Source organism: Corallococcus silvisoli (assembly GCF_009909145.1).
Classification (GTDB): domain Bacteria; phylum Myxococcota; class Myxococcia; order Myxococcales; family Myxococcaceae; genus Corallococcus; species Corallococcus silvisoli.
This window is the reverse complement of the sequence record NZ_JAAAPJ010000009.1, coordinates 346,029-402,872: the sequence shown is the minus strand read 5'-3', so window position 1 is coordinate 402,872 and position 56,844 is coordinate 346,029. Positions and strand designations below refer to the sequence as shown.

Below are 56,844 nucleotides of genomic sequence, written 5' to 3'. Positions count from 1 at the left end.
CCAGTCCGCGTCGCTCTGCGTGAGCACCGGGCCCACCCGCAGGATGCCCGCCACGTTGGCCAGCACCTGGATGGGGCCCAGCCGGGACTCGATGACGGCGATGGCGTCCTCGATGCCGTCCTTGTCCCGCACGTCCACCGGGAACGCCGTGGCCTTCAGGCCCTGCTGGCGCAGCTCCGCCACCAGCAGCTCCAGCCCCGCGGCGTTCTGGTCGAACACCGCGACCGGCATCGTGCGCGCCAGCTTGCGCGCCACCGCGGCGCCAATGCCTTGCGCCGCGCCCGTCACCACCGCGTGTCCTGTCGTCGCGCCCATCATCCGCTCGCCGGGGCCGTTCGTCGTGGAATGAGAACGGTTCTCATAATCAGAATCCGGAAGTGCCATGGTCGTGTATTCCTGTCAAGGTGGCTCAAACATGGAATCGCTCGCTGTCCAGAATCTGCGGGGGCGGACGGGCGGAGGACTCCGGTTCAGGCCGCGTGGGCCTTGGCGGCGGTCTCGCGCAGCACCTCGCCGGCGGCGGCGATGGTGTGGTCGATCTGCTCCACGGTGTGCACGGCGCTGATGAAGTTGAGGTCGCGGCGGAGGATGACGCCCCGGCGGGCCATGCCGGCCTGGAAGGGGATCATCTTCTCGATGTGTTCGGGGATGACCTTGCTGAAGCGGAAGAAGGGCACGGCGTCGTAGCCGATGACCTCCAGCGAGGAGCCCGTCTCGCGGGCGTGGGCGTTGACGCCCTCGCGCAGGCGGCGGCCCAGGCTGGCGATGTGTTCGACGTGGTTGGTGCGGCGGTACTCGTGGAGGACGGCCTCGCACACGGCCAGGGAGAGCATCTCACCGCCGAAGGTGGTGGAGACCTGCAGCTCGCTCAGGCGGGAGAGGTACTTCTCCGGGCCGGCGATGGCGGACAGGGGCATGCCCGCGGCGATGCCCTTGGACAGGGTGACGAAGTCCGCCTGGATGTCGAAGTACTGCTGCGCGCCGCCCAGGGCCAGGCGGAAGCCTGTGACGACCTCATCCAGGACGAACATCACGCCGTGCTTCGCGCAGGTGGCCTTCACCTGGAGGAGGAACTCGCGGGTGACGGTGCGGTTGTAGGGGATGGCCAGCAGCACGCAGGCCAGCTGGGCGCCGTGCTTCTCGATGTGCTCGAGGAGCGCGGGCTCGTCCGGGGGCGTGAAGAGCGGCAGCCGGGTGGTGAGCTTCGCCACGGTCGGGGGCACGCCCGGCGTGTCATACATGAAGTGGTCGTGCCAGCCGTTGTAGCCCACGGTGACGATGTGTTCGCGGCCGGTGAGGTGGCGCGCGAGGCGCACGGCGGCGGACGTGGCGTCCGCGCCCGTCTTGAAGAAGCGGGCCATCTCCGCGCCGGGGATGACCTCCACCAGCGCCTTCACGGAGGAGACCTCCACGGGCGTGGGCAGCGAGTGGATGATGCCCTCGGCCAGGTGCTTGCGGATGGTGTCCGCGACGGCCGGGTGGTTGTGGCCCAGCATGTTGGCGCCCAGGGCCTGGATGTAGTCGATGTACTCCTGGCCGTCCGCGTCCTCCACCAGCGCGCCCTGTCCCTTCGCGAGGAACACGGGGAAGGCGCCAGGGGCGAAGTGATCCGGCTTCTTCATCATCGTCTGGGTGACGCCGGGCACCCACTTGCGCGCCTCGGCGAGCAGCTGGTTGGAGCGCTCCAGCTTGAGTTCACCCACGATGGGGCGGGGAAGGGACGGGTGTCGGGGGGCTGCCTGGGACATGACGGGTCCTTGTGGAGGTAAGAGGGATTCAGGGCGCGGGTGTGGGGTCCAGCCGCACGGCGCGGCCAGCGAAGGTCCACAGCAGCCCGAGCGCGAGCGTGGAGATGCCCACCGCGAGCCAGCCCAGCTGGGCGAAACCCAGCAGCGCGCCGTCCGGCCCGGTGGTGAGCAGGAGCCCGCCCATCCACGCGGCGAGCCCGGAGGCGCCATCGCTGGCGGCCATGTTGACGGCGAGGTAGCGGCCCCGGAGCGCGGGGGGCACCTGGGACGCGACCAGCGCCATGGTGGGGATGGCCCGCCCGGAGGTGAGCGTCATGAACAACACGAACACGACGGCCACCACCGGCAGCGGCGACGGCGGCAGGTGGGTGAAGAGCAGGTGCGGTGCCATGGTGGCCACCAGCAGGAGGGCCAGCGCGCGGGCGGGGCCCAGGCGGTCCGCCATCCGGCCAATCCATCGCGAGCTCACGAACGTGGCCGCGCCGCCCGCCAGATAGACCCACGGCAGATCCGTGAGGGACAGGCCCACGTTGCCCACCATGAAGGCGCCCAGGTAGGGGATGAGCAGGAAGCTGGCGAACACCACCGTGAAGGTGAGCCCCCAGCCCAGCGCCAGCCGGGGCGTGAAGCCCGCGGTGGGGGACGCGTTGGAGGCCGCCGCCGGGGACAGGTGTCCGTCCACGCGGGGCAGGAAGCGCAGGAGCAGCAGCCAGACGATCCCCGCGAGCCCGGCGAGGACCCCGAAGGGCAGCCGCCAGCCGCCCAGGTTCGCGAGCCCCAGGCCCAGCGGCACGCCCGCCACCGCGGACAGCGCGTAGGCCGTCATCACGGTGCCAATGGCCTGGCCTCGGCGCTCCGCCGGCACCACGTCACTGACGATGGCGATGACGACCGCCCCCATCAGCCCCGCGCACGCCCCAGCCGCAGTGCGCGCCACGAGCAGCCCCATGGCTCCGGTGGCCGCGCCGCACAGGAGCGTGGCGGCGATGAAGCCCGCGTAGAGCATCAACAGCGTGCGCTTGCGCTCCAGGCGGTCCAGCCAGAACACCCCCAGCACGCCCATGGCCGCGGACGCCAGCGTGTACGCGGACACCAGCGCTCCGAAGCGCGTCGCGGACAGCTCCAGCCGCTGCATCAGCAGGGGGCCCAGCGGCATCAACATCATGAAGTCGACGACGTGCGTGAACTGCACCGCGGCCAGGAGCCACAGCAGCGTGCGCTCTCGCGCGGCGGGGGATGGAGCACTCAAGACAGTCACCTGAATCCAGACACACTCCGGCCCCGACCACGCCCGGCGATGCCAGACAGGGCTCGGCCAGGACCCGGTGCGCTTCGCGCCGGGCCGCCGTGTATGCTTTAAAACTAGCGAATGATAATGAGAATCATCCTCAGAAACGTTCCCGGAGTCAATGGGAAAGCGGTTCTTTGACGCAATCGTCTGGCGGCGGGCTTGTGGGGTGCGTCCGGCTTGACGGGTTGGGGGCGAGGCGGAAAGGGTGGTCGCGTCCGCGCGATCCGTCCCGTGAACCCGACCAGGAGTCGAACGTGAAGAAGCTCGTCAATGCGCCGCGTGCCGTGGTCCAGGAGATGTTGGAGGGGTTCGTGGCGCTGGCGCCGGGGCAGGCGCTGCTGGAGGGGGAGACGGTGGTGGTGCGCGCGGACGTTCCGGCGGCGCCGGGGGCGCGGAAGGTGGCGGTGTTGTCGGGGGGCGGCAGCGGGCACGAGCCGGCGCATGCGGGGTACGTGGGCGCGGGCATGTTGCACGCGGCGGTCGCGGGGGACGTGTTCACGTCACCCAGCGCGGACGCGGTGCTGGCGGCGATCCGCGCGGTGGCGGGGCCGGCGGGGGCGCTGCTCATCGTGAAGAACTACACGGGCGACCGGCTCAACTTCGGGTTGGCGGCGGAGCTGGCGCGCGCGGAGGGCATTCCGACGGAGGTGGTGGTGGTGGCGGACGACGTGGCGTTGCGCGACACGGTGGAGCCGGAGCGGCGCCGGGGCATCGCGGGCGTGGTGCTGGTGCACAAGGTGGCGGGGGCGGCGGCCGCGGCGGGGGCGTCGTTGGCGGAGGTGGTGCGCGAGGCGTCGGCCGCGGCCGCGACGTTGGGCAGCATGGGCGTGGCGCTGGGGCCCTGCACGGTGCCGGCGGCGGGACGGCCGGGGTTCGCGCTGGGCGAGGCGGAGGTGGAGCTGGGCTTGGGCATCCACGGTGAGCAGGGCGTGCGCCGCGTGGCGCTCCAGCCCGCGGACGCGCTGGCGGACACGCTGCTGTCGATCATCGTGGAGGATCGGAAGGTGGGCGCGGGAGACCGCGTGGCGCTGATGGTCAACGGGTTGGGGGGCACGCCGCCCATGGAGCTGGCCATCGTGACGCGCCGGGCGCTGGCGTTCCTGGCGGAGCGGGGCGTGAAGGTGGAGCGCGCGTGGCAGGGCACGTTCCTGTCGGCGCTGGAGATGCCGGGGTGCTCGCTCACGGTGTTGAAGGTGGATGACGCGCGGCTCGAGCGGTTGGACGCGGCCACGGAAGCGCCCGCGTGGCCGGGGAGGGGGCAGGTGGTGACTCAGCGCCGCGTGGTGCCAGCGCGCGGCGCGTTGTCCAGGACGGAAGGGCACGCGAAACCCGAGCCCGAGATGGCGCGGGTGCGCGCGGCGGCGCTGGCGGTGGCGGACGCGTGGGACGCGGCGGAGGCGCGGCTGACGGAGCTGGACAGCGCGGCGGGAGACGGCGACCTGGGGCTGAGCCTCGCGCGCGGGGCGGCGGCGATCCGCGCGTTGCCTGAGGGGGCCTGGGCGACGCCGTCCGGTGCGTTGACGGAGCTGGGGCAGGCGCTGCGGAGGAACATCGGTGGCAGCTCCGGGCCGTTCTACGCGACGGCGTTGCTGCGCGCGGCCCGCCACCTGGCGGACAAGCCGTTGGATGCGGTGGCTTGGGCCAGGGCGTTCGAGGTGGCGGTCGAGGCGGTGTCGGAGCTGGGAGGCGCGCGGCCGGGAGACCGGACGATGGTGGACGCGCTGCACCCGGCCGCCGTGGCGCTGACGCGCGGGGTGCGAGAGGGGAGGTCGCTGGCGGTCGCGTGGGCGGAGGCGGCGCGCGCGGCGGAAGCCGGCGCGGACGCGACGGCGGGCATGTCGCCGCGCCTGGGCCGGGCCAGCTACCTGGGCGAGCGCGCGAAGGGGATTCCGGATGCGGGCGCGGTGGCGGTGGTCATCTGGATGAAGGCGCTGGGCGGAGTCGCGGACTGAGTGGACTGGACGCTTTCCATGGCTCCGTTGGATGGAGCGGCGGTTTCCTGAACCGCAGGCCACAGGTTCGCTTCCTGTCGGGGTTACTGCTCAAGTCCCCGGCCCGACCCAGGAAATTGTCGGGCCGGGGGCGCGAGGCACGGCGGTCGGCCGGAGTTGGGAGTCCAGCGGGAGTTCTGGCGAGGCCCTCGCCGCCTCGCCCCTGCTCCCGGACACCTGGTGGACGTCTGGGCCAGGATCACCGGCGCGGAGAGGACGGCCGCGACGCACGCGGCCAGGGTGATGCTCTTCTTCATGGTGTTGCTCCAGTTGGGGGTTGAGCTGCACCAGAAGGAAGGGGCGCCTCGCTCGGCTCCCCCGTTGGAGGTATTCCCCTCGTCGCACCCGCGACGCCTACTGCCGCGCCATGCATGTCCTGAACTGGCTGGGGCCGAGCATCGAGGCACGCGTCTACTGGGGGCGAGGCGGCCCTTCTGCGCTACAGGAGGCGGTTGAGGCGGGACATCTCTCGGCGTCCATGGCCCTGCGCATCGCCAGAGAGATGCCGCTCCTGGCGTTGGAGGAAGCGGCATGGCGCGTGGGCTACGACTGGTTTTGGGACGCGGAGCACGACCAGCGCGTTGCCGCAACACAGCGGGCCGTCCTCGCAGATGCGTCCGCGGGTGAGCTGGTGGCGGTGCGCCAGGAGATGCTGGAGCGCTGGATGCAACTACGGTGGACAGCCCATGGGCAGCACTCGATGGTGGTGGCGGAGGAGCTGTCTTGCACCGCCCGAACCACGGAGTGCCTCGGCTACACCTGCGACGACGTGACGGTGCGCGAGCGCACGCTGCACGTGTCGCTCCCGGAGGCCGCAGGCATCACGCTCCCGGATGATAGGGGCCGTGATTGGCCTGTCGCGGACATGCTGATTGCGTCGGAGGGAGACGGGCGGCAGTGGCGCGTCATTCTGGAGGCGCCCAGCGACAGCCCGCGGCAGCAGACCATCGCCGCCATCATGATTCACTGGCCCGCTGGCGTGACCGTCGGCGAGGCGCTCGACCAGTTCGATAGAGAGGGCGTGCCGGGCATCGACTGGCGCGGGGTGTGGCGGTGGGTGCTGGGCGTGCTGCTGACGCGGCATCCTCCGCCAACCCGGGCGTAGGCCGCTCAATCAGGAGGCGAAGGGGAGACGCCGGAAGCCCAGGACATCGGGCCGGTACTCCACGCGCGTGAAGGACTTCACTTTCGCCCCGGCAGCCGCCGCGTCCTCCAGGGTGAGCGTCTTGCTGCTGCCTCCTGACGCGCCCACCACCACGCCCGCTCCCACGTGCACCATCACGTGGTCCGGGTCCCCACCCTTGCCGTAGAGCACCAGGTCCCCGGGCAGCAGGTCCGACGCGCTCGCCACCGGAGAGCAGGCGCTCCAGAGGCTGTCCGTGTTGTGCGTCACACGCCAGTCCGGGCCGCCCACCTGGTGGAGCGCCCAGGTCACGAGGCCGCTGCAATCGAAGAGGCGCGGGCCTTCCGGCGAGGCGCGCTGTCCCTTCCCGTTCCACCGGTAGGGCTCATGCATCTGGGAAAGGACAGACTGGAGGAAGGCGGCGCGCTGCAAGCTGGTGGGCACGGCGGGCTCCGGAGGGATCGAGGTGTGGACCAGAGAAGGGGCGCCACGACGATGGGCCGCTCCTTCTCGGTCTGCCCAGTCTCATGGGCAGACGAGAGCATAGAGGCCAGGGCCCATTAGGGAAGATTCGATCCGGAGTCCTTGGTCACAAGGAGCTGGCCCACGGCCAGCATGAGGACGGCGGACTCGGTGCTGACGGGGGGCATGGCCGACAGAAGGGGGCGGCACCTCACCCGAGCGTGAGTGCCCCGTGCTCCCGGCGACCTCCCAGGGTGCCATCAGATCTGCGAATTCAGCGTTAATCCGGATAGGTTGAGTTTTAGTGCTTGTTTGCTTTACGTTTGGTCCATGGCGCCCGATGACCGGGCCGCCATCACAGGAGCCAGCCATGTTGAACAGACTGCTTGCACCAATCGCTCTCTCTCTTTCCCTTGTGGTCACTGCTTGTGGTGGGGATCCCGAGGCCACCGAGCCTACTCCCTCGCAGCCCAGCGAGGCCCTCCAGGGCTATCTTGGACAGGTTGAGCAGGGCACTGCGGTTGTCGACGGACAGGTCAAGTGTTGCCTTGTGAAGTGCGGCACCAATTGGTATGGCAGCAAGGCTGTGACGAAAAATTGCAACGATTGGGGGCAGACGGTCTGCTCGCACCGCTCCCTGCCGTTCACTGACGCGCAGTGGGGGGCCTGCAACTCCTCCGTTGACTGGTTGAGCTAGGCGAGGCTCTACGGCGCTCACCGCACAACTGCGATGAGCGTCTCGCTCATGTAGACAGGCACAGGACGTTACGGCCCCAACTCCTGGCGCCAGCCAGGGACGGACATGTCCAGTTCGCCGGGGCCGAAGCTGCCGCGCTCCGCAAGCCGCTCCAGGGACTGGTCAGTGCGGTAGCAACGCGCGTAGGCCCGGTTTGGCTTGCCCGTTTTCGAAGCACCACTCCTCGACCGTCGCTTCGGAGTCCCTGGTGAGTGGCTTGCCCAACCGCTGCATGACGGCCGCTTCGGTCTCTCCCTTCTGGATGACATTGAACGCAGCCTCCGAGAAGCCAGCCGCGTACTTCGGAGGACACCCCAAGGACCCGAAATCGCATCCACTTCATGGTGTTGACCTGTTCGCGGCCAGCCCGTGGGTGGGTTCCGGGACTTGGGTGCTTATCGATTGGCGTTTGGAAGACATTGGCCATCCGTGTCTTGCGCCTCGAAGCGTTCGCGGTGAGGAGTGGTGTCGTTCATTCCGTGAGGGGCGGGCGGTCCATTCCGGACTTCATCCTGCTCCTCGGGGGGGAGACACTCAATGCGAAGCCGCTCTGGTGGGCCGTGGTCGTGGGCGCTGGGCATGACGCTAGCCTTGTCGCTGGCTGCGTGTGGAGTGGAGTCCCTGGAGGAGAATGTCCGTCCTCCAGAGGGTGAGATGTCGGTCCAGGACGTCGGGGCGTTGACGCACACAGGTCCAGAAGCCGCTTTGGCGTGGGACCCGTATGCGAACGCGGTGGCTTCGGGAACCACGGCGACGGTGCTCAACGCGAGCGCGGCCCTGGGGGCTCCGGACGGGCGGGCCGCGACAGTGCTGGGCCTGCTCAACACGGCGTTGGTGCTGGACCTGGGCCAGAACGAGGAAGGCACCGGCGACCTGCGCGTCTACTACCAGGGCCTCTCGTTGGCGCTCGTGGCGCAGGTGGACTTCCTGAAGGCGGATGGAACCTTCATCGGCTCCAGTTCGTTGCACCTGGTGGAGCTGGGCCTGGGGACCCATATCGCGGTGGCGAAATACCCGGGCAACGTGCCCTATCGCTACGTACGGCTGAAGGGTGCCGTGCTCGCGCTCTACCTGGTGGACGCGGTGGAGACGTCGCTGCGGACCGTCTGTGGTGATGGAGTGCTGGGCGGGTTCGAAGCCTGTGACGATGGCAATCAGCGCTCTGGCGACGGCTGCAACAGTGTCTGCGAGGTGGAGCCGGGCTACACCTGCACGGGGCAGCCCAGCGTTTGTGACAACAACCGAGCACCCACGGTCGAGGACGTCGTGGCGACCACCCCCGAGGACACTTCGGTCGGCATCACCATCCCCGCGGTGGACCCTGACGGTGACGTGCTGGCCTTCTCCTTCACGCTGCCCATCCATGGAACGCTCACGGGTACCGGGGCGTCGGTGACGTACACCCCGAATACGAACTTCAACGGAACGGACACCTTCCAAGTCACCGTCTCCGACGGCAAGAAGCAGGCAACGGCCACCGTCTCGGTCACAGTGACGCCCGTCAACGACGCGCCCGTGGCCACCTCTTCCGCGGTGACGGTGAGCTACAACACGTCGACGCCCATCACGTTGGTGGCTACGGACGTGGATGGGGACGCGCTCACGTTCACCGTGACGACACCTCCCGCGCACGGGACCCTGTCCGGCACGGGCGCCCAGATGCTCTACACACCCGCCGCGGACTTCCAGGGGGCGGACTCGTTCACGTTCACCGCCAGCGACGGCGCGCTCACCTCCAATATCGCGACCGTCACCCTCACCGTCCGGGGGCCGCCGGTCTGCGGCGATGGCTACCTCGATTCGGGTGAGGTGTGTGACGACGGCAACCGCGTCGCGGGGGACGGCTGTCGCGCTGACTGCCAGGGCGTGGAGGTCTGCGGCGACGGCCTGGTCGACAGCGCCACGGGAGAGCAGTGCGACGATGGCGGCACGACCCCCGGCGATGGCTGCGACGCCGAGTGCCAACTGGATGCCTTTTCGAATGTGCCCCCCACGCTCATCAGCGGGACTCTGAACTGCACCACCGCCAACACGAACACCGGGCGCAAGGTCGCGGTGGATGCGCTGGGGCGCTTCTACGTCGTCATGAGGTGCGGCGGCGCGGTCCATGTCAGCGTGAGCTTGGACCGGGGCCACACCTGGGTGGGGCCGACGCCCCTGGGAATCACCAACGCGGCGGAGGTCGCGATTGAAGGAGGCCCCACGGGGGTCGCCTACGTCGCGGCCACCAGCGCGGGCTCCCTCGTATTCACCCGGACCGTCGACGCGGGGGCGAGTTGGGAGGCGCCGCGAACCCTCACGTCGGCAGCCAACCCCACTCTCAGTATGGATTCCAGGGGCGACGCCCTCTACATCTCCGTCTCTCGAGGCAGCAGCACCGGGGTGCGCGTTCTCAGGAACTTCGCACGAGGCGCGAACGATTTCAGCGTGACGGATGTGAACCAGAACAATGTCTATTTCGACGTTGTCGTGGACAAGATCAGTGGAGATGTCTTCTCGGTGAGCGACGACCCCTCCTTCCGCATCCACCGCAGCAGCGACCAGGGGGGCACCTTCGGCCCGCAGAGCTCCCCGCCGGGCCAGGCCTACTTCTCGGACTGGACGGGCTCCAACGGCTTCATCTACGTCACGGGCTCCTTCGGGGATGACAACGTGGACGTCATCCCGGTGTCCGCGCCAGGGACAAGCACCCAGGTACCGGGCCTGCCCACCGACGTCGGTCCCGCGGCCTTCCGGACGATTGACGCGGACGCGCTCGGCAATGCCTACATCGCGTCCCAGCGGGGGACGGGCGACATCCAGTTGGACCGGATGCTCGTGGGGGCCACCATGATTCTGGCCACGGATGCCAGGACGGTGGGGCCGGGGGCCGCGCCAGCGGTCGCGGCGCTCCCATCGAACGGCGGCGCCCTCGTCGCCTATACGAACGGCACCAGCGTCTACGGCTCAGTCGTCGTGTACTGATTCACGCCTCGGACGACTTGCCGCCACGCGGTGGCGGGGATAGGCGCGGGCGACGTCGAGCAGGTGGTGAGCGAAAGCCACCTGCATGCGCTTCATCTTGGAGAGGCCGTCCTTGCATCCCAGAATGGTGGGCGCCAGCCCCTCGAGAATCAACGGCGTGTGGCCCGGTGCCCACTGAATCCTCAGCCCCCGCAAGCCGCTCGCCCGATAGCGGGCGAGGAAGCGCTGGATGTCGCGGGGCGTCGTCCCCAGGTCGGCGGACACGGCAGATTCTTCCGGGCCGTGAATCAGGGCTCGTTGAAGATGAGCAGCCCGCGCGCTGAATCCACCACATAGACATACCCGTCGCCCGGGACGCGCATTCCGATTGCGCCCTCGTAGACGAAGCCCAGCCGTTTCGGGTCGGTCTCACGATAGGTGTTGAAATAGGCAATCTCCTTGGGGTGTGTGGGATTGGCTACGTCGAACACGCGCACTCCCTCCTGGTACCAGGCGACGTACAGCCGGGTGCCCTTCAGGATCATGTTGTGGATGGAGGTGGTGGGGCGCAGCCGGCGCTCGGCGATGAGTTGGATGTGGGCCGGGTCCGTGACATCCAGCACGCGAAGGTGCGCGCCCTCCTGCTCACCGCCTTCGAACGCGATGGTGCGGCCCGCGAAGGTCCCCACCGCGCTGGCATGGCTGTATTGCCGGTTGTAGTGGTATCGACCCAGCTCCTTGACCTGCATGGGGTCGCCCGGGTCGGTGACCAGGAAGCCGATATCCGTGTGGTTGATGTAGAGGCGGCCCTCGTAGGCGAAGGCGTCATGCGGATAGCTGGTGACGAACTCCTCTGACGAGAAGGTGAAGCGGTTGAGCAGGACAGGGGCTTGGGGTGACGTGATGTCGAAGATGATCGTCTGCTGGGGCCGCAGCGCCATGGCATAGAGCCGGTTGCCCTCTACGAACAGGGTGTGCACGTCCAGGGGCGCGCCGCTGGGCACGCTGCGGAGGTAGGTCGGGTCCCCCGGATTCGAGATGTCATAGAGGATGACGCCGGAAGCGCGGGTGGCGATGTAGAGGACGTCGTCCTTGGCCCACGCGGCGTTCCAGTACCCATCGTCCGGCAGGGTAATGACTTTCTTCAGCACGGGGTGGCGGCGGTCGCTGACGTCGAAGACAGTCAAGCCACCCGAGGGCATGTAGTTCTTGAGCTGGATGGACACCACGTAGGCATGGTTCTTCGTGACGTAGACGTCCGCCGGAAAGCCAAGTCCGACAAAGGATTCGGAGACGAGGTTCAGGCCCCCGGAGGACTCGGCCTCACCGCGGCCCCAGGTCATGCGCTCCGAGTCGAACGTGCCCTTCTCCGCGAGCACGCCGTTGCTACAAAACGCATAGCAGCCGGTGATGTGGTTGGGCTCGGGAGCGTCGCAGCCCGCCAGCGCATACTTCGTGACCACACCCCGGGTCGTGGTGAAGATGTTCGCGAGGAACAGGCCCTGGTCATCGAACTGCTGCCGGGTGAGGGGGGTGAAATTCAGGGTTCCGGCGCCGCCATCCTCGGGGAGCAGGATGCCGGCGCCCCCCCAGGGGTACTCGCCGGAGGTCGAGCGCAGCTCCGTCTGGTAGATGCCGTGCCGTGCCGCCGTGCTGAGCGCCCCCAGGTTGCACCTCGACAGGTCGAAGAGGGCAGGGGTGTCGCAGTCAAGCGGGGTTCCGAGCGGGGGAGTGAACTTGCAGGAAGCGAAGACGCCGCGGTCAATCCAGTCGCCCTTCTCCTCAATGGGAGTGGAGGTGCCATCCCACCCCACGACAGGGGGCGTGCCGGCGTCCGGTGTCCCCTGGGGGTCGGCGCAGGCCGTCAGCAGCGTGGGGCAAGCAAGCAGCAGTGCCCCCAGACACCGGGGAAGAAAGGTCATTGATAGGCTCCCTTGCTGGCAGAGGTGGTCTCTGACTTGAGAGGAGCCCCGCAGGTCCGCCGTGATGCGCCGGGTTCCAGGATTGTGTCCTGGCGAGGTGTCACCGGGGGGGAGTATGAGCAACGCCCATGAGCAACGAGCGCACACCTTCCGAACCCGAAGTGATGGAGCCCACGTTCTGGCGGAAGAACGGCTGGACGGCCAAGGTCATCAAGAACGAGGAGGACGACGGCTGGGCCGTGGAGATCCGCAAGCAGGGGATCTCCGAGCCCGTCCTCATCAGCCCGTGGGTGATGGGCCGCGACAAGAAGAATCCCAAACCCTTCGACGCGACGGCGTTCGCGACCTTCGTGAAGACGGCCTCGGAGGTCCTGGATCGCTCCGCGCGACAGCGCGAGCAGGCCATGACCAAGAAGCTCTCCATCGCCTGGGAGGGCCGCTGGTACGAGGTCCGGCTCGAGATGGTGGCCGATGAGTATGAACCCCACGCGCTGCTCTCGGCCATCGACGACGCTGGCGCGACCGTCGCGAAACATCGCGTGTCGGCGAACTTCAAGTTCACCCGGGACGTCGCCAACGAGTGGGTGCGCGGCGGCTTCCGCGAGCCCTGAATCTTGCTGAATCGTTTCTTCACTTTCACGGCCCGGAAGAATCTGCCGTGTCCGCCGACCTGGGGACGACGCCCCGCGACATCCAGCGCTTCCTCGCCCGCCATCGGGCGAGCGGCTTGCGGGGGCTGAGGATTCAGTGGGCACCGGGCCGCACGCCGTTGATTCCCGAGGGGCTGGCGCCGTACCTCGGCAAACCGCAGTGGACGCACGACTGTATGACGGACGTAGGCCTCCAATGACGCCCCCTTGGGTGGAACCGCTTGCCGCACCGGGGGCAGCGCCAGGAATTGGCGTACCAGCCCAGGGCCGCGGAGCCGAAAAACCACGCCCAGACGACGACGCTGTTCCAGGTGCGTGAGGATGAGTGGGCCGTGAAGACCGCGGCGAGGACACAGCCAACGACGATGAAGGTGACGAAGGCAATCCACCTCCGGCGGTACTGCTTCCACTTCGCGGCGTAGGACTCCTCCGTCACGTGCGCCTCCTCGTCTCCAGGGCCCTAATGACAGTGCGGCGGATGCGTCTTGCCATGGACGTAGCTTGCCCATGCCGCCGGACGTCGGCCACATACCATCTGCTCCCCGCGTCCGCAGCAGGGTGCGCCACCGCGGACGAGCGTTCGCGGGCGTGGGCGGCGGCGCGACGCCTGCTTCCCGCATGGTTCCTTCACCGCGGCTTCGCGGTTCCATGCGACCGCCGCTGTCACTTCGACTTGCTCGGCGTGCCGCGCTTCGGTTGCGTGGTGTTCTTGGCGCCGCTCGCAGCGGCGGCCTCGAGCTCGCTTCTGTGCTTCTTTCCCCAATCGCAGAGCGCGCCCACGATTGGCCGCAAGCTCATGCCGAGCTTCGTCGCGGTGTAGACGACACGGGGAGGCACCTCGGCGAAGATCTCGCGGTGGACGATGCCGTGCTCCTCCAGCTCGCGCAGTGACTGCACGAGCATCTTCTGGCTGACGTCGGGGATGAGGCGACGCAGCTCCGAGAGACGCTTCGGGCCGTCGAACAGGAAGTAGAGCGCGAAGACCTTCCAGCGCCCGCCGATCACCCGCAGCGCGCGTTCTGCCGGGACGTGCGGTAGCTCCTTGATGATGGGCATGGTTACCTTTGGGTTCCTATGGAACCACGATGTTCGTAGTTGACCGAAGAGTCTCTAGCTACGAATCGAGTTGTACGCCATCAAGAGTCGGCAAGCCCATGTCGGGCTTGAAAGGACTCCCATGTCGATCGAGAAGACCCCCGTCGCCCTCATCACCGGAGCCAGCCGAGGCATCGGTCGGGCCACCGCGCTCACCCTCGCCGAGCGAGGTGTCGACGTCATCGTCACGTATGTGTCCGCCGAGAAGGAGGCGAACGACGTCGTCGAGAGCATTCGCGACAAGGGCCGCAAGGCCGTCGCGTTGCGGCTCGACCTCGCGATGACAGACACGTTCGATGCGTTTGTTGGCGACGTGAAGACACAGCTCATGCAGACGTGGTCACGCGAGCGTCTCGATTTTCTCGTGAACAACGGTGGCGCGGGTGGCCCGGTGTCCTTCGCCGAGACGACCGAGTCGACGTTCGACGCGCTCGTCGGCGTCCACTTCAAGGGCCCGTTCTTCCTCACGCAAAAGCTCCTGCCCGTGCTCGCCGACGGAGGCCGCATCGTGAACGTCTCGACGGGGTTGACGCGTTACACGATTCCGGGCGTCTCGGTCTACGCGGCGGTGAAGAGCGCGCTCGAAGCCGTCACGCGGGTGCTCGCCCTTGAGCTTGGGCCACGCCGCATCGCCGTGAACTCCGTGGCTCCTGGCGGCATCGTCACCGACTACGGCGGCGGGTTCATGCGCACCAACGAGCAGCTTCGGAAGGCAGTCGTCGCCGAGACGCCGCTCGGTCGTCTTGGAGAACCCGAGGACGTGGCCGACATCATCGCGTCGCTGCTCTCGCACGATACGCGATGGCTCACGGGCCAGCGCATCGAAGCCACCGGCGGCTATCGGCTCTGACCTTCATCGACCTCGTTACCTGCGCACATCTTGTCTTGTTCGAGGTCGCACCGGGAGGTCGCGGGGTTCGCACACCGCCAGCGCTTGAACGTTGGGGGGAGTCGAGCCGCACGCACGTGGCCCGCTATCCGGGAAGCCGCACGGCCGGGAGCTGGGGGCTGCGCGACGGACGCCTCGCTGGGAGCACGTCGATGAGGGATTGGGCCTCCGCCCATCCCACGCTCGGCAGGATGACGTGCGAACCCGCGACGTCGATGCGCACGTGCCCGATGCCATAGCCGCGCTCCAGCGGACCCTGACGTGCCTTGACGGACTGGATGCGCGCGCGCTGCACCACCGTCGTGCGGCGCCTCCAGAAACCCTGGCGCACCACCACCAGCGCGTCCGTGACGAGCCACCCCTGGAACCGCCAGTCGAACCACGCCCCCAGCCACTGCGCGGGCAGCAGGAGCCACGCCACCGCGCCCCACGCCCCCCAGAACCAGGTCGCGGGCGCCGCCACCAGCACGCTCAACCCCACCGCCCGGATGCGGGCACGCAGGAGCGCCTTGGGATGCGCTCGCTGGAGGGGCAGGGACCCCAGGGCGTCGGGCAGCTCCGGCACGAACTCCCGAAGCAACTCCGGCATGCGCGCCGTGGGCACCACCGGCACCAGGAGCTCCGCGCGGTCCGCTGCCTCCTGGCCGCCGCGGACACCCGCGGTCTCCACCTCCACCGACCCGAAGCCCAGCGTGCGACGCAGGAGCGGCTCATCCAGCACCACCTGCTGGATGCGCGCCCGCCGCACCGTCACCTGACGACGCGTGATGAGCCCACCCACCGCGCGCAGGTGCGTGCCCGTGTCCACCAGCCGGAAGCCGTGGAAGCGCAACACCGCCCGCACACCACTCACCAGCCACAGGCCGAGCAGCCCGATGAGCGCCGCCACCGTCGCGGCCAGCCAGCCCATGCCCGGCGCCGCCACCGCGTCCCAATGCGCTTCCATCCAGGGACGCAGCAGCTTCTGGAAGGTCTCGGTGATTTCATGCAGCGCGCCCAGCGCCACCGCGATCACTCCCACTCCCAGCGCGGTCGCGCCGTAGAGCAGCAGCCCTCCCAGGTGGGCCTCGGAGAGCACTCGCTCCTCCCGCGCGGGGTCGCCGGGCAGCGGCCCCGCCGTACCTGCCTCCCCGCGCACCGCCTGGAGCGCAAGGACCAACGCCTGTGCGTCCTCCGGCGTCAGGCCTCGCAGATGGCCGTCCGCCTTGCCTCCGGAGGCCGTCTCCACCTTCACCTCCACCAGCCCGAACAGCTTCGACATGAAGGGCTGAAGCACCTCCGTGTTCTGCACCCGCGCGGCCTCGATGAAGCGCGACGAGCGGGTGAAGACGCCAGAGCGGATCTCCAGCTGGGCGCCCACCACGCGGTAGCTCAGCGTGGCCACTTCATAGAGCCCGCCGGCGAGCAAGAGCGCCGCGATGCCCGACATGAACACCCAGGCGAACCCCGGCGGGCCGTGCTCGCCAGCGAAGTACGCGGGCAGCAGCGCCCCCAGCATCAGGCGCCCGAGGCTCGCCGACAGTGGCACCAGCGCCGCGAGCGGTGCCTTCGAGCTGAGCCGCTTCCAGGGCACCTCCTGCGTGGCGGGCGGGGCCTCTGGCTCAGACGACATCGTCGGCCTCGCGCCGCACCAGTCGCTCGCGCAGGGCGTCCGCCGTCTCCCGTGTGAGGCCCGGAATCTCTCCGTCCGCGCCGCTGCCCGCCGCCGTGAAGATCTGCAGGCGCGCGAGCCCCAGTGAGCGCTCGATGGGGCCCTGGTGCACGTCCACATGCTGGATGCGGCCCGCCGGGATGGACACCACCTGCTGCAGGAGCACCCCGTGCGAGATGATCAGGTCGTGCTCGCGCAGCGCCCACCCCCAACGCTCATGCGCCCGCTGTGGATACCACGCCGTCAGCACGCTCAGCCCCAGTACCACCGCGCACGGCAGCAGGAACGGCCAGCGCTCGTTGCCCGCGAACGTCAACGCAAGCGCCACGGCGAGGGCCATCGCGCCATAGACCCCCATGCGCAGCAACGCCCGGATGCGGAACAACGTGAGCGCTCCACGTGGGAGGCGTTCCAGGGGCGGCAACGGGGCAGTCATCGCGTCTCCTCCAGGGGAGCCCCGAATCTACCCTCATCCGGCCTCTCCCGCTGGAACTCGGCTGTGCGACTGAACCCGTATTCAGAATTTTCAAGGGTGACGTCTCAGCGCGCGGCCCGGGGCTCAGGACGGCGCTGGCGCGGCCCCTGGCTCCTGGTCGAGCACCTGTCGGAGCTCCTCCACGCTGACGGCGAGGAGCACCGTGTCGCTCACGGATTGGACCAGGCGCGTGGGCACGTCGATGCGCGCCGCGCGGAAGTAATTCCAGTACGTCCCCAGCTCATCGGCGGATGCTGATTGAAGCTTCACGTGCAGCGCTTCGACCCGCCAGGACGCATCGTCAATCGTCAACGCCTCCACGGTCCCCAGGGTCTGTCCTCCCGAGGCCACGACCGTGCGCCCCTGGACGACGGCTTCCGAAAATCGCATGTGCCGCCTCCCTTCCACTCACAAGGATGGGGATGCTGTCAGCGGCGGGCTCTGGGTTTCCCGCGCCAGGGCGGGGCGGTCCTTCGCGTGCTCACCCTGCGGCACGTTCGTCAGGCGGATGAGCTTCAGGCGGGCGAGCAGCCGCATCACCTGCCATGTGGGATCCAGCTCGAAGCGTCGTGCCGCGAAGTCGGGGCTCGCCGGCCGGGCGTGGTGGTTGTTCTGGAACAGCTCGCCCATGCACAGCACGTCGAACGGCAGGGTGTTTCGGGAGTCGTCGCGGCTCGCGAAGTTGCGGTAGCCATACCGGTGGCCGCACCAGTTGACGATGGCGCCGTGCACCGGCCCCATCACGAGATGCAAGGGCATGAGCGCCCAATGCCAGGGACGCGTCGCGAAGCGCCGGTAGAACAGCGCGTAGGCGGCGCCGAAGGCGACGCGCATGGGCCAGCGACTGAAGAGGCGATCCACCGCGGGCCACTCCGGATGACCGCCGAGGAAGCGCTTTTCGGAGGGGATTCGCCGGGCGAGCAGGCCCGTGTAGCGGCGCGCGGTCTCGAGCATCATCCGCAGCGGGTTCTTCTGATGCGCGGGGGAATGCGGATCGCGTTCCGTGTCCGCGTACGCGTGGTGTTCCCGGTGCAGGATGGCGTAGGCGCGCGGGTCCAGATAGCTCGAGCCTTGAATCAAGGCGGTCGACAGGTGCATCGCCCGCTCGGTGCGCGGCCCCATCGTGAACATCCGGTGCGCGGCGTAGCGGTGCTGGAAGAGGCTCTGACTGAGGACGCTGAGGGACCAGTGCGCGGCGAAGAAGTAGGGAATCATGCAGGAAGGAACCTCCTCCATGTCAGCCCCTTGTCAGACGCCCGCCGAAAGGCCCATGGGACTTCTCCGGCCCGAGTGCAACGGCCGTGAGCCCCAGGGCTGCTTCGCACGGAGGCTCTTCCCCCCGTGCCTGCTTCGCTCGTGGGGCGAGGCGAGGACAGACACGCCCCCTGCCGGCCACGCTCAGACGTCGATGCCGTCGCGGCGAAGCTCGTCCGCCTGGGCCAGCTGTGCCTGCGTTCCCGGCGGTGGGGTGTACCAGCCCGGATCGCCTTCGCCGTCCAGCTTCGCGCGGACCTTGAGCAGCGTGAACATGCCGCCCATGGTGATGTCGTCGTAGGGGCCCTTGCCCCCCACCATGGGGATGGAGTTCGCGGGCACGGGCATGTGGTGCATGCCGCCCATGTCCCCCATGCCCGTCTGCCCCATCGTCATGTATCCCGGGAGCAGCGGGCGCACCTTCGCGTCCAGGCCGTCGGGCTTCACGCCGATCATGTTCGGCAGATCGTGGCCCATCTGGTTCATCACGTGGTGGGTCATGTGACAGTGCATGGCCCAGTCGCCAGGCTCGTCCGCGACGAACTCGATGGTGCGCGTGCTCCCGGTGGGCACCAGCACCGTCGTCTCCGGCCACTGCGCGTTGTCCGGGATGCGGCCTCCGTCCGTCTCGGTGATGCGGAACTGGAAGCCGTGCAGGTGGATGGGGTGGTGATCCATCGCGCTCAGGTTGCCGAACCGGATCCGCACCCGCTCGCCCTGGCGCACGACGAGCGGAGCCGTGCCGGGGAACGCCTTCGCGTTCATCGTCAGGATGTTGAAGTCCGTCATCTCGTTGGGGTCCGGGCGCCGCGCGCCCGGGTCGATGCGCCACTCGTGCAGCATGATGGCGAAGTCCCGGTCCACGCGCGGTCCCACCGGCTTGCGCGGGTGGATGATGAACATGCCCACCATGCCCAGCGCCATCTGCGTCATCTCGTCGTGGTGCGAGTGATACATGCACGTGCCGGACTGGCGCACCGTGAACTCGTAGCGGTACGTCTCCCCCGGCGCGATGGCCTTCTGGTTCAGGCCCCCCACGCCATCCATGCCGCTGGGGAGCAGGACGCCGTGCCAGTGCACCGTGGTGTGCGCGGGCAGCTTGTTGGTGACGTAGAAGCGGACGCGGTCGCCCTCCACCACCTCGATGGTGGGCCCATGCACGTGTCCGTTGTAGCCCCAGCACGTGGCCTTGAGGCCGGGCGCGAATTCGTGCTCCACCTCCTGCGCCACCAGGTGGAACACCTTCACGCCGCCCACGTCCCGCCAGGGCAGCTTCGCCCCGTTGGGCACGACGACGGGCCGGTAGTCGCGCCCCTCTCGTCCTGGCGGCAGGTGCGCCTGCTTCGCGCCAGGCGCGGCGGGTTGGGCCCGCGCGTCGCGGCCGTGCATCAGCAGGGCGCCTGTCGCCAGCGTGGCGCCCGTGCGCGCGAGCAGGCTCCGGCGCGTGAGGGCGGGAACGTCCGGGCCGGTTCGGGGCTCTTCGGACCGCGTGTCCTCGGGGGCGCCCTGGGGGTCGTCAGTGGTCGTGGTGTTCATGGGTGGGTTCCGGGGAAGGGGTGGGCGTGGGAGCTTCGGGGGTGCCCGTGGGCAGAGGGCCCGTGGGCAGGCGTCCGCCCACGAGGCGCTCCAGGTCGGCCCGCGCCATCCAGTAGTCGCGGACTGTTTCGAGGTAGGCCCTCCAGGCCTCCACCTGTTCGCGCCGTGCGAGGAGGAGCGCCGGGAGGCCGATCTGCATCGCGTTGTACTGGCGCTGGGACTCGTCGACGATGGTCGTGCGCAGCGGGAGCACGACCTTCTGGTAGCGCTCCGCCATGTTCCGGAGCGTCATCAGCCTCGCCCGGGTGGCGCGCACCTCCGAGCGGGCGTTGACGGACAGCTCGGTCAGCCGGTCCTCGCCCTGGCGGTACTGGGCTTCCAGCTTCGCGATGAGCGCCTGCCGCTGATCGAAGATGGGCAGCTCCAGCGACAGCGTGGGGCCAAAGAGGCGCGGCCCGTTCGCGTCGCGGTGCGTGTGCACGCCCACCTCCACGCGACCGAAGAAGCGCGTGCTGCGCGCCAGCTCCAGCGCGTTCCACAGGAGCGAGGCCTGCTTCCGGGCCGCGTCGATGTCCAGCCGCTGCCGGATGGCGAGCGTCTCCAGGTGCTCCAGCGAGGACTCGATGGTGGGGACCTCCGGCAGCTTCTCCACCAGCGTCCACTGGACCCTCGCGCCGAAGAGGCCCATCAGGCGGTTGAGGTGCTCACGGGCCTCGAACAGCGCCAGCTCGTCCTGCGCGAGCTCCAGCCGGGCCTGTTCCAGGGAGGCCTGCTCCGTGGCCAGGGCCAGCTCCGTGACGTTTCCCGCGGCGCGCTGCCGCGCGGAGAGGTCCGCCGCCGCGTCCGCGGCCTGGACCACCTCGCGGCGCAAGGCGACGAGCTGCTGGCGGGCCTGCACCTCCGTGAACGTCTGGCGGACCTCCGCCGTGGTGGCCAGCGCCTCATGCGCGACGCGCAGGGTGTCCGCGATGAACTGCTCCTTCGCCACCCGCTTGCGAAGCGGCAGCGTGAAGAGGTCCACGAAGCCTTGGACGATGGAGAACTCGGACTCGGTGACGCCCTCCGAGGACAGCGGGAAGCCGACACTCCCGCTGAAGGACGGGTTGGTCAGCAGCCCGGCCTGCACCATGTCCGCCTGGGACACGCCCAGCTCCTCGTACGTCCCCTGGAGCGACGGGTTGTTGAGCAGCGCGACCTCCACGGCACGGTCCGACGTGAGGTCGCTGCCCAGCAGGGCATCCAGGTGTTGTTGAACCTGGGCGTCCTCCGGCGTCCCCTGGTTCCAACGCGTCTTCAGGCCCGTCCGCTCCTCCACGAGTGCCGCCACTTCCAGGTGGCCGCGCTCCTTCTGGACGGAGGCGCAGCCCGCGAGGAGGAGAACGGTGAGAAGCCAGGAGGATTTCCAGTGCACACGAGACCTCGGAATGGGCATGCCTGTACGGGAGCCAGGACACCGGGCCCCCTTGAGCAAGGGCCGGGCCACCGCGCTGGGTGCCGCAACCCCACGGAATGACGGCGTCCGGCGGAGCACGCCTCCGCCCGGATCGCGATGGAGTGTGACCCCCCACATCACACTGTGATGCGCGGAGCAGGGGCCATGGCCGGGAAGCGCCCCACGCCCGGGACGAAGCGGCCCACCCGCGCCGCGTAGCGCTGGTACGCGCTCCCGTGCAGGCGCAGCAGGTGGTCCTCCTCCAGCCGCACCTGGAGCGACACCAGCAGCACGTAGTCGAGCCAGCCCATCACGGTCCAGGCGCTGGGCGTCGCGAGCACCAGGCCCGTCACGACGAGGAGCATCCCGCTGAAGATGGGGTTGCGCACGACGCCGAAGAGCCCGGCCGTCACCAGCTCCGTGCGCTCCGAGTCGATGCCGATGCGCCACGACGCGCCCATCTCCCCCTGGGCCCGCACCGTGACGGCGAACCCCACGACGACCCACGCCCAGCCGCTCCAGCGGAGCGCGTCCGGAACGCGCCACACCCCCAGCGCCTGCTCGCCGAGGGCCAGGTGCGCCGCGCTCCAGAGCACGGTGGCCAGCATGAACAGCGCCATGCCCACGCCGATGACGCGCTGGAGCGGCGGCCCCGAGCGGTGGAGCACCAGGGCGGGCCGGCCCGTGCGCCTGCGCAGGCGCACCGAGGGCAACACCATGGCGAAGAGCAGGAAGGCGAGGGTGGCGGCGGGCAGGGCCGGCCGGGTGAAGGTGACGACATCCATGGGGACCTCCAGAAGCGTTCCCCCTGGCTGACGCCCGGCCCCGCGCGCTCTTACACCCGCATTTTCAGGAGGGCGGGCACGCGCAGTCCACGCAGCCCTGCGCGCAGCAATGGCCACACAGCGCCACCAGCTGGCGTCCCAGCGCCTGCCGCGCGCGGTGCAGCCGCACGGCCGCGTTGTTGGCGGAGATGCCGGCCTCCTTCGCGTACTCCGCCACCGGGAGGCCCTCCAGGTCCACCCGCCGGAGGGCCTCCGCGTACTCCGGCTTGAGCGCGCCCGCGAGCCCCGCCACGCAGCCGCACACCGTGGCCTCCAGGCCTGGATCCTCCGCGGTGGACAGCGGCTGCTCCCGCGCCAGGGACTCCAGCGCGGAGGACTCGCGCTGGCCCTGGCGGTGGCGGTCCACCAGGGCGTTGCGCAGGAGCCGGTAGAACCAGGCCACCGCGCTCTGGTCCTCGCGCAGGGTGCCTCCCTGTTCCATGCCCTTCACGAAGGCGGCTTGCAGGACCTCGCGAGCCGCCTCCTGGCTCCCCACGCGCGGCGTGAGGAACGCGAGGAAGGCGTGGTGGTGGCGCAGCAGCGCGCCGAGCGCCTCGGAGGACAGGCTCATGCGCTGGCCTTTCGCGCCGCCCGGCGGGCCTGGAGGCGCTCCTGGAAGCCGTGCACCAGGGCGTAGAACGTGGGCAGCGCCAGCAGCGTGAACAGGGTGGAGGTGACGAGTCCGCCCACCATCACCACCGCCAGGGGGCGTTCAATCTCCGTCCCGTGAAGCGGCAGCACCAGCAGCGGCAGGAGGCCGAGGATGGCCGTGCCCGCCGTCATCAGCTTGGGACGCACCCGTCCGAGGCTCGCCTCACGCACGGCCTCCGCGAAGGGCTTGCCCCGGGCCATCAGGTCCTTGGTCTGCGCGACGAGCACCAGGCCGTTCTGCACCGCGATGCCGAACAGGCCGATGAGGCCCACCAGGCTGGAGACGTTCCAGGTCTCGCCCGCGAGCAGCAGCGCGAGGATGCCGCCCACGAACGCGTCTGGCAGCGTGGCCAGGATGACCAGCGCCTCCGCCACCGAACCCAGCGCGAGGTACAGCAGGATGAACACCGCCAGCAGCGCCACGGCGATGGCCGCCGTCAGCGACTGCGCCGCGCGCTCCTGGCTCTCCACCTTGCCGCCCACGTCCACGAAGTAGCCCGTGGGCAGCTTCAGCCCCTGGGCCAGGGACTCGCGCACCTCCGCCGCCGTGCTGCCCAGGTCGCGCCCGGACACCCCGGCCTCCACCGCGATGCGCCGGCTGCCCGCCTCGCGCCGCACGCTCCCCGCGCCGGAGGTCTCTTCAATCGTGGCCAGCTGGCTCAACGGGATGCGCGTGCCGTCGTGGCCGTCCACCAGCAGGTTGCGCAGGGCGTTCACGTCGCCCCGGCGATGGTCCGCCAGGCGCAGCACCAGGTCGTAGCGGCGCTGGCCCCGCCAGATCTGCGCGGCCTCCTCGCCCACGAGCCCCACGCGGATGGCCCGGATGACGTCCCCGGGCGTCAGGCCCACCCTGGCCACCGCGGCGCGGTTCACCGCGATGCGCAGCTGGGGGAGGCCGCTCAACTTCTCCACCCGCAGGTCCTCCACGCCGTCCACCTTGGCCATCACGGCGCGCGCCTGCTCCGCGAGGTGTGCCAGCGTCTCCAGGTCCGGCCCGAAGATGCGCACGGACAGGTCGGCGGGGCTGCCCCCCAGGCCCTCGTCGATGCGCATGCCCAGCGGCGTGGTGAAGAGCGCCGACACGCCGGGCACCTTCTCCACCGCTTCGCGCATCCGCTTCTCCAGCGCCTCGCGGTCCCCGGGCGCGTCCTTCTTGAGGACCACCAGCACGTCGGAGAGCGTGTGGGGCATCGGGTCCTCGGTGCGCTCGGCGCGGCCGGTGCGGCGCACCACGTCGTCCACCTCCGGGAACTCGCGCAGCACGTCCTCCACGCGGTGGTTGAGCCGGTCCACCTCGTCCAGGGACGCCTCCGGCGGCAGCACCGTCTGGATGAGGAACGCGCCCTCGTCCAGGCGGGGCATGAAGTCGCTGCCCACCATGAAGGCCAGCCCCAGCGCGGGCACGGTGATGGCCAGCGCCACCACGCGCACCAGCCCCGCGTGGCGCATGCACTTCTCCAGCAGCGGCGCGTAGGCGGCCTTCACCTTGCGGATGAGCCACACGTCCTCGGGGGCATCCTCGCGGGGGGCGCGCAGCAGGAGCCCCGACACCACCGGCACCAGCGTGAGCGCCAGGGCGAGCGACGCGGCCAGACACGCCACCACCGCCGCGGCGAGCGGCTGATACATGCGGCCCTCGATGCCCGTCATCGCGAACAGCGGGATGAAGACCGCCACCACGATGAGCGTGGCGAAGGCGATGGGCCTGCCCACCTCCATCGCCGCGGCCAGCGCCTCGTCGCGCACCGAGCGGCGCCCCCGGCCCTCGCGCAGGTCGTGGATGACGTTCTCCACGACGATGATGGCCGCGTCCACCAGCAGGCCCACCGCGATGGCCAGCCCTCCCAGCGTCATCGTGTTCAACCCGACGCCCGCCGCCTTCAACAGCAACCCCGCCAGCGCCAGCGACAGGGGCAGGGTGAGCGTGACGATGAGCGCCGCGCGCCAGTCCCCCAGCATCAGGAAGAGCACGCCCACCACCAGGAACGCGCCCAGCAGGATGGCGCGGCCCACGCCTCCCAGCGCGGAGCCCACGAGCTCCGACTGATCGTAGACGACGCGCAGCTCCACCCCCGGCGGCAGCGAGCGGCGCAGCTCGTCGATGGCCGCGCGCACGCCCGCGGCCACCCGCACCGTGTCCGCGCCGAATTGCTTGCTCACGCGGCAGCTCACCACCTCGCCCTTCAGCCGGTGCGCCAGGCCCCGCCGCAGCGCGGGGGCCTCGCGCACGTCCGCCACGTCCCCCAGCAGCACGGGCGTGCCGTCCCGCAGCGCGACCACGGTGTTGTTCAGGTCCTCCACCGTCTCCGCCCGGCCCACCGCGCGCACCGTCCACTCCATGGCCCCCTGCACCACGAAGCCTCCGGACGCGTTGAGGCTCGCGCCCTCCAGGCCGTGCTGCACCTCGTCCAGGGTGATGCCGCGCGCCACCAGCTGATCCGGATCCAGCAGCACCTGGAACTGGCGCAGGTAGCCGCCCAGCCGCTCCACGCCCGCGACGCCGGGCACCGCGAGCAGCCGGTTCTTGATGTCGAACTCCGCCAGGTCGCGCAGCGCCATCAGGTCCGCGCTGCCGGGCTCCGCCTCCAGCGTGAACTCGAAGACTTCGTTGAGCCGGCCCGTGAGGCTGGAGACGAGCGGCGCGTCGGTGCCGGGCGGCAGCTCCGCCTGCGCCTGCGCCACGCGCTCCACCACGTACTGGCGGCTGCGGAAGTAGTCCGCGTCCGGTTCGAACTCCACCGTCACCTGGGTCACGCCCAGCTGCGAGGTGGAGCGGATGCGGCGCACCTGCGGCAGGCCCGCCAGCGTCACCTCCATGGGGATGGCCACCGCCGTCTCCAGCTCCTCGGCGCCCATGGCCGGGTTCTGCACGATGACGTTGAAGATGGGCGCGGACAGGTCCGGGAACACGTCCTGTCGCAGGTTCTTGAGGGCCACCAGTCCGAAGGCCGCCAGCGCCAGGACCAGGAGGACGGTGAGTCCCGGCCGGGCGAAGGAGGCGCTCAGGATGCGCCCTGGGAGCGTCGCGCGAGGTTCAGTGGCCATGTTCATCACCTCCGCCCTTGGACTTCTCCACCTCGGCCTTGAGCAGGAACGCTCCCTCCACGACCACCTGCTCGCCGACGGCGAGCCCCGACAGCACCTCCACCTGTGTTCCCAGGCTGCGGCCCCGGCCCACCTCACGCTGTTCGAAGACGCCCACCTCCGGCGTGGGCAGGAAGGCCACCCAGCCGTTCTCCATCCGCTGGAGCGCGGCCGCGGGCACGGCGGTGAGCGTGGCGCCCGGCTCGCCCAGCGGCACGGACGCGGTCGCGGACATGCCCGGCCGCAGGAGCCCCTTGCCGTTGTCCAGCTCCAGCCGGACGGGGATGGTGCGGCTGCGGGGATCCACTCGCTGCCCCACGTGGCCCACCTTCGCCGCGAACTCCTGGCCCGGGTACGCGGCGAAGGTGACGCGCGCCTCGGTGCCCGGCTTCAGCCGCACCGCGTCCCGTTCAAAGGCGTGGACGATGAGCCACAGCGACGACAGGTCTCCGATGCGGAAGAGCGGCTGCGAGGGATCCGCCATCTGCCCGAGCCGCGCCGCGCGCTCCACGACGGTGCCGTCGATGGGCGCCTTGAGCACGAAGCCCGACGTGCCGTCGCCTCCGGCGCTCCCGCCGCCCAGCGACACCAGGGCGGCCTTCGCGGCGGCGACCTCCGCTTCCGCCGCGGCGGCCTCCGCGTCCGCGGCCTGCACGTCCTTGCGCGCGACGATGCGCTCCTCGGCCAGGGTGCGCTTGCGTTCCGCGGCCTGTCGCGCTGCGGTGGCGCGAGCCTGGGTGGCCTGGAGATCCGCGCGGGCGCGCCCCAGCTCCGGACTCTGGAGCTCCGCCAGCCGCTGGCCCTGCTTCACCGCCTGTCCGGTGGTGACGGCGACCGCGGCCACGCGCGCGGAGACCGGCGAGGACACCTCCGCGTAGGCGTCCTCGCTGAAGGTCAGCTCCCCCAGCGCGGTGACGCTCTCCCCTCCGGGACGGGCCTCCACCTTCGCGGTGGTGACGCGCAGGTCCCGCAGCATTTCCTGGGAGACGTGCACGTGGACCGCGTCTCCGGATTCGTCATGGGGTTTCTCCGGGGCCGCCTTGTCGTGGCCGTCCTCGCGCGCGTCGGCGTGTTCCGCCTGGGAGGACTTGCAGGCGGTGAGGCTCAGCAGGGTGGCGAGCAGCAGCAAGGTGGGCTTCATGGCAGGACTCCGGTTTCCACTTCGAGCTGCACTCGGGAGAGGGCCGCGCGCAGGAGGCCGTCGAGCCACGCGGCCCGCGCCTCCAGGGTGTCGCGGCGGATGAGGAGGAACGCGGCGAGGTCCATCTCGCCGGCGTCGTAGGAGCGCTGGGCCAGGGACGCGTTGTCGTCCAGGAGCGGGAGGATCTCCTCCAGCGCCTTCAATGCATCCTGGCTCGCGCCGTGGCGTTCGCTCGCGGCGCGCTGCTGGGCCTCCGCGAGGACGCGCGCGGCCTTGAGTTCATTCTCGGCTCGGCTCAGGTCCGCGTCGCCCGTGATGCGCGCCTCCTGGCCGCGTGAGAAGACGGGCAGGGGCACGCTGAGCGTCCCCAGCACCACCGTCTCATCCGCCTCCTTCTGGTAGCGCACGCCCACGGAGACGTCGGGCAGCACCAGGCGCCTGCCCAGCGTCGCGGTGGCCTTCGCCTGGACCTGCTCCTGCGCCAGGGCCGCGAGGTCCGCGCGGTCCTCCAGTCGAGCCTGGGACACCCGCGGAGGGGCCAGGGCCAGGGCCCGCAGGTCGTCATCGAACTCGCGCGTCGCCCCGGGGACGAAGCCCATCCGTCCCCCCAGCTCCGCCAGCAGGGCGTTGAGCTCACCCTGGGCCACCTGGGCCTCCGCGCGCGCCCGGGCCCAGGCCACCTTCGCGACGTTGACGTCCACCACCGGCACGTCTCCGGCGTCGAAGCGTCGCTCCGTGGCCTGGACGGTGCGGGACGCCGCGTCCGCGGCGGCGCTCACCAGCTTCAGCCGCTCACGGGCGTGCAGCATGCGCAGGTAGGCGCCGGCCACGTCTCCCAGCAGGAGTCGTTCGGCGTCGCGCAGCCGGGCCTCCTCCATCGAGAGCCCGGCGCGCGCCGCCTCCCGGCGAAGGCCCTGCTTTCCCCCCAGCTCGAAGGGCTGCGACAGCCCCACCGCGACGTCCCAGCCGGGATCGCCGTTGGAGAGCAGTCGTGGCCCGGTCTGGAAGTCGAGCTGGGGGTTGTTGCGAAGCAGCGGCGCGGCGCCCGCCACCGGCCCCTGGGCGGCGCGGACGCGAGCCCGAGCCTCCACGAGCGCGGGCGCGGACTGTCGCGCCAGGGTGAGGGCATCCTGAAGGGTGATGCGGGAGGAAGCCGCGCCGCCAGGGCGCGGACAGAGCAGGGCGACGGCCAGCCCCAAGGCTGCCGTCGTTGAACGGATGGGCACGGAAGGAAGACCTCTTGGAAGGCGGGCCACGCACGCCAGCGCGCCCGGGCGGAAAGCCGGGCACACCGGTGGCGGGGCGCGTGCGAACGGACTGCGGACGCGGGCCTACGCGAGAGGCGCTATCGGGACGTGCAGGATGTCATCCGCGTCAGCGGACGACGGCTCGTGGGTTTCGAGCGAGATGCGCGGGGCCCGGAGCGGAGCGCTCACGAGCCCCGGGAGAGGCACCGCGACGGCCAGGGGCCGCACGTGGGTGCAGCAGACGCAGTCCGCGCAGGTGGGCGCGCACTGGCCCCGGGCGTCGTCATCCGAACAGCCCGTCAGGCACGTCTCCGCCGCCACTGGCCCGAGGGCATGCGCGAGCCCGCCCCCGAGCGGAGCGAGCACCAGCAGACAGAGGATGAGCCAGAAGCGGAGCACCGGGGCGGTCTTCTAGCACGCTCCGGTGGTTCCGTGCACGTGGTCGCGGGGGAGGCGGCGCGGCGAGCGCTGCTCAGCCGCCAATGCCCTTGCGCAGCCGGTTCCAGTCGAAGTTGGCGGCCGGGTCGTCCTTGCGGCCCTTGGGGACGGCCACGTCCTTGTGTCCGACAATGTTGTTCGCCGGAACCTTGTACTCCTGCTTCAGGTAGCCCACGAGCTGGGTCAGCGACTTGTACTGGGCGTCGGTGAAGGCCGTCTTGCCGCTGCCGTCGTTGACGATCTCGATGCCGATGGAGCGCGCGTTCACGTCCGTGGGGACGCCGTGCAGCTCCGCCTTGCCCGCGTGCCAGGCGCGCTTCGTGTCGCCCACCAGTTGATAGATCTTCCCGTCGCGGTCCAGCACGTAGTGCGCGGACACCTGGCTGTCCGGGTTGCGCAGCCAGGCCACGTCGCCGGAGCCATTGTTGGAGCCGGTGTGGTGCAGGACGATGGTGTCGATGTCCGCGCCGTTGCGCGAGTCGCTGTTGGGCGACGGCGCGCTGATGACCGCGGGCTTGGTGAACTTCCCGGGCTGGGTGGGCGTCGTCGGCGTGGACACCTTCGTGAGCGCCTTCTTCAGCGCCGCCGCCGTCTGGTCCCCGTAATAGCCCGTGGCCTGCACGCCCTGGGCGGTCTGGAACTTCTTCACCGCCGCCTCGGTCGCCGGTCCGAAGGTGCCCGGCCCCGAGTTCATCTGCGCCTGCGTCAGGTATCCCAGCTTCACCAGCCCCTGCTGGAGCTGCTTCACCTTGGGCCCCGAATCCCCCTTCCCCAACCCGGCCGGCGGCGCCGTGACGGCGGTGGCCGTGGCGGCCACGCTCGCGGTGGCGGTGGAGGTGACGCGGGAGGAGGAAGCGCGGATGGTCATGGTGAAAAATCCCAGGAAGATTGGAAAGACGTTGCTTTCGCGATTATCGCCGGGATTGTCAGCGAAGTTGTGTGCCGACTCGGAGCCGATTCTGAAACGAAACCGCCCCGACGCCCGGTGCTGTCACCGGACCTCGGGGCGGGCCACCGGAGCCGGTGGTGGGCTGCCCGTTTCGGCCTTCGGCTACTGGAAGAAGGCCGGCGGGAATGCGTTCGGAGGCTCGGTGTCGACGAAGGTCTTGTCGTCGAGCGCCACGGGCTCGGCGGTGTCGTTGGTCTGGGTGTCGATGAGGTCCCGCACGAAGGTGGTGAATTCGATGCCGGTGGGGCCGGCGTCCGGGCCGGCGTCCGGGGTGCCGGAGTCCGGGAGGTCGCTGCCATCTGGCTTGTTGTCGTCGGCGCCGCACCCGGTGTAGGCCACGCCGGCGCCGAGGACGAGGATGCAGGCCATTGCTCTCAGGTGGCGCATGGCATCACGTCCCGTTGCCGTTGGCGCCCGCGTTGGGGGTCGTCAGGTAGGGGAAGACGGCGTCGAACTGCGACGCGTCCTGGAGCACGGCGTCGGTGAACGCGACGTTGCGGGACGGGGCCTGGGTGTCGTTGGCCAGCAGGTAGCCCATGGCCACGCGCAGCTCGATGTCCACGACGTCGTCGCCGGGGCGGCGGCCGTTGGGGAAGCCCGCGGGGTCGCAGCCGGCCAGGGTGGTGTCCAGCTTGCCGTTGAGGAAGCAGCCTGCGGCGCCCAGGTTGTTCTGGTTCGCCTTGGGGGTGGCCGGCAGCGCCATGTTCAGGCGCTGCATCTCCGCCGTGGAGCCGTTGGCGTTGACGCCGGTGACGCCGGTGAGGAACGCCGCCACCAGATCCGCGCGCGGGAAGACGGTGGGCGCCTTCGTGCCGAAGAGGGTCTCCAGCAGGGCGGGCAGCGTGGGGTTCGTCACATAGGTCGCGAACTGGGCGTCGTCCTTGGGCTGGCTGGTGTTGAACTTGTCCTTGTCCGGCAGGCCGATGATGAGCTCATTCACCAGCGGCATGCCCAGGCGGCTGACCTGCTGCCACGCGCCGCCCTCACGCGCGGGATTCGCGAACGTGGGCGTGGGGTTGATGGCGCGCGCCTGACGCACGCTGGCGGTGGTCCACGCGCCGATGATGTCCTGGCTGGTGCCCTTGAGGCAGGCGATGGGCACTTCCAGGGCCAGGGTGGTGATGTTGTTATGCGCCAGCGGATTCGGGACCGCGTCTCGCTTGGCAGGGTCGGTGATGATGGCCGCGGGCGCGTTCACCAGGTCGAAGATCGGCCCCAGGTTGACCGCGAAGGGCTCCTTGCGCTGGCCGACGAACACCTTGCCCGGCGTGGGGCAGTCCGGGATGTTCACCGTGTAGATGTGCTCCTTGACGTAGGCCTCGTACGCGGCCAGGTCACCCAACGACTTGGTACCGATGTAGTCGGTGGGCTTGAGGAAGGTGGTCGAGCCGCCCGCCGCGTTGGTCACGTTCTTGGCGGTGCCGGTGCGGCGGTTGCCGCGGATCACCTTGAGCGTGAAGGACTCCTTCACGTTCAGGTTGGCCTGGTTCGCGGTGGTGATGGGACCCACGTTGAAGAGCGGCACGGGGACCGACTTCGCGTCCGCGCCGGTGCCGATGGTCAGCGCCGCGCCCTTGTCGGAGTTGGCCAGCGTGTTGGTGAAGCGGAACTGGAAGGTGAGGTCCTCCTGTGCGTCACCGGTGTTGTCGATGTGGATCTCGTACAGCGCCTCCGGATCCATCGTGAAGAAGTTCGGACCGCCATACCGCTCCTGGAACGGCATGTAGTCGGCGATCATCGTCACGAAGTCCGCGCGGCCCGCTTCGTAGCTGCGGAACAAGTAGAGGTCGGTCCCGTCGACCTTGGGGGACTGGGTGATGAAGGGCGCTTCCCGGTGGCTGGACGCGATCGCCCCGGTAGCACCCAGCGTCGTCGCGATGGTGAGAACCGCCGCGAGTTTCTTTGCTCTCATGTGAGGCTCCTCCTGCTTTGGTGGAAGCTGCGGAGTGACGTCCCGGAGTCGTGCGGGCGCAGGACATACAACCGCGCACTGCATTTACGGGGATGGAGTTCGAGCGGATTTCCCAGAGTGGACGAATCCGTTATCCCAGCGGCGCGCGCCGTCAGGTGAGAGACATTGCGACGCCGAAAGCGCGCTCCGCGAACCAAGCGCACGCCACCAGGGCGATCACCGCGGAGCCGCCCACGAGCAATGCCCTGCGGTACACAGGTGTCCCGCGCAGGACGAATGCGAACGGCAGGAACACGGCCACGCACGCGAGCTGCCCCAGCTCCACGCCCACGTTGAATCCAAACAGTGTGACGGCGAGGCTACCGGCGGGCAGCTCCAGGTCCGCCAGCACGGACGCGAAGCCAAAGCCGTGGAGCAAGCCCAGCGCGAACGCCGCCAGCCACCGGGTGCGGTCCATCAGCGGAAAGACATTGTTGAGCGCGGCGACGACGACGCTGGCGGCGATGGCGGACTCCACCAGTCGTGATGGCAACGACACCCAGCCCAGGGACGCGGCGCTGAGCGTCAGGGAATGCGCGAGCGTAAAGGCAGACACCACCTTCACCACGTCCTTCACCGCCGCGCCGAAGTCTCCGACTGGAACCCAACGCCCCGTCGCACGGTCGCGCCGCAGGACGGACGGCAGCAGCAGCGCCAGGAGGAAGAGCAGGTGATCGATGCCCGCCCAGATGTGTTCGATGCCGGAGTGCACCATCTGACCGAAGCGCCTCCAGGGAGACAGCCCTTCCAAGGACACCTGGGCGGTGTGGCGCGAGGCGGAGAGGACCAGGGGTTCGCCGGCGCCGTCGCTGCCCACCCGCACGATGCCCCGGTGCTGCGGGTCGCGGTCGAAGAGCAGCGAGTAGTCCACGTCCAGCGCGCGCGGCGCGACCGGGCACGCGGAGGTGAAGTCGATGACGGCGTAGGCTCCGTCGGAGTGACGCACCACTCGCAGCGCGGCGGCGGGGGACAGCGGGCACGGGGCGCCCTCCGCGGACAGCTTCAGCCGGGCGAGCGCGTAGCCCGAGACGTCCGCCTGCCGCGCGCCCAGCTCGGCCCAGGTGATGGCGCCGTCGCCATCCGCGTCCAGGACCAAGACTTCTTCCAGGTCGCGCAGGGCCACGTCCCAGCGCCCGGTGAAGCCCTCGCCTGCGCGGTCCAGGTGCAGGTAGCTGTCGCTCGGCTTGTGGGCCAGCGCGACGACGGGGAGGAGGAGCAGCGCCAGGGACAGGGCCTTCATGGGGTGGCCTTTCGCACGCGCTCCGCGAGCGCCAGCGGGCCGGGGTCGTCCGCGCCGCTGGCTTCCAGGAACTTCAAGACGGGGAGGGCGGCGTCGGGCGAGTGGTGGGCGAGCGCGGCCTCCAGGAGGATGCGCGCGTCCCACGGCTCGTGTTGGACCTCCCAGTTCGCCTGGGCCAGCTTCAGCGCCTTCGCGGCGTCCTTCTCGACGTGGAGGGCGAAGCGCGCCTCCTCGCGGGCATGCAGGGCGTCACCGCGCAGGTGGCTGGCCGCGTGGCGCGAAGCCAGCTCGGCGGTGAGCGCGGGGGCTTCCGGCGTGCCCAGGGCCACCTCCGCGAGCACTCGCCGCAAGAGCTGGTTGTCGTCCTGGCCGTGGTCCTTCGTGAGCGCGATGACGTCGCGCGGACGGCCCAGGTCCAGCAGCAGGTCCGCGTAGGCGGCGCGCGTGTACGCGTCTGCGGGGTCCATCGCCAGCACGCGGGCGTAGAGCTTCGTGGCGCGCTCGGTGTCCCCCGCGCGCGCGGCGGCCTCGGCCAGCGTGGACAGCGCCCAGGCCTGTTCGCCCACGCCATGGGCGCCCCGGGCCAGCGCGGCGGACAGCAGCGCGTACGCCTCCCGGGAGCGTCCCGCCAGGCTCTTCACCTGCGCCTGGCACACCGCCCCGGCCACCGGGCCCGCCAGCGGGGCCAGCGCCGCGCAGCTGTTCAAGGCCTCCGAGTGTTCGCCTCGCACGCCCAGGACGACCGCGCGCGTGAGCCATGCCTGCGGATCCTCGGGGGCCTCGCGCACCAGGGCCTCCAGATCGACCAGGGCGGCGGGGAACTCATGGCGGCCCTGGAGGATGGTGGCGCGCAGCAGGCGCACGCCCGTGGGCGGAGTGGCCGCGTCCCACCACGGCGCGAGCGCCGCCTGCGCCCGGCCCAGGTAGCGGGGGTCCCCGGAGGCACGTCCCTCCTCGATGTCCAGCCGCGCCAGCCGCAGCGCCAGGTCCAGTTGATCCGCGCGGGAGGCCAGCGCCCTGCGCAGCGCGGCGCGCTCGCGGGCCTTCGCATCCGTCGCCGTCGCCGGGACGTGCTCCAGCACCGTGTCGCGGGATGCCGGGGTGAACGGCACCCGCTCCGACGCGGGCGTCTGGCCACAGCCCGCGAGGCCCAGCGACAGCGTCAGGGCCAGGTGACGCACGAGGCGCGGAGCGCCGCGCGGCGAAGGGGATGGCGCAAGCATGCGTGAAGAGCCTTACGGAAGCCCTGCACGCTTGGATGTCACCCGTTGGGGCAGCGTGTCGCGCGGTGAACGTCAGGTGCCGGTAGCGCGGCGGGGCGTGTCCATCCAGGCCCCCGCGTCACCGCGCACCAACCCGTAGGGGTCGAGCGGATCACCGCCCAGCCCCTCCAGCGCCACCAGGGTGCCCAGCTGCATGCGCCGCGCGTGCTCCAGCAGGAGGCGCGTCACCACGTGATCCTCCAGCGCGTGGCCGGTGGAGTCGAACACCGTGTTGCGCTGGCGCCAGCCCAGGAACTCCTCTGGCTGCTGCACCACGGTGGCCAGGTCCGGGCCAATCTGATCCGGGTGGAGTTGCTGGCACTCGCCCTCCAGGCGCGCCTGGGCGGGAAAGTCCGGGCACACCAGGCTGCGGCGCAGGAGCGCCAGCGGCAGCTCCGTCTTGCCCGGCTGATCCGCGCCCACCGCGTTCACGTGCGCGTGCGCCTGGAGCGAGTGGCCAGAGATGACGGGCCCCGCGCCAGGCGCCACGGTGGTCGCGGTGCAGAGGATGTCCGCGCGCGCCTCCAGGTCCGGGAGCAGCGTGGGACGCACGTCCAGGTCCAGGAACGCCACGCGCCGCACGAAGGAGCGCGCCGCGTCCGGATCCACGTCGTGCACCAACACCTGCTCCAGGCGGAACACGCGGCTGAGCGCGTGCAACTGCGAGACGGCCTGCGCGCCGCAGCCCACCAGCCCCACCACGCGGCTGTCCGGCGAGGCAAGGCAGCGGCTGGCCACCGCCGACGCGGCCCCGGTGCGCAGCGCCGTGGCGAGCACGCCGTCCATCACCGCCAGCAGGTGGCCGGTGCGCACGTCGTAGACGCTGTGGCTCGCGACGACCGTGGGCAGCCCCGCGTCCACCCGGTTGGCGGGCAGGGAGCCTGTCACCTTCAAGGTCAGCGTCTCGCCGCGCCGCACTGCGGGCATCCAGCCGAGCATCCCCACCGGCCGCGACTCGCTCGCCGACGCGAAGCCCTCGCGCCGGGGCACCTGGAGGACGGAGTCGTCCAGCTCCCGGAGCGCCTGGGTCAGCGCCTGGATGAGCTCATCCATCAAGACGTTCAGACCCACGCCCTCCACGAGGGCGCGCAATTCGGCTGGACCAAGGAGGAGCGTGCGAGGAACCGGGGGCGTCATGCGCGCGGAGTCTACGCTCCTGACAGGAATTGCAACGGACCCGTTTTGAGCCTGAATTCCTGTCACGCTGTGTCTTTTGAATACAGGTGCAGGGAACAACGTGTCTCGGGGGCCGTGTTGCATGCCAGCGCTCGACATCGGGTGGGCCCGGGCAGCCTCGGAGTCCGGCTCACCCCCCTTGAGCCGCTCCACCTCAACGCCCGAGTGACTCCCGCCTTGCAGCCCTCCGCTCCCAAGACGACCGCGCTCACGCCCATCTCCGACGCGACCTCCCACCACCGCCTCGCCGCCGCGCCGGACGCGCCCCGAGCGCGCATCCTCCTGGTGGATGACCTGCCGGCGAACCTGCTCGCCCTGGAGGCCATCCTGGAGCCGCTCGGCCAGCAGGTGGTGTCGGCGCGCTCAGGGGACGAAGCGCTCAAGGCGCTGCTGCTGGACGAGTACGCCTGCGTGCTGATGGATGTGCAGATGCCAGGGCTGGACGGACTGGAGACGGCGCGGCTGGTGCGCGCGCGCGAGCGCACGAGGCACCTGCCCATCCTCTTCATCACCGCGCTCAGCCGCGAGGCGGCCTACGTCACCCGGGGCTACGAATCCGGCGCGGTGGACTACCTGCTCAAGCCCGTGGACCCGGACATCCTGCGCGCCAAGGTGTCGGTGTTCGTGGAGCTGTACCTGCGCGGTGAGAAGCTGCGGGCCCAGGCGCTGGAGCTGGCGGAGCGCCACCGCATGGAGGAGGAGCTCATGCGCGCCGCGGAGCTGGAGCAGCAGCTGGTGGGAATCGTGGGGCACGACATCCGCACCCCGCTGGCGGCCATCCTCACCACGGCGACCACCCAGCTGTCGCGCGAGTCGCTGCCGGACGGACAGCGCAAGGCGTTCGAGCGCGTGGCGAGGGGCGGCGAGCGCATCCACCGCATCGTGGATCAGCTGCTGGACTTCACCCGCGCCCGCCTGGGCGGAGGCATCCCGGTGGTGCCGGGCGCGGGCGACCTCAACGAGCTGTGCCGCAAGGTGACGGACGAGCTGCGCGCGGCGCGCCCGGAGCGCTCCATCCTCTGCGAGTTCGCCCACGACAGCCTCCCGGGCGTGTGGGACCTGGACCGGCTGGCGCAGGTGCTGGCCAACCTCCTGGACAACGCGCTCAAGTACAGCCCCGGGGACACGCCCGTGCGCCTGCGCACCTCCGAGCAGGGCGTGGACACCGTCCATGTGGAGATCCACAACGCCGGGGCCCCCATCCCCGCGCGGCTGCTGCCCGCGCTCTTCCAGCCCTTCCGCCACGGGGACGGCCCGGGCCGCCGCGAGAGCCTGGGCCTGGGCCTCTACATCGCGCACAGCATCGTGACGGCCCACGGAGGGACCCTCCGGGTGGAGTCCACCCCAGAGACGGGCACCTGCTTCTTCCTTTGCCTGCCGCGTCAGGCGCTGGGAGAGGTGCGCTCGCGCGCCACCGCGCCCCTGACGGCCTGAAACAAGAGGGCTGTCGCGTCATGTAGGCAAATCGTTGCAGTGCTGGCTGATTCCTTCAGTTAAAGCCATACAACTATCCACCTGTATCAAAACGTCTCATTAGATGAGGCATACGTGTGGACGATTTGCTACAATGCCAGACGTCCGGGAGGCGATCCGTCCGGACTCAAATAGTGTCCGCTATGGGGAGGGTGCGCGACAATGAACGACAGCTCGACGTGGATTCCCGTGGATGGGAGCGACCCGATGAGGGCGTGGATCCGCCGTCCAGCGTCAGGCAGTGGTCCAGGCCTGCTGCTGTTGATGGTGGAAGCCTTCGAGGGCAACGCTCACCTGAAGCTGATGGCCGAGCGCTTCAGTGAGGAGGGCTACGTGGTGGTGGTGCCGGACCTCGCGTCGCGGGGGGAGCCGGAGGAGGTGGACCTGAAGCCGGTGGTGGCCTGGGCGCGGGCGCTTCCGGAGGTGGTCGGGCTCAAGGGGCACAAGCAGGTGGGGGCGCTGGGCTTCGGTCTGGGCGGCACGCTGGCCGCGCAGCTGGCGGCGCACGGTCACGTCGATTGCGCGGTGGCCTACTGCGCGCCGGGGATGGAGGACGTGCTGGCGCAGGCCGGGGAGGACGCGGCGCCCATCGCGCTCAACTTCGCGGAGTGGGATGGCTTCGTGCCCCCGTCCGCGGTGGCGCGCGTGAAGCAGCACCTCCACGCGGATGTGGAGCTGTACATGTATCCGGGCGTCCGCCATGGGTTCTTCCGCGAGGGTTCGCCGGCCTACCACCGGCCCTCGCAGATGACGGCGCACACGCGCACCCTCGCGCTGCTCAAGCGGGTGATGGGGCCGCGCTACGACCTGGCGGCGCTCTGGGACCGGCACACGGAGCTGGAGTTCGCCATCCGGGACGCCGACGCGACCATGAAGACCATGGTCGCCCATCCATACGTCAACAGCGTCCCGGTGATGACGGGCGGCGTGGGCGCGGAGTACCTGCACCGCTTCTATGAGAACCACTTCGTGCACGCCAATCCCAAGGACACGAAGATGACGCTCCTGTCCCGCACGGTGGGCGCGGACCGCGTCGTGGATGAGTTCATCTTCAGCTTCACCCACGACATCGAGATGGACTGGATGCTCCCGGGCATCCCGCCCACCGGCAAGTACGTGGAGGCGGCCTTCGTCGCGGTGGTGAACTTCCGCGGCGACAAGCTCTACCACGAGCACATCTATTGGGATCAGGCGTCCGTGCTCGTGCAGCTGGGCCTGCTGGAGCGCAAGGGGCTGCCCGTCACCGGCGCGGAGGCCGCGCACAAGCTGCTGGACGAAACGCTCCCATCCAACGTGCTGATGGAGAAGTGGGACGAGAGCGCTCCCGCCAAGCGGCAGGCGGGCTGAAGCAGAAGCAATGGCGCCCGCGCCCCGGGGTCGGGATTACCCAGGGCGCGGTGTCTGACTTTCACACGGGGGGATGCGCGGAGCCATTGCGCGGGCTCCTCCGGAGTGTCCACAATGTGGCACCTCACTGGATGGTCCAGGGGGGCTACGTTTCCCAGACTTCCTCTGGAATTGGCGCCGCTCCCGGATGCGACTCTCCCTGTCACAGAAGCTCACGTTGGCGCCGCTGCTGGTGGCGCTGTTCTTCACGGCCCTCTTCTTCGGCTATCTCATCCCGCGCGTCACCTCCGCCTTCGAGGCGCAGGGGCGTGACGTGGGCGGCGCGCTGCCCGTGGCGCTGGCGGCCACGCTGCCCGCGGCGATGCCGGGAGGGCAGACGGAGTCGCTCCAGGCGGTGCTGGACCAGGTGGTCCGTCACCACCACGTCGCCTACCTGGCGGTCTTCGACGGCATGGGGCAGCTTCGCGCCATCTCCGGCGAGTACGGCCCCGCGATGCGGGAGCTGAGGGATCGCCTGGGCCGCGCGCAGGGCGAGGCGACGTTCTACGTGCGGGACGCGGAGCTGCTGGACTTGAGTTCGCGCTTCGCGAACGGGGCGGGCAGCGTGCACGTGGGCTTCAACCGCACGGCGTCTCGCGAGCAGGTGCAGACCATCACCACCGGGGTGAGCGTGGTGCTGCTGCTGGCGCTCGCGCTCTTCGTGGTGGTGGGGATGGTGCTGGCGCGCCGGGTGGCGGCGCCGCTGGTGAAGCTCACCGAGGCGGCCCAGCGCATCGCGGAGCACGGCGACCTGCGTGAGACGGTCCGCGTGGACTCCACGGACGAGGTGGGGCAGCTGGCGAGCGCCTTCTCCCTGATGGTGACGAAGGTGAAGGACCTGCTCCAGCAGCTGCAGGGCTCCTCGGATCTGCTCCGGGGCTCGGTGGACCACCTGAACGACTCCGCGGGCCGGCAGAACGAGATGGTGTCGCGCCACGCCGCCGCGCTGCAGGAGACGCAGGTGACGGCGCAGGAGATCCGCCAGACGTCGGTGGTGGCGTCGCGCGCCGCGGAGGCCGTCATCGACGTGGCCGAGCGCGCGGAGGCGCTGGGCAAGACGGGCGAGGCCGCCATCACGGACAGCATCGAAGGGCTGGTGGATCTGCGCGCGCAGGTGGAGCAGATCGCCGAGCGCATCATGGCGCTGGGCGAGCGCACCGAGCAGATCTCCGGCATCACCGAGACGGTGAAGGACCTGGCGGACCAGTCCCACCTGCTCGCGGTGAACGCGGCCATCGAGGCGGCGCGCTCCGGTGAGCACGGCAAGGGCTTCGCGGTGGTGGCCCGGGAGATTCGCGGGCTGGCGGACCAGTCCATCCGGGCGACGAACCAGGTGCGCAGCATCCTGGCGGACATCAGCACCGCCATCTTCGCCACGGTGGAGATCACCGCCGCGGGCACGCAGCGCATGGAGTCCGGTCTGGCGCAGGTGCGCACGTCCGGGGACACGCTGCGCCAGCTGTCCTCCATCGTGCGCGACAGCGTGGTGTCCGCCCGGCAGATCTCCCAGACGGTCAACCAGCAGGCCACGGGCATCGAGCAGATCTTCACCGCCGTGAACGAGCTCAACGCGGTGATGGGGGACACGGTGAAGCGCATCTCCACCACCAGTGAGTCCGCCGTGTCGCTCAAGCTCCTCTCCGAGCGCGTGGCGGCGATGGTGCGGGACTACCGGCTGTAAGGCGTCCGGCGTCTGGACGAAGCCCTGGCGCCCCTGGGGCCTTCAGGAGCGCGGTGAGGGTTCGCGCTCCGCTTCGAGCCTGGGGCGAAGCCGGGGCAGCAGCCTTTCCAGCACCTGGCCCACGGTGCGCGCGGTGGCGGCGCCGGGTTCGTTCACCCGGGCCGCGAGGAAGGCCGCGCCCAGCCGGGCCACCGACGACACGACGAAGAGGACGTGGAGGTTCGCCCACAGGCGGCCCCCCAGCATGAACTGCTGAGGGATGCACGCCGCCAGCGCGCCGCCCACGGCCGCCGCCGCCGCGTAGGCCAGCCCGCCCGCGGTGGCGAACGCCGCCAGGTAGAAGGGCCGGCCCCGGCGCGGCGCCACCGAGAGGGGCAGCGCGAAGATGGCCAGGCCGTGGCCGCTCCACAGCGAGCCCGCCAGGAGCACGTCGAACAGCAACGGCCACAGCGTCCCCGCCGTCGGCAGGAGCCACAGCATGGGGATGACGCTGATGCCCAGCGAGCAGCCCAGCAGCACCGGCTGTGCGCCCATGCGATCAATGGCGCGGCCCCACATGGACGCGGTGAGGACGCGCACCCCCGCCACCGCCGCCGCGTGCAGCGCCATGATGACGAAGGTCATCTTGAGGTTCTGCAGGCTGTGCAGCGCGAAGAACGGCGCGGACACGCCCACCGCCGCGTTCCACGCCAGCTGGTACACCAGCACCCGTCGCGCGCCGTCGTCCTTCCAGGGCAGGAGCGCCGCCTTGAGCTCCAGCCTGGGGGCGCTGTCCACCGGCGCGGGATCATGCTGCGCGGCCATCATCAGCGTGGTGACGACGCCCATGATGCAGGCGCCCAGGGCCAGGAGCGGCAGGGCCACGCCCACGCCGTCCAGGACCTTCAGCCGGTCCAGGAGCAGGCCCGCGGCGAGCGAAGCGCCGGTGCCCATCACGGTGGTGAGCGCGGTGCGCTTGCCGAAGAAGCGGCCCCGCACGGCGCGTGGCACCAGCTCCCCCATCCACGCCACCCAGGCGTTGTTGCCCACCACGGCCAGCAGCGCGGACGCCCCCGCCACGGCGAGCAGCAGGTGCTGCTGCCCCGTGAGGGACAGCTTCAGCCACGGCAGCACCGCCAGCGGCAGCATCACGAGCCGGGACAGGCACACCGCGCTGAGCGCCACCCGCCGGTGGCCGAAGCACAGGGTGAGCCACGCGGCGGGGAACTGCACGAACTGGGCGAAGAAGGGCAGCGCCGTCATCACCCCCACCAGGAACGGCCCCAGCTTCAGCGCGATGGCCCACGCCGTGAGGACCGTGGCGCCCGCGCACGCGGTGAACACCTCCGCGAACATCCCCTCCACGATGGACATGTGCAGCGACGCGCGGAGGCGCCGGTGGACCGGCGGGCCCCGCCGTCCATCCGGCGGGGGGGGCGCCCCCAGGAGCGGCGCCGAGGCGCCGGGCAGCGAGGCGCCGGGGCGGAAGAGGGGAACGCCCGTGGCGAGGGACGCGAAGCCCTGGACGATGCGGCGGCGGAAGGCGGCGGGGGACACTCAAGGCCCTTGCGGCAGGGAAGGCCCCAGGGATGTCGCATGGCCTCCCCGTCCCTCTCAATCCGCCCCCCCGGGTGGCCCCCAGGCCCGGCCGGGCACCAGCCGGCCCTGTTTCCGGCTTTCAGCCCCCGGCCCGCCCGCTTGGGGAGCAGGAGGGATTCAGGTGCAGTTCACGCGGTCTTGAACTATATGAACGACCCGGAAGGAGACCGCGCACATGGATGTCGCTCACGAGCTGACGGAGTTTCTGGGGCAGGTGGAGCAGCGTCTGACCGACCTGCTCGCGGACGGCGACGTCGGACCGGACGTCAAGGGGGACACGCTGATGGACGCGGCCCGCCACCTGTGCCTGGGCACCGGGGGCAAGCGGGCGCGACCCATGCTCGTCCGGCTGTTCGGCAGCGTGGTGGGCGTGTCCGCGGCGCCGTTGGTGGACGTGGGCGTGGCGGCGGAGATGATCCACTCGGCCAGCCTCCTGCACGACGACGTGGTGGACGCGGGCATGTTCCGCCGCGGCCGCCCGACGGTGAACGCGCGCTGGGGCAACATCGTCGCGGTGATGAGCGGCGACCTCATCCTGTCCACGGCGCTCTCGCGGCTGTCCATGCTGGACGCGCGCCTGGTGCAGAGCGGGCTGGCCATCGTCACGGAGATGACCCGCGCGGCCATCGCGGAGGTGGAGGCGCGGGGCGACATGAACCTGCCGCTCACGCGGCTGCGCTACATCGCCGAGGGCAAGACGGGGTCGCTGTTCGGCTGGTGCGGCAAGGCCGCGGCGACGCTGGCGAACCAGCCGGAGGCGATGGCGCGCTTCGACGCGTTCGGCCGCCACCTGGGCGTGGCGTTCCAGATCGCCGACGACATCCGCGACATCCTGGGCACGGACGAGGGCAAGCCCCGGTACGCGGACGTGCACTCGCGCACGCCGTCGCTGCCCATCCTGCTGGCGGTGTCGCGGGATGAGTCCCTGCGCCGCAAGCTCAAGGACGCGTGGGCGTTCTCCGTCATCACCCCGGAGCGCACGCGTGAGATTGGCGCCGCCATCGAGGCCACCGGCGCGGTGGAGGCGTCCATGGACAAGATGAACATCGAGATTGAAGCGGCGCTGGACAAGCTGGGGCCCTTCGCGAACGACGCCGCGGGCGCGGAGCTGATGAGCTGGGCGCACCGGCTCGCGGAGGGAATCGCGCAGCAGGTGAAGGGACGCGCTGCATGAAGGGCTACCTGTGGACGGGGGGGGATCCCGGGAGCCAGAAGACCCTGGTGCCGCAGGTCAACAACCGGCTCGCGGCCTGGGAAGCCATCGCGGTGGAAGCGGTGGGCAACGTCATTGAATTCTGGGGCTTCAAGCGCAACCAGGGGCGGGTGTGGGGCCTGCTCTACCTGCGCGGTGAACCCCTGACCGCGGGCGAGATCGAACGCGAGCTGGAGCTGTCCAAGGGCGGCGTCTCCATGCTGCTGCGCGACCTGGAGCACTGGCGCGCCATCCAGCGGGTGCGCGTGCCGCAGGACACCGTGTGGCGCTACGAGGCGGAGACGGACCTGGTGCGGATGGTGACGCACGTGGTGGAGGAGCGCGAAGCGGCCTTCGTCACCCGCATCCGGGCGGACCTGTCGGAGGCGCGCCGGCTGGCGGAGGGCACGGGCGGCGTGCAGGCGGAGCGGCTGCGGCGGCTGGAGCGCATGGCCACGCTGGCCGAGCACGTGGAGCGCGCGCTGCGCCTGTTCATCAAGACGTCCCGGTTGGACGTGGGCGGGGTGCTGGGCGCGTTCCGCGACGGCGCCCTCGCGCGCAAGGGCGAGCGGTAGGCGGCAGCAGGAGGACACACGCATGGATTCGCACTACGACCAGGTGATGAAGGCGCGCGAGCAGGCGGATGCGGACGCGCCCCGGCGCTACTTCGCGTACTCGACCATCCTGGACCGGGCCGCCTTCGACGAGTGGAAGCACCAGCACAGCTATGGCTTCTTCGAGCTGCCGGAAGGGCGGCTCGCGGAGGCGCTGGACGTGGACCTCGTCTACGACTTCCCCTCGCGCTGGTGGGGCGGGCGGGTGGCGGGCCTCACCGACGCGCCGGGCGCGCGGGTGTACGGCCGGCTCTTCGAGATCGCCGGCAAGGACTGGCCCATCGTCCAGCACAAGGAGGGGGTCGTCACGAGCATGTGCGTGGAGCGCACGGTGCGCGTGCGCGTGGACGGCCAGGAGGTGGAGGCCACCGCGTTCGTGACCAACCCGCGCCGGGCGTCGTCGGACGGGCCGGTGAGCCCGCGCTTCGTGGAGGCGCTGGTGCGCGGCGCGACGAGCGCCGGCCTGCCCGCGGACTACGTGGCGATGCTGGGGCGCGGCGAGCGCCGCTGAGCGGTCCGGCCGCGCCCCGGACTTGCTTCACGGCAGGCGGAGGGGCTCCAGGCTGTAGATGGCCCCCGCCTCGTCGTCGCTGATGTAGAGGCCCCGGGTCCGCGGATCCAGGGCCACGTCCACCGGCCGGCCCCACACGCTCAGGTCCGGGTTCTTGAACCCGGTGACGAGGTCCACTTCACCCGTGGGCTGGTTCGTCCCCAGGTCCCAGGGGAAGACCGTGACCTTGTAGCCCGTGCGCTCCGTGCGGTTCCAGGAGCCGTGGTAGGCGACGATGGCGCCCCGTGGCCACTCGGGGATGAGCCGGGCGTCGTCGAAGAACGTCAGGCCCAGGGGCGCCGAGTGGGCCTGGATGCCCTGGTCGGTCCTGTCCAGCGTGGCGCAGTCCGCCCTGGAGCCGTCCCGGTTCAGGTCGTAGTCGCGATCCAGGGGCATGTGCTTCAGGCCGCTGGGCGAGTCCGGGTTGGAGTTGCAGAAGGGCCACCCGTAGTGGCCGCCTTCGCGCACGGAGGTGAGGGCCTCTGGCGGGTGGTTGTCCACGTACTGGGGAATCACCTTGCCGTACTGGCCGCTGCCGTCGTCGAACGGGTAGGGCGTGTTGTCGCGGTTGTTGACCGCCACCCAGAGCGTGTCGGTGCCCGGCACCCACGCCAGGCCCTCCGCGTTGCGCAGGCCCCGGGCGAACAGCGTGCGTGAGCCGCCGTCCCAGTCCCACCGGTAGATGGCGCCGCGCAGCGGGTCGCTCGTCGTGTCGCTCAGGCACACGTTGCAGGTGGACGCGATGGACACGTAGAGCCGGTGCTGGGAGTCCACGGCGATGTTCTTCAGCTCGTGGCCATAGGCGCCCTGGAGCTCCGGCAGGGACGCGTCCGGCAGGCCGGAGACCACGGTCTGGACCGCTCCCCGCGTCGTCTCGCCCGCGGTCCACTGGGAGCGCGTGACGCGGTTCTTCTCCGACACGAACACCCACTGCTGGCCGTCGCGCTCGTGGAAGACGAGGTCATGGGGGCGGCCCAGTCCGGACGCCCACGTCGTCACCTCGGGCGGCTGGTTCACCCGCGGGCGCACCTGCACCACCTTGTTCTGCGAGGGCACCGACACCAACAGGGTGCCTTCCGGGGAGACCGCGAGGAAGCGCGCGCCCGGCACCCGTGCCCAGACCGAGATCCGCATCGCGTTGGGGATGTTCAGGGAGCGCGTGACGTCGAAGGGCGCCGACCTCATGGTCTCGGGGACCATCACGAAGGCCGCTTGCAGTGGCAGCTCCACGGGAATCCCTGCATCCGTGTTCGAGCCGCCCGCGTCCACCTGCATCCCCGCATCCGCCCTGTCAGGAGGGGAGGGGAGCGGATCGTTGGAACGGCAGCCGGACTGCAGGGACGCCAGTCCCAGGAAGGTCGTCAGCACGAAGGGGAGCCGCATGGTCCGCTTTTCCTAACCTGGGCCGCCGAGGGAACGCGACTGGAATTCATCCATGTCTTTCTGGGATGTCGGGACCTGGTCGGACTGAACGAATCTGAACAAATACTCAGGTATTTTTCAGCGCCTCCAACGGAGCCCTGAACGGGGCTGAACAAATACTCAGGGGTTTTTCCGGGGCGCCCGAAGTGCCGTGCCTACATGAACAAACGAGTAGCCAGTGAGAAGCGTGTCGATTCGCGTGAAACAAATAAATACATATCAACAATTGTATCGATTTGAGTTGTTGATTGTCATTGAGATGGGTGGTTTTTGTCTGTGATTGGGCGTGGGTGATGGGCATCCGGAGCCGCGTGGAGTGGACCGGGCTTGACCGCGGCGGGGCGTTGTGGCTTCATGAATTTGATTTCGATAATCAAAATCAACGGAGGTCGCGATGCTCGGTCAGGGATGCTGCAGGGCGGTGCTGGCGCGAGGCCCGTGCGCCGAAGTGACGCGGTGCAGCTGTGGGCATATCCATCTGGCGGTGGGCCCGGTGACGCTTCGCCTGGAGGAGGACGTCCTGCGCGCGCTGGGGCACACGCTGCTGGAGGCCATCCATCAACTGGAGGAGTCACCGCGGATGCCCCCGCACGAGCCGGAGGCCTCCGAGCCGCCAGCGCCCGAGATCGCCCATGGGGCGCCCACCGGTGGGTGGAAGCAGTGAGCCTGCGGGGAACGATTCGCTGGGGCGGACTCGAGCGCTCCGCGAGGGACCGGCGCCTGCCCACCGCGTCCACGGCCCCCGAGGGAACGCCCTCGACGCAGAAGCTGTCGCTGCGGCTGGAGGAGGGGACGGGGATGGCGCGGCGTCAGGTGGAGCAGTCCACCTTCTTGGGGGCGCTGTTCCATGGCTCGTGGAATGGCGGCGTCTACGGGCAGTTCGTGCGCGCCCGCCACTACGTCAGCCACCTGCGCCAGCTCCACGTCGTCTACGAGGCGCTGGAGTCCGTGCTGCCGGGACTGAAGGACGGACCGCTCGCGCGGGTGCTGCGGCTGCCGGAGCTGCGCCGTGCGTCGGCGTTGGCGGCGGACCTGGATTGGTTCTGCGGCGACACTCGCACGAAGCCCTTCGCCTGCGCGGAGGCGCGGCTGCACGCCGAGCGCATCCACGAGGTGGCGGCGGAGGCCCCCCACCTGCTCATCGCCCACGCGTACGCGCGCTGCGTCCAGGACCTCTTCACCGCGCCGCAGCGCTCGGCGCTCATCGCGCGCGCCTTCGAGCTGGAGAACGGCCGGGGCACGGCCTTCTACAACGCGGTGTCCGCCGGAGAGCTGCGCGTCTTCCAGGGCCGCCTGGCCGCCCGACTGGACGAGGTGGTGCTGTCGGAAGGGGAGGCCCAGGAGGTGCTTCAGGAGGCGCGGCTGGCCTTCCGCATCCAGGGGCTCATCTGCGATGAGCTGGCGCGGGATGCCCCGGGCCTGGAGGACGCGAGCGGCCCCCTCAATCCCTGACGCGGCCCGGCTTCCACGGGGGTGGGGGTGACTCAAACCCATGGCAGAGGCCATCCCACCCCACGGGTCACCTCATCGGCTGGGAGGGCGATATGCCCTTTCGTGACAGTCACGCTAGGATGACAGATCGTGACGACCCAGATGACCTCATACATTGACCGCCGCTCCTTCCCCCGGATCCACGCGCCCCTCTATTCGCGTCCCGCGCGAATGAAGGTGGGGGACAAGAAGCAGGTGCTGGACGTCAGCCTCGGCGGCGCGCGCATCTACTCCGACGATGCGCAGGACGTGGGCTCACGGCTGGATCTGGAGCTGTTTCTTCCGGATGGCAGCTCGCTGGAATGTACCGCGCGCATCGTCTGGGCCATCAAGCTACCCAAGGATGCCGTCGCCCGTTTCGAGGTCGGCCTGTCCTTCATCGACGTGCCGGAGCCCATCCTGGCGCGGCTGAAGACCGTGCTCGTCGCGGATGAAACATAGGCCGCTCCCCCCGGATGCGCCCGGGGGAGACGCGGTTGAAACACCCGGTTGCGTCAGTCAGGGCCGGTCCGCCGCCGAGCCGGGCTCCTTCGACGACGCGGCGTCCAGGTCGCGCAGGTCAGCCGGGTCCAGCTTGAGGGCGAAGGCCCCCAACAGCTCCTTCACCTGGGGCACGGACGTCGCGCTGGCGATGGGCGCCACCACGGTGGGCCGGGTCGCGAGCCACGCGAGCGCCACCTGCGACGGCGTGGCCCCCCGGCGCTCCGCGACCTTCTTCAGCGCGGCGAGGACACCCCAGCCCCTCGCGTTGCCGTACTTCTTGAGCACGTTGCCCGCGCGCGGTGAGGCCGGGGCGGGTTGTCCCTCCTGATACTTTCCCGTGAGGAAGCCCGCGGCGAGCCCGAAGTAGGGGGCCACCGCCAGGCCCTCCTTCTCACTCAGCTGCTGGAGCGGGCCCTCGAAGGCGGGACGCTCCACCAGGTTGTATTCCGGTTGCAGCACCTGGTAGCGCGCGAGGCCCAGCCGCTTCTGCGTGTCCAGCGCCTCCTGGGCGCGTGCGGCGGAGTGGTTGCTCAGGCCCAGCGCCTTCACCTTGCCCGCCTTCACCAGCGCGTCGAAGGCGCGGAGCGTCTCCTCGAGGGGCGTGCCTGGATCATCGTAGTGCGCGTAGTACAGGTCGATGCGCTCCACGCCCAGCCGGCGCAGGGACGCGTCCACGCTCTTCTCGAGGTGCTCGCGGGTGAGGCCCCTGCCCAGCGCCGTCTCCGCGCCGACCTTCGTGGCCACCACCACGCGGCCCTTCGCCTTGCGCGAGGCGATCCACCTGCCCAGCACGGTCTCGGACTCGCCGCCCACGTGGCCGGGGATCCACCGCGAGTACACGTCCGCGGTGTCCACGAAGTCACCGCCGCCCTCGACGAACGCGTCCAGCACGGCGAACGACGCCGCCTCGTCGGCCGTCCAGCCGAAGACGTTCCCGCCCAGACACAGCGGGAACACCTCCAGGCCCGTCGTCCCCAGCTTCCGCTTCGCCGCTGCTTGTGTCGCCATGCCGCGTCCTTTCGTCGACCGCGTGAGAGCCGGACGAAAGGACGGGGCGCCCTTTTCAGCCCGGCGTGAACCACACCACCGACAGCGGGGGCAGGGTGAGCGTCGCGGAGGCGGGCTGGCCATCCCAGCCCGTGGGCTCGGTGTGGACCTGCCCCCGGTTGCCCAGGCCGCTGCCGCCGTACTCCCCGGCGTCGGTGTTGACCAGCTCCACATAACGGCCGTGGAGCGGGAAGCCCACGCGATAATCCTCGCGCGGCACCGGTGAGAGGTTGGCGACGCACACCACGTGACGTCCGGGCGTGCGCGAGCGGCGCACGAAGGCCAGCACGTTCGCCGCGGAGGCGTCCGGCTGGAGCCACTGGAAGCCCACCGGCTCGCTGTCGGAGTCGTACAGCGCCGGCAGGTCGCGGTAGATGCGGTTGAGGTCGCCCACCAGCTTCAGGATGCCGTGGTGGCCCGGGTCCTGGAGCAGGTGCCAGTCCAGGCTTCGGTCGTGGTTCCACTCCGCCGGCTGGCCGAACTCACCGCCCATGAAGAGCAGCTTCTTGCCCGGGTGGGCCCACATCCAGGCGAAGAGCGCGCGCAGGTTGGCGCGCTTCTGCCACGGGTCGCCCGGCATGCGTCCGTAGAGGCTGCCCTTGCCGTGGACCACCTCGTCGTGGCTGAGCGGCAGCATGAAGTGTTCGCTGAACGCGTACAGCAGGCCGAAGGTGAGCTGGTTGTGGTGGTACTGCCGGTAGACGGCGTCCTTGGAGAAGTACGACAGCGTGTCGTGCATCCAGCCCATGTTCCACTTGAAGTGGAAGCCCAGGCCGCCCTCGCTGACGGGCTGGCTCACCTTGGGCCACGCGGTGGACTCCTCCGCGATGACGACCACGCCCGGGTGCTTGCGGCGGATGGTCTCGTTGAGCTCGCGCATGAACTGGATGGCCTCCTCGTTCTCGCGGCCACCCCAGCGGTTGGGGATCCACTCGCCCTGCTTGCGGCTGTAGTCCAGGTAGAGCATGGAGGCCACCGCGTCCACGCGCAGCCCGTCGATGTGGTACTCCTCCAGCCAGAACAGCGCGTTGGCGATGAGGAAGTTGCGCACCTCGTTGCGGCCGAAGTTGAAGACCAGCGTGCCCCAGTCCGGCTGCGCGCCCTTGCGCGGATCCGCGTGCTCGTAGAGGGACGTGCCGTCGAACTGGCCCAGCGCGTGGCTGTCGCGCGGGAAGTGGCCCGGCACCCAGTCCACGATGACGCCAATGCCTTCCTGGTGCAGGTAGTCCACCAGGTAGCGAAAGTCATCCGGGTGGCCGAAGCGCGCCGTGGGCGCGTAGTAGCCGCCGACCTGATAGCCCCAGGAACCGCCGTAGGGGTGCTCCGCCACGGGCAGCATCTCCACGTGCGTGAAGCCCAGCTCCTTCACGTAGCGCGACAGCTCCGGCGCCAGCTCGCGGTACGTCATGGGCCGGTCGCCGTCCTCCACCACGCGGCGCCAGCTGCCCAGGTGGACCTCGTAGACGCTCCACGGATGGTGCGCGGCGTCCACGTGCCGGCCCCGCGCGTCCAGCCAGGCGCCGTCGCCCCAGGCGTAGCGTTGCAGGTCGTGCACCACCGACGCGGTGGCGGGCGGCGCCTCCGTGCGGAAGGCGAAGGGGTCCGCCTTGAGCAGCGGGCCGCCGCCGTGGCCGGGGCGGATCTCGAACTTGTAGCGCGTGCCCTCGCCGACCTCCGGGACGAACAGCTCCCAGATGCCGGAGGAGCCCATGCGCCGCATGGCGTGCAGGCGCCCGTCCCAGCCGTTGAAGTCGCCCACCACGGACACGCCCCGCGCGGTGGGGGCCCAGACGGCGAAGGACGTGCCCTTCACGCCGTTGTGGTGGAGCAGGTGCGCGCCCATTCGCTCCCAGAGCCGCTCGTGGCGGCCCTCGCCGGCGAAGTACAGATCCATCTCACCGATGGTGGGCAGGAAGCTGTACGGGTCGCGCAGCGTGAAGACCTTCTTGCCCGGGTACTCCACCTCCACCAGGTAGCCGAAGGGCTCCGTGCGGCCGTTGATGCGCGCCTCGAAGACGCCGCCGGTGCGGTGCTGCATGGGCACCCTGCCGCCGAACTCCGGCAGCACGTGGATGGCCACGGCCTCCGGACGGTACGCGCGCACCACCATGCCGTCCCCGTCCGGGTGGACGCCCAGCACCGAGTGGGGTTCCGGGTGGCGCAGCTCCACCACGCGTTGCAGCTCCGCGTCCACCTGTGCTCTGTCCGCCGGCTTCCTCACGGGACATCCTCCATCCGCAGCAGGGCCTCGACGGGGATGCGCACCCAGTCTGGCCGGTTCGCGAGTTCGTAGCGCACTTCGTACAACAGCTTCTCCAGTTCGAAGGCGCGCAACATCACGTCGAAGGCTTCATCGGTGGCCGGCAGGAAGGCCACCCCGCGCGTGGCCTTGCGGTAGCCCTCCAGGAACGCGTCGCGGGTGGGGCCCACGCGACCTCGCGGCTGGCCGCCCTCCAGCGCCACGGTGGCCTCCGCGTAGTCGAAGGAGCGGATCATCCCCGCCACGTCCCGGAGCGCGCTGTACTTCTCCCGGCGCGCGGTGAAGGAGCGGGACGGCTCGCCCTCGAAGTCGAAGAAGAGCCACTGGTTGTCCGAGCGCAGCACCTGTCCCAGGTGCAGGTCGCCGTGGATGCGGATCTTCTGGCCGGAGGGGGCCACCTGCGCCAGGCGCTTCGCGTAGGTGATGAGGCCGTCGCGCCGGTTCTCCAGGTCCGCGTGCAGCCTCCCCGCGTCCGCCAGCGTCACGCCCAGCTCTCCCACGATGGACGCGCTCCAGCGCTGCAGGTCCTCCTGGAGCAGCGGCTCCGGGGCGAAGGCCAGGTTGTCCGGCGCCGCGGAGGCGAACGCCTTGTGCAGGTCCCCCAGGCGCATGCCCAGCTCCGCCATGTCCGCCAGGAAGCCGTCGCTCAGGGCCTTCTCCTGGCGCAGCCGCTCCAGCGCGTACTTCCACCCGTCCACGGCGTCCGGCACGAAGCGGTGCGCCAGCGCCAGCGTCGCGCCCGCGGGGCCCTCCAGGTTGAGCGCGCCCACCAGCTGGGGCGTGGCCCGGAACGGGGTCTGCGTCGCCAGGAAGCGCCCCACCTCGTATTCGGGGTTCACCCCGGCCTCGAGCTTGCGGATGATCTTGATGATGACCCGTTCGCCCAGCACCAGGGACGTGTTGCTCTGCTCCACGTTGAGCCGGCGCACCGTCAGCGGATCCGGCAGGGCCACGCCGCTGTCCGTGGAGGCGATCCATTCTCCCACCACGCGGCCTGAGCCGGAGAGGACGTCCCGGCCCTCCCGCGCGAGGTTGAAGAGGGCGCGCACGCACTCGTCGTCGTCCAGCGCGCTGACCAGCCCCTCCGGGGTCTGCCGCGCCTGGAGTTGGTAGCGCTCCGGCTGGCCCAGCTCGTACGCCACCTCGATGATGGCCAGGGTGAAGGCACACGTGCCCAGGTCCAGGTTCACGTGGTCCGCCACGCTGACGCTCTTGATGGGCCACGCCTTGCCGGCGAACCAGCGTTGGGCCTTGAGGAAGTCGGGCAGCTTGGTCAGGTCCAGGGGGGTCACGCGGGGTTACTCCTTCGCCTGCAGCGGCTTGTCCAACCGGAACCACAGGAACATGTAGGGGCCCATCGACAGCTGATAGGGCAGGTCGCTGATGCGGGGAAAGGCCGTCTCTCCAATCAACTCCACGGGGACGCTGCCGCTCAGCTCGCGCAGGTCCAGCACGGCGGGCTGCGCGAAGCGCGACAGGTTGCAGATGACCAGCACCGTCTGGCCTTCCCATTCGCGCAGGAAGGCCAGCACCTTGCGGTTCTCCGTGGCCAGGAAGCGCAGCGTGCCCATGGCGAACACGGGGTAGCGCTGGCGGATGCGGATCATCCGCTTCAGCCACTGGAGCAGGCTGGACTTCTGCCGGTCCTGCGCCTCCACGTTGATGGACTGGTAGCCGTAGACGGGGTCCGCGATGACGGGCGCGAAGAGGCGCGCGTAGTCCGCGCGGCTGAAGCCCGCGTTGCGGTCGCCGGTCCACTGCATGGGCGTGCGCACGCCGTTGCGGTCGCCCAGGTAGATGTTGTCGCCCATGCCGATCTCGTCCCCGTAGTAGAGGACCGGCGTGCCGGGCAGGGTGAACAGCAGGCTGTGCATCAGCTCGATGCGGCGGCGGCCGTTGTCCATCAGCGGCGCCAGCCGGCGGCGGATGCCCAGGTTGATGCGCATGCGCGGGTCGGTGGCGTACTCCCGGTACATGTAGTCCCGGTCCTCGTCCGTCACCATCTCCAGCGTCAGCTCATCGTGGTTGCGCAGGAAGATGGCCCACTGGCAGTTGTCCGGGATGTCCGGCGTCTGCTGCATGATCTCCACGATGGGCGTGCGGTCCTCGCGGCGCACCGCCATGAAGAGGCGGGGCATCACCGGGAAGTGGAAGCCCATGTGGAACTCGTCGCCCTCGCCGAAGTAGACGCGCACGTCGGCGGGCCACTGGTTCGCCTCCGCGAGCAGCACCTTGCCCTGGTACTCGGCGTCAATCGTCTTGCGCAGGCGCTTGAGGAACGCGTGCGTCTCCGGGAGGTTCTCGCAGTTGGTGCCCTCGCGCTCGAAGAGGTAGGGGACGGCGTCGCAGCGGAACCCGTCCACGCCCATGTTCAGCCAGAAGCGCATGACGTCCAGCATGGCCTCCTGCACTTCGGGGTTGTCGTAGTTCAGGTCCGGCTGGTGGCTGAAGAAGCGGTGCCAGAAGTACTGCTTGGCCACCGGATCCCACGTCCAGTTGGAGCGCTCCGTGTCGGTGAAGATGATGCGCGCGCCCTTGTAGGATTCGTCCGTGTCGCTCCAGACGTACCAGTTGCGCTTGGGGCTCTTGGGGTCTCGCCGCGCCTCCTGGAACCAGGGGTGCTGGTCGCTGGTGTGGTTCACCACCAGCTCGATGAGGATGCGCAGGCCGCGCTTGTGCGCCTCCTCCACCAGGCGCTGGAAGTCCGCGAGCGTGCCGTAGTCCGGGTGGATGCCGTAGTAGTCCGCGATGTCATAGCCGTCATCGCGCAGCGGGGACGGGTAGTGCGGCAGCAGCCACAGGCAGTCCACGCCCAGGTCCTGGAGATAGGGCAGCTTGTCGATCAGCCCGGGGATGTCCCCGTGGCCATCCCCGTTGGAGTCGTGGAATGCGCGGATGTGCAGCTCGTAGATGAGCGCTTTTTTGTACCAAAGCGGATCCAGGTCCATACGCCTCTCGGAGGGAATCACTCGAAGTAGTCGAACGCGTGTTCGGTGCGGCGGAAGCGGTACACGGCCCAGACGGCCGCGGGCTGTTCAGGCGTCAGGCGCACCTGCACGTCCGGGCCCTGCCACAGTGAGCGCTGGTCGGCCATCAATTCGTGCACCTGATAGGTCTCCTCCGGGTTCACGCCCAGCCAGTCCATGGGCACGTGGAGCAACGCCTCCTGCGGGGCGTAGGGATCCAGGCTCACCGCCACCAGCACCGTGCTGGTGCCGTCCGGCGTGCGCTTGCCGTAGAAGAGGACGCGGTCGTTGTCGGACGTGAAGAAGCGCAGCGCCTGGTAGTGCTGGAGCGCGGGGTGCGCCCTGCGCACGGCGTTGAGCCTCGCGATCCATCCGGAGATGTTGCCCGGCCGCGCCCAGTCCCACGCGACGAGCTGGTACTTCTCCGAGTCCAGGTACTCCTCCTTGCCCGGCACGGGGCGGCCCTCGCACAGCTCATAGCCGCAGTACATGCCCCACACCGACGACAGGGTGGAGGCCAGCGCGGCGCGCAGGCGGAAGGCGGCGGGGCTCGCGTTCTGGAGGTTCTCCGGAAGGATGTCTGGCGTGTTGGGCCAGAGGTTGCCGCGGAAGTAGTCCGCCACCGGCGGCTGGGTGATCTCCTCCAGGTACGCGCGCAGCTCGTCCTTGAAGAGGCGCCAGGTGAAGTACGTGTACGACTGGGTGAAGCCCACCTTGGCCAGGGCCTTCATCACCTTGGGGCGGGTGAACGCCTCCGACAGGAAGAGCACCTCCGGGTGCGCGTCCTGCACCTCCCGGATGAGCCAGTGCCAGAACTGCATGGGCTTGGTGTGCGGGTTGTCCACGCGGAAGGTCCGCACGCCCTGGTCCACCCAGTGCAACACCACGGACTTCAGCTCCTTCCAGAGGGCGTCACGCGCGGGGCCCATCCAGTCGAAGTTGACGATGTCCTCGTAGCGCTTGGGCGGGTTCTCCGCCGTCTTGATGGTGCCGTCCGGGCGGTGCTGGAACCACTCCGGATGTTCCTTCACGTAGGGGTGGTCCGGTGAGCACTGGAAGGCCAGGTCCAGCGCCACCTCGATGCCGTGCGCCTGCGCCGCGACCACGAACGCCTGGAAGTCCTTCAGCGTCCCCAGCTCCGGGTGGATGGCCTTGTGTCCGCCCTCCGCGGCGCCAATGGCCCACGGGCTGCCCACGTCGCCGGGCTGCGCCTTGAGGGAGTTGTTCTTCCCCTTGCGCGCGGTGCGGCCGATGGGGTGGATGGGCGGAAGGTAGACCGTGTCGAAGCCGAGCTTCTGGATGTACGGCAGCCAGCCTTCCGCGTCCTTGAACGTGCCGTGCGTCTTGCCGTCGCGCTTCGCGGAGCGGGGGAAGAGCTCGTACCAGGCCGCGTCGCGCGCCTTCTCGCGGTCCGCGAAGACCTCCAGCACCTTGTCATATCGGCGAGCGAGCGAGCGGTCCGGGTGTCGCGACGCGACGTCCGCCAGCTCGGGGGACAGCGCGGCGAGGAGGTGGTCCGGCGATGGCGGCGTGCGCAGGCGGGCCCCGGCCTCCGCGAGCACCCGGTGGTCCTCCGGGGACTGGCCCTTCGCCCGCGCGGCGGCGCCCTCCAGCAGGGCCGCGCCTTCCAGCAGCTCGCTCTTCACGTCGCGGCCCGCGTCCACCTTGCGCTTCAGCTCCAGCGCCCAGGTGCGGAAGAGATCCGGCCACGCTTCAATCGTGTATTCGTAGCGGCCGTTGTGAGCCAGGGGGAGGGTGCCCTCCCAGGCGTCGTTGTTCTTGAAGGCGAGGGGGACCTCGGCCCAGTCCGTCTTCCGCGCGGCCGGGGTGACCTGGCGCCAGCGCGCGACGGCCACGAGGACGTCGTGACCCTCCTTGAAGATGTCCGCGCGGACCGTGAGGCTCTCTCCGGCGACGCGCTTGATGGCGTAGCGGCCCGCGTCCAGCTCCGGCTGGACGTTCTCGATGAACACGCTTCCGAGTCGTTCGGTCATATCGGCTGACGGCCCCTTATAGGTCTCTGAGTCAGTGGCTCCAGGCGGCAATCCCCGGGTGTTGTCGAATGAAGAAGGCAGCCGCCCGGCCGCGTTGGCCTGTCAACGTTAGGAACGGAGGGAGCGGGCGCCCACCCCTCGGGGCTGGGTGGACGGGCTCCGATAGTTGAAGCTGGGATCCGCCCCTCCGGTTGCGGTATCCGGGACGAACATGGCGCCTATCGACTCCGCTGCTCAGCAAGCGAGTGACCTGCCGGCCGACCGCGAACTGCTGCGGCAGGTCGCGCTCGGCGGTGCGGCGGCCATGCGCGAGGTCTACGCGCGGTGTTCCGCGCGCGCCTTCGCCATCGCGGTGCGGCTGTTGCCCACGCGCGCGGACGCGGAGGAGATCCTCCAGGAGACCTTCCTGGAGGTCTGGCGGCGCGCGCGCGAGTTCGACCCGGAGCGCGGCGGGCTGGAGACCTGGGTCACGACCATCGCGCGGACGCGCGCCATTGATCGGCTGCGTTCGCTGGGGACGGTGTCGCGGATGGTGGAGGGCGCGAGCCAACAGCCTCCGCCGGTGAGCGCCACGCCCCCTCCGCCGGATGAGTCGGCTTCCCGGTCGCAGGATGAGCAGCGCGTGCGCTTGGCGATGGCGCAGCTGCCCTCCGAGCAGCGTGAGGTGGTGCTGCTCGCGTACTTCGACGGGCTCTCCCAGAGTGAGATCGCGCGCAAGACGGGCCAGCCCCTGGGCACGGTGAAGACGCGCGCGCGGCTGGCGCTGGAGAAGCTGGCCGTGCTGTTGGAGTCGCGCGCCGCGAGCGCTTCCGGCTGAGTGCAGGACAGCGGCCCCGTTCCCCGGGGACGGGCGGCGGAGCAGGCCCAGGCCGCGTCCGCCTTGCCGTCACCGCTCCGGGCACCAAACGTTGCGACTGTTTGGAGAACCCGAGGGAGGGGCGGACATGCGCAAGGTGAAGGATGCGGGGTCGGCGTTGATGAATGCGCGGGAGATGCGGTTGGTGCTGGCGAGTGCACCGCGCAACGTGATGGAGCTGTCGCGGCGCGAGCTGATGGGGATGGTGAAGAAGGCGCGCGGCATGGTGGACCGGTACGAGCAGCTGGCGCACCGGCTGCGGCGCGAGGCCATTGGCCGGCGCGTGCCCTCGCGGCGCCACACGGCGGCAGGGAGCATGAACATCCGCCGCAAGGCGGCGCTGTTCCGCACGGCGCTGTCGCGCTTCGAGATGCGCCTGGGCCGGATCGAGAAGGCCCCGGTGCGCAAGGCGAGGCGCACGCTGCGCAAGCGGCCGGTGGCGCGCAAGGTGATGCGGAGCACGACGCACGCCATGCCTGTGCGCAAGAAGAAGTCGCTGGCGAAGCGGACGGCCCGGCCCGCGGCCTACGCGCGGCGAGGCACGGTGAAGCGCCGGGCGCCCAAGGCCCGTCGCATTCCGGCCATGAAGCCGAGGCGGGCGGTGAAGGGCCGGAGCACGCGGATGCGCCGGGCCGTGACGCGGTAGCGCGCGGCGGTGTGGCGCCGCGTCCGCCTTCGCGCGAGCCGCGG

49 protein-coding genes and 1 tRNA gene (1 of these 50 cut by a window edge) are annotated in these 56,844 nt (G+C 70.1%); 18 read left to right on the top strand and 32 right to left on the bottom strand.

Annotation, left to right across the window (positions count from 1 at the left end; genetic code table 11):
* The 3 genes from GTY96_RS20340 to mxcK all read right to left on the bottom strand — a co-directional run.
* Positions 1-384 carry the 5' end (the start) of a 2,3-dihydro-2,3-dihydroxybenzoate dehydrogenase gene (locus tag GTY96_RS20340; protein ID WP_304503227.1) on the bottom strand. The gene continues 459 nt to the left of window position 1, outside the view, so the window shows 384 of its 843 coding nt (coding positions 1-384); its start codon is at positions 382-384; its stop codon lies beyond the left edge, outside the window.
* Positions 385-470: 86 nt separating this feature from the next.
* Positions 471-1,748, bottom strand: coding sequence for a myxochelin B biosynthesis transaminase MxcL (gene mxcL / locus GTY96_RS20335; protein WP_143904324.1), 1,278 nt, complete (start codon positions 1,746-1,748; stop codon positions 471-473).
* A 28-nt stretch (positions 1,749-1,776) separates the two neighbouring features.
* Positions 1,777-3,006, bottom strand: coding sequence for a myxochelin export MFS transporter MxcK (mxcK, locus tag GTY96_RS20330; protein WP_143904326.1), 1,230 nt, complete (start codon positions 3,004-3,006; stop codon positions 1,777-1,779).
* Between the two features lie 287 nt (positions 3,007-3,293).
* Here mxcK and GTY96_RS20325 point away from each other — a divergent pair, with 287 nt between their 5' ends.
* From GTY96_RS20325 to GTY96_RS20315, 3 genes are all read left to right on the top strand, one after another.
* Positions 3,294-4,991, top strand: a complete 1,698-nt coding sequence (locus tag GTY96_RS20325; RefSeq protein ID WP_161665538.1) for a dihydroxyacetone kinase family protein — start codon at positions 3,294-3,296, stop codon at positions 4,989-4,991.
* A 20-nt stretch (positions 4,992-5,011) separates the two neighbouring features.
* Positions 5,012-5,074, top strand: a tRNA-Arg gene (locus GTY96_RS20320).
* Between the two features lie 434 nt (positions 5,075-5,508).
* Positions 5,509-6,135, top strand: coding sequence for a hypothetical protein (locus GTY96_RS20315; RefSeq protein WP_143904330.1), 627 nt, complete (start codon positions 5,509-5,511; stop codon positions 6,133-6,135).
* Positions 6,136-6,144: 9 nt separating this feature from the next.
* Here the strand turns inward: GTY96_RS20315 and GTY96_RS20310 are convergent, their stop codons facing one another.
* On the bottom strand, positions 6,145-6,597 hold the full coding sequence (locus tag GTY96_RS20310) for a C40 family peptidase (RefSeq protein WP_255442458.1): 453 nt from the start codon (positions 6,595-6,597) through the stop codon (positions 6,145-6,147).
* A 1,291-nt stretch (positions 6,598-7,888) separates the two neighbouring features.
* Between GTY96_RS20310 and GTY96_RS20305 the strand changes: the two genes are divergently transcribed.
* Positions 7,889-10,315, top strand: coding sequence for an Ig-like domain-containing protein (locus GTY96_RS20305; RefSeq protein WP_161665537.1), 2,427 nt, complete (start codon positions 7,889-7,891; stop codon positions 10,313-10,315).
* On the opposite strand, the gene GTY96_RS20300 is transcribed toward GTY96_RS20305, so the two are convergent.
* Together GTY96_RS20300 and GTY96_RS20295 are read right to left on the bottom strand one after the other, a co-directional pair.
* The gene (locus GTY96_RS20300; RefSeq protein ID WP_161665536.1) at positions 10,298-10,579 is read right to left on the bottom strand and encodes a hypothetical protein; all 282 of its coding nucleotides are present in this window, start codon (positions 10,577-10,579) and stop codon (positions 10,298-10,300) included. The two genes, GTY96_RS20305 and GTY96_RS20300, sit on opposite strands and share 18 nt — an antisense overlap.
* Positions 10,580-10,602: 23 nt before the next feature.
* Entirely contained in the window at positions 10,603-12,216 is a 1,614-nt protein-coding gene (locus GTY96_RS20295; protein WP_161665535.1) for an LVIVD repeat-containing protein, read from the bottom strand.
* A 128-nt stretch (positions 12,217-12,344) separates the two neighbouring features.
* Between GTY96_RS20295 and GTY96_RS20290 the strand changes: the two genes are divergently transcribed.
* A complete protein-coding gene (locus tag GTY96_RS20290) occupies positions 12,345-12,827 on the top strand; it encodes a hypothetical protein (protein WP_143904337.1) in 483 nt (160 codons plus the stop codon).
* Positions 12,828-13,087: 260 nt separating this feature from the next.
* Entirely contained in the window at positions 13,088-13,288 is a 201-nt protein-coding gene (locus GTY96_RS20285; RefSeq protein ID WP_161665534.1) for a hypothetical protein, read from the top strand.
* 241 nt (positions 13,289-13,529) lie between these two features.
* Here the strand turns inward: GTY96_RS20285 and GTY96_RS20280 are convergent, their stop codons facing one another.
* Complete coding sequence (locus tag GTY96_RS20280; protein ID WP_161665533.1) at positions 13,530-13,922, bottom strand: winged helix-turn-helix transcriptional regulator; 393 nt, start codon at positions 13,920-13,922, stop codon at positions 13,530-13,532.
* 121 nt (positions 13,923-14,043) lie between these two features.
* Between GTY96_RS20280 and GTY96_RS20275 the strand changes: the two genes are divergently transcribed.
* Positions 14,044-14,811, top strand: a complete 768-nt coding sequence (locus GTY96_RS20275) for an SDR family NAD(P)-dependent oxidoreductase (protein ID WP_143904342.1) — start codon at positions 14,044-14,046, stop codon at positions 14,809-14,811.
* 124 nt (positions 14,812-14,935) lie between these two features.
* Here the strand turns inward: GTY96_RS20275 and GTY96_RS20270 are convergent, their stop codons facing one another.
* The 18 genes from GTY96_RS20270 to GTY96_RS20185 all read right to left on the bottom strand — a co-directional run bounded on the left by GTY96_RS20270 (position 14,936) and on the right by GTY96_RS20185 (position 35,056).
* On the bottom strand, positions 14,936-16,462 hold the full coding sequence (locus GTY96_RS20270; RefSeq protein ID WP_143904344.1) for a PH domain-containing protein: 1,527 nt from the start codon (positions 16,460-16,462) through the stop codon (positions 14,936-14,938).
* The gene (locus GTY96_RS20265; RefSeq protein ID WP_161665532.1) at positions 16,452-16,886 is read right to left on the bottom strand and encodes a PH domain-containing protein; all 435 of its coding nucleotides are present in this window, start codon (positions 16,884-16,886) and stop codon (positions 16,452-16,454) included. The genes GTY96_RS20270 and GTY96_RS20265 overlap by 11 nt, the downstream gene beginning before the upstream one ends.
* Positions 16,887-17,060: 174 nt before the next feature.
* Complete coding sequence (locus tag GTY96_RS20260; RefSeq protein ID WP_186002002.1) at positions 17,061-17,366, bottom strand: PRC-barrel domain containing protein; 306 nt, start codon at positions 17,364-17,366, stop codon at positions 17,061-17,063.
* 18 nt (positions 17,367-17,384) lie between these two features.
* Positions 17,385-18,191: an acyl-CoA desaturase gene (locus GTY96_RS20255; protein WP_143904349.1), complete on the bottom strand. Its 807-nt coding sequence runs from the start codon at positions 18,189-18,191 to the stop codon at positions 17,385-17,387.
* A gap of 183 nt (positions 18,192-18,374) precedes the next feature.
* A complete protein-coding gene (locus GTY96_RS20250) occupies positions 18,375-19,766 on the bottom strand; it encodes a multicopper oxidase family protein (RefSeq protein ID WP_143904351.1) in 1,392 nt (463 codons plus the stop codon).
* Entirely contained in the window at positions 19,747-21,093 is a 1,347-nt protein-coding gene (locus tag GTY96_RS20245; protein ID WP_255442462.1) for a TolC family protein, read from the bottom strand. The genes GTY96_RS20250 and GTY96_RS20245 overlap by 20 nt, the downstream gene beginning before the upstream one ends.
* A 242-nt stretch (positions 21,094-21,335) precedes the next feature.
* Positions 21,336-21,983, bottom strand: a complete 648-nt coding sequence (locus GTY96_RS20240; protein ID WP_143904354.1) for a methyltransferase family protein — start codon at positions 21,981-21,983, stop codon at positions 21,336-21,338.
* 64 nt (positions 21,984-22,047) lie between these two features.
* Positions 22,048-22,593: an RNA polymerase sigma factor gene (locus GTY96_RS20235; RefSeq protein WP_161665531.1), complete on the bottom strand. Its 546-nt coding sequence runs from the start codon at positions 22,591-22,593 to the stop codon at positions 22,048-22,050.
* The gene (locus tag GTY96_RS20230) at positions 22,590-25,718 is read right to left on the bottom strand and encodes an efflux RND transporter permease subunit (protein WP_143904358.1); all 3,129 of its coding nucleotides are present in this window, start codon (positions 25,716-25,718) and stop codon (positions 22,590-22,592) included. Before GTY96_RS20230 ends, GTY96_RS20235 begins: the two co-directional genes overlap by 4 nt.
* On the bottom strand, positions 25,708-26,898 hold the full coding sequence (locus GTY96_RS20225; protein WP_161665530.1) for an efflux RND transporter periplasmic adaptor subunit: 1,191 nt from the start codon (positions 26,896-26,898) through the stop codon (positions 25,708-25,710). Before GTY96_RS20225 ends, GTY96_RS20230 begins: the two co-directional genes overlap by 11 nt.
* Complete coding sequence (locus tag GTY96_RS20220) at positions 26,895-28,124, bottom strand: TolC family protein (RefSeq protein ID WP_143904362.1); 1,230 nt, start codon at positions 28,122-28,124, stop codon at positions 26,895-26,897. The genes GTY96_RS20225 and GTY96_RS20220 overlap by 4 nt, the downstream gene beginning before the upstream one ends.
* Positions 28,125-28,229: 105 nt before the next feature.
* A complete protein-coding gene (locus GTY96_RS20215; RefSeq protein WP_143904364.1) occupies positions 28,230-28,544 on the bottom strand; it encodes a hypothetical protein in 315 nt (104 codons plus the stop codon).
* 73 nt (positions 28,545-28,617) lie between these two features.
* Entirely contained in the window at positions 28,618-29,451 is an 834-nt protein-coding gene (locus tag GTY96_RS20210) for a peptidoglycan recognition protein family protein (protein ID WP_143904366.1), read from the bottom strand.
* Positions 29,452-29,634: 183 nt separating this feature from the next.
* Positions 29,635-29,919 carry a hypothetical protein gene (locus GTY96_RS20205; protein WP_143904368.1) on the bottom strand — a complete coding sequence of 95 codons (285 nt, stop codon included), beginning with the start codon at positions 29,917-29,919 and terminating at the stop codon, positions 29,635-29,637.
* A 4-nt stretch (positions 29,920-29,923) separates the two neighbouring features.
* Positions 29,924-31,444: a DUF4331 domain-containing protein gene (locus GTY96_RS20200; protein WP_143904370.1), complete on the bottom strand. Its 1,521-nt coding sequence runs from the start codon at positions 31,442-31,444 to the stop codon at positions 29,924-29,926.
* Between the two features lie 151 nt (positions 31,445-31,595).
* Positions 31,596-32,723 (bottom strand): HupE/UreJ family protein, encoded by a 1,128-nt coding sequence (locus tag GTY96_RS20195; RefSeq protein ID WP_161665529.1) that lies wholly within the window; start codon positions 32,721-32,723, stop codon positions 31,596-31,598.
* The gene (locus tag GTY96_RS38290; protein WP_143904374.1) at positions 32,720-33,946 is read right to left on the bottom strand and encodes a tetratricopeptide repeat protein; all 1,227 of its coding nucleotides are present in this window, start codon (positions 33,944-33,946) and stop codon (positions 32,720-32,722) included. Before GTY96_RS38290 ends, GTY96_RS20195 begins: the two co-directional genes overlap by 4 nt.
* A gap of 72 nt (positions 33,947-34,018) precedes the next feature.
* The gene (locus tag GTY96_RS20185) at positions 34,019-35,056 is read right to left on the bottom strand and encodes an ornithine cyclodeaminase family protein (protein ID WP_255442467.1); all 1,038 of its coding nucleotides are present in this window, start codon (positions 35,054-35,056) and stop codon (positions 34,019-34,021) included.
* Positions 35,057-35,338: 282 nt separating this feature from the next.
* On the opposite strand from GTY96_RS20185, the gene GTY96_RS20180 reads away from it, so the two are divergent.
* The 3 genes from GTY96_RS20180 to GTY96_RS20170 all read left to right on the top strand — a co-directional run bounded on the left by GTY96_RS20180 (position 35,339) and on the right by GTY96_RS20170 (position 39,701).
* On the top strand, positions 35,339-36,595 hold the full coding sequence (locus GTY96_RS20180; protein ID WP_201756222.1) for a hybrid sensor histidine kinase/response regulator: 1,257 nt from the start codon (positions 35,339-35,341) through the stop codon (positions 36,593-36,595).
* A gap of 201 nt (positions 36,596-36,796) precedes the next feature.
* Complete coding sequence (locus GTY96_RS20175) at positions 36,797-37,981, top strand: alpha/beta fold hydrolase (protein WP_143904380.1); 1,185 nt, start codon at positions 36,797-36,799, stop codon at positions 37,979-37,981.
* A gap of 187 nt (positions 37,982-38,168) precedes the next feature.
* Positions 38,169-39,701 carry a methyl-accepting chemotaxis protein gene (locus tag GTY96_RS20170; RefSeq protein WP_143904382.1) on the top strand — a complete coding sequence of 511 codons (1,533 nt, stop codon included), beginning with the start codon at positions 38,169-38,171 and terminating at the stop codon, positions 39,699-39,701.
* A 42-nt stretch (positions 39,702-39,743) separates the two neighbouring features.
* Here the strand turns inward: GTY96_RS20170 and GTY96_RS20165 are convergent, their stop codons facing one another.
* Entirely contained in the window at positions 39,744-41,237 is a 1,494-nt protein-coding gene (locus GTY96_RS20165; RefSeq protein WP_143904384.1) for an MFS transporter, read from the bottom strand.
* 217 nt (positions 41,238-41,454) lie between these two features.
* On the opposite strand from GTY96_RS20165, the gene GTY96_RS20160 reads away from it, so the two are divergent.
* The 3 genes from GTY96_RS20160 to GTY96_RS20150 are packed head-to-tail and all read left to right on the top strand — an operon-like array spanning position 41,455 to position 43,596.
* Complete coding sequence (locus tag GTY96_RS20160; protein WP_143904386.1) at positions 41,455-42,453, top strand: polyprenyl synthetase family protein; 999 nt, start codon at positions 41,455-41,457, stop codon at positions 42,451-42,453.
* Positions 42,450-43,046: a GbsR/MarR family transcriptional regulator gene (locus tag GTY96_RS20155; protein ID WP_143904388.1), complete on the top strand. Its 597-nt coding sequence runs from the start codon at positions 42,450-42,452 to the stop codon at positions 43,044-43,046. Before GTY96_RS20160 ends, GTY96_RS20155 begins: the two co-directional genes overlap by 4 nt.
* A 22-nt stretch (positions 43,047-43,068) precedes the next feature.
* Positions 43,069-43,596 (top strand): gamma-glutamylcyclotransferase, encoded by a 528-nt coding sequence (locus tag GTY96_RS20150; RefSeq protein ID WP_143904390.1) that lies wholly within the window; start codon positions 43,069-43,071, stop codon positions 43,594-43,596.
* A gap of 27 nt (positions 43,597-43,623) precedes the next feature.
* Here GTY96_RS20150 and GTY96_RS20145 read toward each other — a convergent pair whose 3' ends face one another.
* Positions 43,624-45,018 carry a PQQ-dependent sugar dehydrogenase gene (locus GTY96_RS20145; protein WP_161665528.1) on the bottom strand — a complete coding sequence of 465 codons (1,395 nt, stop codon included), beginning with the start codon at positions 45,016-45,018 and terminating at the stop codon, positions 43,624-43,626.
* A 433-nt stretch (positions 45,019-45,451) separates the two neighbouring features.
* Between GTY96_RS20145 and GTY96_RS20140 the strand changes: the two genes are divergently transcribed.
* The 3 genes from GTY96_RS20140 to GTY96_RS20130 all read left to right on the top strand — a co-directional run bounded on the left by GTY96_RS20140 (position 45,452) and on the right by GTY96_RS20130 (position 46,989).
* Positions 45,452-45,721: a hypothetical protein gene (locus GTY96_RS20140; RefSeq protein WP_143904394.1), complete on the top strand. Its 270-nt coding sequence runs from the start codon at positions 45,452-45,454 to the stop codon at positions 45,719-45,721.
* Positions 45,718-46,509, top strand: coding sequence for a biliverdin-producing heme oxygenase (locus GTY96_RS20135; protein WP_161665527.1), 792 nt, complete (start codon positions 45,718-45,720; stop codon positions 46,507-46,509). The genes GTY96_RS20140 and GTY96_RS20135 overlap by 4 nt, the downstream gene beginning before the upstream one ends.
* A 141-nt stretch (positions 46,510-46,650) precedes the next feature.
* Positions 46,651-46,989 carry a PilZ domain-containing protein gene (locus GTY96_RS20130; RefSeq protein WP_143904398.1) on the top strand — a complete coding sequence of 113 codons (339 nt, stop codon included), beginning with the start codon at positions 46,651-46,653 and terminating at the stop codon, positions 46,987-46,989.
* A 57-nt stretch (positions 46,990-47,046) separates the two neighbouring features.
* Here GTY96_RS20130 and GTY96_RS20125 read toward each other — a convergent pair whose 3' ends face one another.
* Genes GTY96_RS20125 through GTY96_RS20105 form a run of 5 tightly spaced genes read right to left on the bottom strand, consistent with a single transcriptional unit; the run spans position 47,047 to position 55,298 of the window.
* Entirely contained in the window at positions 47,047-48,039 is a 993-nt protein-coding gene (locus GTY96_RS20125; protein WP_143904399.1) for an aldo/keto reductase, read from the bottom strand.
* Between the two features lie 55 nt (positions 48,040-48,094).
* Positions 48,095-50,299, bottom strand: coding sequence for a 1,4-alpha-glucan branching protein GlgB (glgB, locus tag GTY96_RS20120; protein ID WP_143904402.1), 2,205 nt, complete (start codon positions 50,297-50,299; stop codon positions 48,095-48,097).
* Positions 50,296-51,630, bottom strand: a complete 1,335-nt coding sequence (locus tag GTY96_RS20115; protein WP_143904404.1) for a phosphotransferase — start codon at positions 51,628-51,630, stop codon at positions 50,296-50,298. Before GTY96_RS20115 ends, glgB begins: the two co-directional genes overlap by 4 nt.
* A gap of 6 nt (positions 51,631-51,636) precedes the next feature.
* Positions 51,637-53,286, bottom strand: coding sequence for a maltose alpha-D-glucosyltransferase (treS, locus tag GTY96_RS20110; RefSeq protein WP_143904406.1), 1,650 nt, complete (start codon positions 53,284-53,286; stop codon positions 51,637-51,639).
* A 17-nt stretch (positions 53,287-53,303) separates the two neighbouring features.
* Positions 53,304-55,298, bottom strand: coding sequence for an alpha-1,4-glucan--maltose-1-phosphate maltosyltransferase (locus GTY96_RS20105; protein WP_161665526.1), 1,995 nt, complete (start codon positions 55,296-55,298; stop codon positions 53,304-53,306).
* 211 nt (positions 55,299-55,509) lie between these two features.
* Between GTY96_RS20105 and GTY96_RS20100 the strand changes: the two genes are divergently transcribed.
* Both GTY96_RS20100 and GTY96_RS20095 read left to right on the top strand, forming a co-directional pair.
* A complete protein-coding gene (locus GTY96_RS20100) occupies positions 55,510-56,115 on the top strand; it encodes a sigma-70 family RNA polymerase sigma factor (protein ID WP_161665525.1) in 606 nt (201 codons plus the stop codon).
* A 127-nt stretch (positions 56,116-56,242) separates the two neighbouring features.
* Entirely contained in the window at positions 56,243-56,800 is a 558-nt protein-coding gene (locus GTY96_RS20095) for a hypothetical protein (protein WP_143904411.1), read from the top strand.
* Positions 56,801-56,844: the final 44 nt, after the last annotated feature.

Bases quoted from the DNA above. Each gene is read 5' to 3' on its own strand.
- GTY96_RS20145 (WP_161665528.1), bottom strand. From the start codon at position 45,018: ATGCGGCTCCCCTTCGTGCTGACGACCTTCCTGGGACTGGCGTCCCTG.
- GTY96_RS20225 (WP_161665530.1), bottom strand. From the start codon at position 26,898: ATGAAGCCCACCTTGCTGCTGCTCGCCACCCTGCTGAGCCTCACCGCC.
- GTY96_RS20255 (WP_143904349.1), bottom strand. From the start codon at position 18,191: ATGATTCCCTACTTCTTCGCCGCGCACTGGTCCCTCAGCGTCCTCAGT.
- GTY96_RS20275 (WP_143904342.1), top strand. From the start codon at position 14,044: ATGTCGATCGAGAAGACCCCCGTCGCCCTCATCACCGGAGCCAGCCGA.
- GTY96_RS20125 (WP_143904399.1), bottom strand. From the start codon at position 48,039: ATGGCGACACAAGCAGCGGCGAAGCGGAAGCTGGGGACGACGGGCCTG.
- GTY96_RS20250 (WP_143904351.1), bottom strand. From the start codon at position 19,766: ATGAACACCACGACCACTGACGACCCCCAGGGCGCCCCCGAGGACACG.
- mxcL (WP_143904324.1), bottom strand. From the start codon at position 1,748: ATGTCCCAGGCAGCCCCCCGACACCCGTCCCTTCCCCGCCCCATCGTG.
- GTY96_RS20280 (WP_161665533.1), bottom strand. From the start codon at position 13,922: ATGCCCATCATCAAGGAGCTACCGCACGTCCCGGCAGAACGCGCGCTG.
- GTY96_RS20315 (WP_143904330.1), top strand. From the start codon at position 5,509: ATGGCCCTGCGCATCGCCAGAGAGATGCCGCTCCTGGCGTTGGAGGAA.
- GTY96_RS20175 (WP_143904380.1), top strand. From the start codon at position 36,797: ATGAACGACAGCTCGACGTGGATTCCCGTGGATGGGAGCGACCCGATG.
- GTY96_RS20100 (WP_161665525.1), top strand. From the start codon at position 55,510: ATGGCGCCTATCGACTCCGCTGCTCAGCAAGCGAGTGACCTGCCGGCC.
- GTY96_RS20095 (WP_143904411.1), top strand. From the start codon at position 56,243: ATGCGCAAGGTGAAGGATGCGGGGTCGGCGTTGATGAATGCGCGGGAG.
- GTY96_RS20260 (WP_186002002.1), bottom strand. From the start codon at position 17,366: ATGCGATTTTCGGAAGCCGTCGTCCAGGGGCGCACGGTCGTGGCCTCG.
- GTY96_RS20155 (WP_143904388.1), top strand. From the start codon at position 42,450: ATGAAGGGCTACCTGTGGACGGGGGGGGATCCCGGGAGCCAGAAGACC.
- GTY96_RS20240 (WP_143904354.1), bottom strand. From the start codon at position 21,983: ATGGATGTCGTCACCTTCACCCGGCCGGCCCTGCCCGCCGCCACCCTC.
- GTY96_RS20200 (WP_143904370.1), bottom strand. From the start codon at position 31,444: ATGAGAGCAAAGAAACTCGCGGCGGTTCTCACCATCGCGACGACGCTG.
- GTY96_RS20205 (WP_143904368.1), bottom strand. From the start codon at position 29,919: ATGCGCCACCTGAGAGCAATGGCCTGCATCCTCGTCCTCGGCGCCGGC.
- GTY96_RS20210 (WP_143904366.1), bottom strand. From the start codon at position 29,451: ATGACCATCCGCGCTTCCTCCTCCCGCGTCACCTCCACCGCCACCGCG.
- GTY96_RS20235 (WP_161665531.1), bottom strand. From the start codon at position 22,593: ATGAGCCTGTCCTCCGAGGCGCTCGGCGCGCTGCTGCGCCACCACCAC.
- GTY96_RS20105 (WP_161665526.1), bottom strand. From the start codon at position 55,298: ATGACCGAACGACTCGGAAGCGTGTTCATCGAGAACGTCCAGCCGGAG.
- treS (WP_143904406.1), bottom strand. From the start codon at position 53,286: ATGGACCTGGATCCGCTTTGGTACAAAAAAGCGCTCATCTACGAGCTG.
- GTY96_RS20160 (WP_143904386.1), top strand. From the start codon at position 41,455: ATGGATGTCGCTCACGAGCTGACGGAGTTTCTGGGGCAGGTGGAGCAG.
- GTY96_RS20305 (WP_161665537.1), top strand. From the start codon at position 7,889: ATGCGAAGCCGCTCTGGTGGGCCGTGGTCGTGGGCGCTGGGCATGACG.
- GTY96_RS20195 (WP_161665529.1), bottom strand. From the start codon at position 32,723: ATGAAGGCCCTGTCCCTGGCGCTGCTCCTCCTCCCCGTCGTCGCGCTG.
- GTY96_RS20270 (WP_143904344.1), bottom strand. From the start codon at position 16,462: ATGTCGTCTGAGCCAGAGGCCCCGCCCGCCACGCAGGAGGTGCCCTGG.
- GTY96_RS20295 (WP_161665535.1), bottom strand. From the start codon at position 12,216: ATGACCTTTCTTCCCCGGTGTCTGGGGGCACTGCTGCTTGCTTGCCCC.
- GTY96_RS20150 (WP_143904390.1), top strand. From the start codon at position 43,069: ATGGATTCGCACTACGACCAGGTGATGAAGGCGCGCGAGCAGGCGGAT.
- GTY96_RS20170 (WP_143904382.1), top strand. From the start codon at position 38,169: ATGCGACTCTCCCTGTCACAGAAGCTCACGTTGGCGCCGCTGCTGGTG.
- GTY96_RS20140 (WP_143904394.1), top strand. From the start codon at position 45,452: ATGCTCGGTCAGGGATGCTGCAGGGCGGTGCTGGCGCGAGGCCCGTGC.
- GTY96_RS20290 (WP_143904337.1), top strand. From the start codon at position 12,345: ATGAGCAACGAGCGCACACCTTCCGAACCCGAAGTGATGGAGCCCACG.
- GTY96_RS20130 (WP_143904398.1), top strand. From the start codon at position 46,651: ATGACCTCATACATTGACCGCCGCTCCTTCCCCCGGATCCACGCGCCC.
- GTY96_RS38290 (WP_143904374.1), bottom strand. From the start codon at position 33,946: ATGCTTGCGCCATCCCCTTCGCCGCGCGGCGCTCCGCGCCTCGTGCGT.
- GTY96_RS20230 (WP_143904358.1), bottom strand. From the start codon at position 25,718: ATGGCCACTGAACCTCGCGCGACGCTCCCAGGGCGCATCCTGAGCGCC.